At 55.2% G+C, this 57,671-nt stretch carries 45 protein-coding genes (1 of these 45 only partly in view); 15 read left to right on the top strand and 30 right to left on the bottom strand.

What is annotated here, in order from left to right; all coding sequences use genetic code 11:
- From Pan97_RS15785 to Pan97_RS15770, 4 genes are all read left to right on the top strand, one after another.
- Positions 1-326 carry the 3' end of a zinc ribbon domain-containing protein gene (locus Pan97_RS15785; RefSeq protein WP_144974154.1) on the top strand. It extends 382 nt beyond the left edge of the window, so the window shows 326 of its 708 coding nt (coding positions 383-708); the start codon falls outside the window, past its left edge; the stop codon is at positions 324-326.
- Positions 327-504: 178 nt separating this feature from the next.
- Positions 505-993, top strand: a complete 489-nt coding sequence (gene greA, locus Pan97_RS15780; RefSeq protein WP_105359094.1) for a transcription elongation factor GreA — start codon at positions 505-507, stop codon at positions 991-993.
- Positions 994-1,127: 134 nt separating this feature from the next.
- Positions 1,128-2,087 (top strand): DUF6807 domain-containing protein, encoded by a 960-nt coding sequence (locus tag Pan97_RS15775; protein WP_144974152.1) that lies wholly within the window; start codon positions 1,128-1,130, stop codon positions 2,085-2,087.
- A gap of 82 nt (positions 2,088-2,169) precedes the next feature.
- Positions 2,170-2,934 (top strand): hypothetical protein, encoded by a 765-nt coding sequence (locus Pan97_RS15770; protein WP_144974150.1) that lies wholly within the window; start codon positions 2,170-2,172, stop codon positions 2,932-2,934.
- Positions 2,935-2,946: 12 nt separating this feature from the next.
- On the opposite strand, the gene Pan97_RS15765 is transcribed toward Pan97_RS15770, so the two are convergent.
- The 5 genes from Pan97_RS15765 to Pan97_RS15745 form a co-directional block, all read right to left on the bottom strand.
- A complete protein-coding gene (locus Pan97_RS15765; protein WP_144974148.1) occupies positions 2,947-6,168 on the bottom strand; it encodes an efflux RND transporter permease subunit in 3,222 nt (1,073 codons plus the stop codon).
- Between the two features lie 18 nt (positions 6,169-6,186).
- Entirely contained in the window at positions 6,187-7,524 is a 1,338-nt protein-coding gene (locus Pan97_RS15760) for an efflux RND transporter periplasmic adaptor subunit (protein ID WP_144974146.1), read from the bottom strand.
- 151 nt (positions 7,525-7,675) lie between these two features.
- Positions 7,676-7,984, bottom strand: a complete 309-nt coding sequence (locus Pan97_RS15755; protein WP_196782117.1) for a DUF167 domain-containing protein — start codon at positions 7,982-7,984, stop codon at positions 7,676-7,678.
- Positions 7,974-8,669, bottom strand: coding sequence for a YggS family pyridoxal phosphate-dependent enzyme (locus tag Pan97_RS15750; RefSeq protein WP_196782116.1), 696 nt, complete (start codon positions 8,667-8,669; stop codon positions 7,974-7,976). The genes Pan97_RS15755 and Pan97_RS15750 overlap by 11 nt, the downstream gene beginning before the upstream one ends.
- Positions 8,670-8,694: 25 nt before the next feature.
- A complete protein-coding gene (locus tag Pan97_RS15745; protein ID WP_144974143.1) occupies positions 8,695-10,497 on the bottom strand; it encodes a hypothetical protein in 1,803 nt (600 codons plus the stop codon).
- A gap of 141 nt (positions 10,498-10,638) precedes the next feature.
- Between Pan97_RS15745 and Pan97_RS15740 the strand changes: the two genes are divergently transcribed.
- Positions 10,639-11,583: a YdjY domain-containing protein gene (locus Pan97_RS15740; protein ID WP_144974141.1), complete on the top strand. Its 945-nt coding sequence runs from the start codon at positions 10,639-10,641 to the stop codon at positions 11,581-11,583.
- On the opposite strand, the gene Pan97_RS15735 is transcribed toward Pan97_RS15740, so the two are convergent.
- The 9 genes from Pan97_RS15735 to Pan97_RS15695 all read right to left on the bottom strand — a co-directional run bounded on the left by Pan97_RS15735 (position 11,563) and on the right by Pan97_RS15695 (position 20,750).
- Positions 11,563-12,015 carry a hypothetical protein gene (locus Pan97_RS15735; protein WP_144974139.1) on the bottom strand — a complete coding sequence of 151 codons (453 nt, stop codon included), beginning with the start codon at positions 12,013-12,015 and terminating at the stop codon, positions 11,563-11,565. The genes Pan97_RS15740 and Pan97_RS15735 overlap by 21 nt on opposite strands.
- 16 nt (positions 12,016-12,031) lie before the next feature.
- Positions 12,032-12,886 (bottom strand): hydrogen peroxide-dependent heme synthase, encoded by an 855-nt coding sequence (hemQ, locus tag Pan97_RS15730; protein ID WP_144974137.1) that lies wholly within the window; start codon positions 12,884-12,886, stop codon positions 12,032-12,034.
- Positions 12,887-13,011: 125 nt separating this feature from the next.
- On the bottom strand, positions 13,012-13,479 hold the full coding sequence (locus Pan97_RS15725) for a hypothetical protein (protein ID WP_144974135.1): 468 nt from the start codon (positions 13,477-13,479) through the stop codon (positions 13,012-13,014).
- A 42-nt stretch (positions 13,480-13,521) separates the two neighbouring features.
- Positions 13,522-15,048 carry a SpoVR family protein gene (locus tag Pan97_RS15720; protein ID WP_144974133.1) on the bottom strand — a complete coding sequence of 509 codons (1,527 nt, stop codon included), beginning with the start codon at positions 15,046-15,048 and terminating at the stop codon, positions 13,522-13,524.
- 25 nt (positions 15,049-15,073) lie between these two features.
- Positions 15,074-15,274 (bottom strand): hypothetical protein, encoded by a 201-nt coding sequence (locus tag Pan97_RS15715; protein ID WP_144974131.1) that lies wholly within the window; start codon positions 15,272-15,274, stop codon positions 15,074-15,076.
- Between the two features lie 22 nt (positions 15,275-15,296).
- On the bottom strand, positions 15,297-16,400 hold the full coding sequence (locus Pan97_RS15710) for a DUF444 family protein (RefSeq protein ID WP_144974129.1): 1,104 nt from the start codon (positions 16,398-16,400) through the stop codon (positions 15,297-15,299).
- Positions 16,401-16,572: 172 nt separating this feature from the next.
- Complete coding sequence (locus tag Pan97_RS15705) at positions 16,573-18,627, bottom strand: PrkA family serine protein kinase (protein ID WP_144974128.1); 2,055 nt, start codon at positions 18,625-18,627, stop codon at positions 16,573-16,575.
- A 592-nt stretch (positions 18,628-19,219) separates the two neighbouring features.
- Complete coding sequence (locus Pan97_RS15700; RefSeq protein ID WP_144974127.1) at positions 19,220-19,471, bottom strand: hypothetical protein; 252 nt, start codon at positions 19,469-19,471, stop codon at positions 19,220-19,222.
- Between the two features lie 889 nt (positions 19,472-20,360).
- Complete coding sequence (locus Pan97_RS15695; RefSeq protein WP_144974125.1) at positions 20,361-20,750, bottom strand: response regulator transcription factor; 390 nt, start codon at positions 20,748-20,750, stop codon at positions 20,361-20,363.
- 279 nt (positions 20,751-21,029) lie between these two features.
- On the opposite strand from Pan97_RS15695, the gene Pan97_RS15690 reads away from it, so the two are divergent.
- Entirely contained in the window at positions 21,030-21,470 is a 441-nt protein-coding gene (locus Pan97_RS15690) for a hypothetical protein (protein ID WP_144974124.1), read from the top strand.
- Between the two features lie 2 nt (positions 21,471-21,472).
- Positions 21,473-22,438, top strand: a complete 966-nt coding sequence (locus Pan97_RS15685; RefSeq protein ID WP_144974121.1) for a DUF1559 domain-containing protein — start codon at positions 21,473-21,475, stop codon at positions 22,436-22,438.
- Positions 22,439-22,471: 33 nt separating this feature from the next.
- Here the strand turns inward: Pan97_RS15685 and Pan97_RS15680 are convergent, their stop codons facing one another.
- Entirely contained in the window at positions 22,472-23,233 is a 762-nt protein-coding gene (locus Pan97_RS15680) for a 3-keto-disaccharide hydrolase (RefSeq protein ID WP_144974119.1), read from the bottom strand.
- 163 nt (positions 23,234-23,396) lie between these two features.
- Here Pan97_RS15680 and Pan97_RS15675 point away from each other — a divergent pair, with 163 nt between their 5' ends.
- Positions 23,397-24,734 carry an alpha/beta hydrolase family protein gene (locus Pan97_RS15675; protein WP_165698790.1) on the top strand — a complete coding sequence of 446 codons (1,338 nt, stop codon included), beginning with the start codon at positions 23,397-23,399 and terminating at the stop codon, positions 24,732-24,734.
- A gap of 19 nt (positions 24,735-24,753) precedes the next feature.
- Here Pan97_RS15675 and Pan97_RS15670 read toward each other — a convergent pair whose 3' ends face one another.
- Together Pan97_RS15670 and Pan97_RS15665 are read right to left on the bottom strand one after the other, a co-directional pair.
- Complete coding sequence (locus tag Pan97_RS15670; RefSeq protein ID WP_165698789.1) at positions 24,754-25,434, bottom strand: DUF2461 domain-containing protein; 681 nt, start codon at positions 25,432-25,434, stop codon at positions 24,754-24,756.
- 211 nt (positions 25,435-25,645) lie between these two features.
- Positions 25,646-27,442 (bottom strand): hypothetical protein, encoded by a 1,797-nt coding sequence (locus Pan97_RS15665; protein ID WP_144974115.1) that lies wholly within the window; start codon positions 27,440-27,442, stop codon positions 25,646-25,648.
- A gap of 333 nt (positions 27,443-27,775) precedes the next feature.
- Between Pan97_RS15665 and Pan97_RS15660 the strand changes: the two genes are divergently transcribed.
- On the top strand, positions 27,776-28,525 hold the full coding sequence (locus Pan97_RS15660; protein ID WP_144974113.1) for a BON domain-containing protein: 750 nt from the start codon (positions 27,776-27,778) through the stop codon (positions 28,523-28,525).
- Positions 28,526-29,545: 1,020 nt separating this feature from the next.
- On the opposite strand, the gene Pan97_RS15655 is transcribed toward Pan97_RS15660, so the two are convergent.
- From Pan97_RS15655 to Pan97_RS15605, 11 genes are all read right to left on the bottom strand, one after another.
- Complete coding sequence (locus Pan97_RS15655; RefSeq protein WP_165698788.1) at positions 29,546-33,307, bottom strand: secretin N-terminal domain-containing protein; 3,762 nt, start codon at positions 33,305-33,307, stop codon at positions 29,546-29,548.
- Positions 33,308-33,575: 268 nt separating this feature from the next.
- Entirely contained in the window at positions 33,576-34,772 is a 1,197-nt protein-coding gene (locus Pan97_RS15650; protein ID WP_144974109.1) for a cadherin repeat domain-containing protein, read from the bottom strand.
- Positions 34,769-36,373 carry a hypothetical protein gene (locus Pan97_RS15645; protein ID WP_144974107.1) on the bottom strand — a complete coding sequence of 535 codons (1,605 nt, stop codon included), beginning with the start codon at positions 36,371-36,373 and terminating at the stop codon, positions 34,769-34,771. Before Pan97_RS15645 ends, Pan97_RS15650 begins: the two co-directional genes overlap by 4 nt.
- A gap of 63 nt (positions 36,374-36,436) precedes the next feature.
- Positions 36,437-38,035 carry a type II secretion system protein GspK gene (locus Pan97_RS15640; protein ID WP_144974105.1) on the bottom strand — a complete coding sequence of 533 codons (1,599 nt, stop codon included), beginning with the start codon at positions 38,033-38,035 and terminating at the stop codon, positions 36,437-36,439.
- Complete coding sequence (locus Pan97_RS15635; RefSeq protein WP_144974103.1) at positions 38,032-39,015, bottom strand: prepilin-type N-terminal cleavage/methylation domain-containing protein; 984 nt, start codon at positions 39,013-39,015, stop codon at positions 38,032-38,034. The genes Pan97_RS15640 and Pan97_RS15635 overlap by 4 nt, the downstream gene beginning before the upstream one ends.
- A complete protein-coding gene (locus Pan97_RS15630) occupies positions 39,015-39,497 on the bottom strand; it encodes a type IV pilus modification PilV family protein (protein WP_144974102.1) in 483 nt (160 codons plus the stop codon). The genes Pan97_RS15635 and Pan97_RS15630 overlap by 1 nt, the downstream gene beginning before the upstream one ends.
- Positions 39,498-40,157 carry a prepilin-type N-terminal cleavage/methylation domain-containing protein gene (locus Pan97_RS15625; RefSeq protein ID WP_165698787.1) on the bottom strand — a complete coding sequence of 220 codons (660 nt, stop codon included), beginning with the start codon at positions 40,155-40,157 and terminating at the stop codon, positions 39,498-39,500. It lies immediately after the preceding gene.
- Positions 40,158-40,281: 124 nt separating this feature from the next.
- Complete coding sequence (gspG, locus tag Pan97_RS15620) at positions 40,282-40,692, bottom strand: type II secretion system major pseudopilin GspG (RefSeq protein ID WP_144974099.1); 411 nt, start codon at positions 40,690-40,692, stop codon at positions 40,282-40,284.
- Between the two features lie 61 nt (positions 40,693-40,753).
- Positions 40,754-41,959 carry a type II secretion system F family protein gene (locus tag Pan97_RS15615; RefSeq protein ID WP_144974097.1) on the bottom strand — a complete coding sequence of 402 codons (1,206 nt, stop codon included), beginning with the start codon at positions 41,957-41,959 and terminating at the stop codon, positions 40,754-40,756.
- Between the two features lie 41 nt (positions 41,960-42,000).
- Complete coding sequence (locus tag Pan97_RS15610) at positions 42,001-43,725, bottom strand: GspE/PulE family protein (RefSeq protein WP_144974095.1); 1,725 nt, start codon at positions 43,723-43,725, stop codon at positions 42,001-42,003.
- Positions 43,726-44,005: 280 nt separating this feature from the next.
- Positions 44,006-44,713, bottom strand: a complete 708-nt coding sequence (locus tag Pan97_RS15605) for a hypothetical protein (protein ID WP_144974093.1) — start codon at positions 44,711-44,713, stop codon at positions 44,006-44,008.
- Between the two features lie 303 nt (positions 44,714-45,016).
- Between Pan97_RS15605 and Pan97_RS15600 the strand changes: the two genes are divergently transcribed.
- From Pan97_RS15600 to Pan97_RS15585, 4 genes are all read left to right on the top strand, one after another.
- The gene (locus Pan97_RS15600; RefSeq protein WP_144974092.1) at positions 45,017-46,273 is read left to right on the top strand and encodes a hypothetical protein; all 1,257 of its coding nucleotides are present in this window, start codon (positions 45,017-45,019) and stop codon (positions 46,271-46,273) included.
- A gap of 196 nt (positions 46,274-46,469) precedes the next feature.
- Positions 46,470-47,162 (top strand): pentapeptide repeat-containing protein, encoded by a 693-nt coding sequence (locus tag Pan97_RS15595; RefSeq protein ID WP_144974090.1) that lies wholly within the window; start codon positions 46,470-46,472, stop codon positions 47,160-47,162.
- A gap of 384 nt (positions 47,163-47,546) precedes the next feature.
- A complete protein-coding gene (locus Pan97_RS15590) occupies positions 47,547-48,458 on the top strand; it encodes an ATP-binding response regulator (RefSeq protein WP_144974088.1) in 912 nt (303 codons plus the stop codon).
- Entirely contained in the window at positions 48,448-51,027 is a 2,580-nt protein-coding gene (locus tag Pan97_RS15585) for a response regulator (RefSeq protein ID WP_165698786.1), read from the top strand. The genes Pan97_RS15590 and Pan97_RS15585 overlap by 11 nt, the downstream gene beginning before the upstream one ends.
- Positions 51,028-51,029: 2 nt before the next feature.
- Here Pan97_RS15585 and Pan97_RS15580 read toward each other — a convergent pair whose 3' ends face one another.
- Positions 51,030-54,458, bottom strand: coding sequence for a secretin N-terminal domain-containing protein (locus tag Pan97_RS15580; protein WP_144974085.1), 3,429 nt, complete (start codon positions 54,456-54,458; stop codon positions 51,030-51,032).
- A 312-nt stretch (positions 54,459-54,770) separates the two neighbouring features.
- Here Pan97_RS15580 and Pan97_RS15575 point away from each other — a divergent pair, with 312 nt between their 5' ends.
- Both Pan97_RS15575 and Pan97_RS15570 read left to right on the top strand, forming a co-directional pair.
- Positions 54,771-56,180: a DUF1570 domain-containing protein gene (locus Pan97_RS15575; RefSeq protein ID WP_144974083.1), complete on the top strand. Its 1,410-nt coding sequence runs from the start codon at positions 54,771-54,773 to the stop codon at positions 56,178-56,180.
- 122 nt (positions 56,181-56,302) lie between these two features.
- Entirely contained in the window at positions 56,303-56,974 is a 672-nt protein-coding gene (locus Pan97_RS15570; protein WP_144974081.1) for an FKBP-type peptidyl-prolyl cis-trans isomerase, read from the top strand.
- A 58-nt stretch (positions 56,975-57,032) separates the two neighbouring features.
- On the opposite strand, the gene Pan97_RS15565 is transcribed toward Pan97_RS15570, so the two are convergent.
- Positions 57,033-57,599 carry a hypothetical protein gene (locus Pan97_RS15565; RefSeq protein WP_144974079.1) on the bottom strand — a complete coding sequence of 189 codons (567 nt, stop codon included), beginning with the start codon at positions 57,597-57,599 and terminating at the stop codon, positions 57,033-57,035.
- Between the last annotated feature and the right edge of the window lie 72 nt (positions 57,600-57,671).

The raw sequence follows: 57,671 nt of genomic DNA, 5'->3' as shown, positions 1-57,671 counted from the left end.
CCGAAGCCATCAAAGGCGTCGAAGCGGCCGAAGCAGATCAGGCAAAAATCGAAGCGGAAGTGGAGAAAGAGCGAACCGGCCTGGAAACGGAAATTGCCCGCGTGTTGGAGCTTCTCGAAGGGGTTGAGAAAGACATCCCGCCAGACGTTCGGGCCGACTACAAACGCGTGGTCAAAGTCCGAGGAGAAGAGGCCTTGGCTGCGGTGGTCAACAATTACTGCGGCCAGTGCAATGTCCAGTTGCGAATTCAGACCGTCAGCGATCTCAAACTCGGTAAGCCTGTGTTTTGTTCGTCGTGCGGGGCTTTTCTCTATTTTCCTGAGTAGAGCCAACCTGTGGGTTTTTTCGCAGTTTTTGCGAAACAGCTAGCTCCCTAAAGAAGCTGGCTTTACAAACCCCTCATCTTTCAATAACAATAAAAGTAACAAACCAACTCAGAACGTCATGCGGCCTGACCCAGGTCGCGTTTTTTTTTCCATTGAGGGAGTTCCTGACATGTCGAGCATGGCCGATCGAATGCCCATGTCCCGGAAGGGTTACGAAAAGCTGCGAGCCGAATTGCACCATTTGGAAGAGGTAGAAATGCCTGCCATCACCGAAAAGGTTGCCAACGCTCGCGCTGAAGGGGACCTGAAGGAAAACGCCGAGTACCACGGCTCGCGCGAGACGCAGGGGATGATCCAAGCCAAGATCAACCTCTTGAAGTCGAAGCTGGGCAAGGCGTTCATCGTCGATCCTTCCTCGGTCGATACATCGAAGGTTGGCTTCTTTGCCACGGTCACCGTTCGCGACGTTGACATGGACGAAGAGGAAGTCTACTCGTTAGTCGGTGCCGGCGAAGAGGACTTCATGAATAACAAGATCCTCGTCGACAGCCCCATGGCGCAGCAGCTTATCGGCAAGAAGGTGGGCGACGTGGTCGAGATCGCGGCACCAAAAGGGACGTACGAACTGGAAGTGCTGAAGATTGAATACAACTTCGACGAAGAATAGTCGAAGTTCCAATGCAGAGACGATGCAAGCGGCCTCCCGGTTAGGGAGGCCGTTTTTATTTGAGCGACCTCGCAGGGGAAGATAGGCTGTAGGAACCTTACGCAAAATGTCCTACCCCCATCGGAGTGCTTAATATGGCTCGCTGCCTACCGATTCTTTTTCTGCTGCTGGCCGCAAGCGTTGCAGCAGCTGACGAAACACTTCCAGGCGCCAAACCAGTCCCACGCATGCAGGTCTTGCCGCTACCGCACGACCAGGTTTCGATCACCCGCGATGGCGTCGAGTTGACTCGCTACCACTTTGCACCTGACTTAGAGCGGCCATTTCTCTATCCCATCATGGGGCCTTCGGGGCGAAGCCTTACCCGGATGGGACATCCCCACGATCCCAACGGGCACAGTCATCACAATTCGGTCTGGGTGACGCACCATGATGTGAATGGAGTCGACTTCTGGGCCGATCGTTCGCCTGGGAAAATTCGCCATGTGCGCGTTGGCGAGTTCATCGACGGCGACGATCAGGCAGTTATTCGAATGCACAACGTCTGGGTCGACACCGGCAGCGAAAAGCAACTGCTCGACGAGACGCGAACAGTGACCGTAATCCCATGGGAAGACGATCAGTGGCTGCTGGCGATCGATCTGGTGCTGACCGCCAAGAATGGATCGGTCACCTTTGGTGATACGCCGTTTGGTCCGCTCGGAGTAAGAATGGCGAAAACGATCGGCGTGCATGATGGGGGCGGGACAATTCGCAACAGCGAGGCGCAAGTCGACGAAAAAGAAGTCTTCCGCCAGCCGGCACGCTGGGTTGATTACTCGGGACCGATTACCCGCGACGCCCATGAAGGGATCACGTTGATGAATCATCCCGACAATCCAATTTTTCCTAGTGCGTTTCACGTTCGCAATGATGGTTGGATGGGAGCGACTATGTCGTATCAGAAGCCAGTTGAACTGAAGCAGGGAGAGTCGATCACGCTACGATATGGCCTCTACGTCCACGCAGGTGTCCCCACTACCGAAAAAATTGAGCAAGCTTTTGCCGTGTTCCGCGAACTGCTGTTATTGCCCGCCCCAGAGAATCGGCGATAATCAACCGAAATCAGGGGATTATTCAGCGATTCGCACTAGCCGTCCGCGCCGTTGAAGCTATACACAAAAGGAGTTTGCACCGATGTCCAACGATCAATTTACCGTCGAAGAACCGAAAAAATCTGGCGGCGGTTGTACCACCGCGATCATTGGCTGCCTGGTGGTGTGCCTGGTTCTGGCGGGCGTTGCCTGCGGGGTCGGTTACTACGTCTACATTAACATCGGTGTGATGGCTGCCAATCTGGCCGAATCTCAACTGAACGCCGCCATCGATGAATTTGATCTTCCCGAAGATCAAAAGGCGGGAATGAAAGAACAGGTGTCCCGCGTTGCCCAGGGGTATCGTGACGGCGATATTTCGATGGAACAGCTTGGTAGCGTGGCTGAAAACATTTTGGAGTCTCCTGCGTTTACCGCCGTGCCGGTTGAGATTGCCCGCTCGAAATATATCGAGCCATCCGGATTGAGTGACGAAGAGAAAGCCGACGCCAAGAAGCAGCTTCAGCGGATTGCCCACGGCGCGTTTGAGAAGAAAATCAGCGAAGACGAACTGAAGGCTTTGCTCGATGGACGTATCGCCGACGAGCAGCCCGATGGTAACCTCCAGTTCCGCGACAACGTTCCTGATGAAGATCTGCGTGATCTTGTCGCATCGGCCAAGGATTTAGCCGATGAGAAGGGAGTGGCGGATCAGAACTTCGACATCGATCTGGCAGCCGAATTGAAGAAAGCCGTCGATAAGGCTTTGATGGGACCAACGGTTGACGAAGAGGAATTAGAGATCAATATTCCAGAAACTCCCGTGGAAATTCCCTCCGATCCGCAGCTTCAAGAAACAGGTAACTAAGCGGCTACATCATTACGCAGCTGAAGCGGCCTTCTTGTCGGCATTGAAATAGGCCAGGCTATACGCGACGGGAATGACCAACAAGGTCAGGATCGTCGCGAACGCCAGGCCGAAAATCACCGCACCTGTGAGCGGCTGCCAGAATTCGGCCCCGCCGCTGAGATTCAAAAACAGCGGCAGCAAACCGCCAACCGTGGTAGCGGTGGTCAGCATCACCGGGCGAAGTCGGTTGATGCCTGCTTCGATGATCGCATCGCGAACTTTCAGACCTCGTTTACGGCCTTGGTTGATGAAGTCGACCACCACGATCGCATCGTTCACCACGATGCCAGTCAAGCTGACAAGCCCAATAAACGTAGCCAGGCTGAAGGGGAAGTCGCTGATGAACATGCCAGCGACCACGCCCACGAAACTGAGCGGTACCGTCAGCATCACGATGCATGCCTGGCGGAAGCTGGCGAACTGATACACCAGGATCGCAAAGATAAGAATCACGGCAATGATCATCGATGCGCTCAAGTAGTTCATGTTCTTAGCGGTCTCTTCACTCTCGCCTGTGAATTCCGCTCGAAGGCCTTCCGACGGCGTGCCAACTGTTCCGATGAATGCCATGTCCATAAAGCTGACGGCCGTCTCATTCGCCGGACGGAAGCCGAGCGAAGGGAGAATTTCTTCTCGGAGTTGCGTAAAAATTTTGTCAGTATCGGGATTCTCAATCACGTCGCACTTGGCGGTAACGGCCCGCTTTCGGTCGTAGCGATTCACAGCGAACAGGCTTGTCGCGCGATCCAGTCTGGCTATCTGGCCGATCGTCGCCTTCTTGCCAGTAGGACTGGTGAGCATGATTCGCTCGAGTTGCTCTTTCGAGGCCCGATAGTCGCTCATTGCTTGCAAGCGAAGCGTGACGTCTTCGTCCCCTAAGTTGAGTTCGATCGTGGTGTCGCCGTTGATGGCGGTTTGAATGGCCTGGGCCACCTGCATTTCGGACATGCCGTACATGCCGACGACCTCGGGGAAGGGCTCGACGACGATTTCCGGATTCAAGTTGCGATAGTCGGTCTTTACGTCGACGGCACCTTCGATTTGCTGCATGCCGGCGGTGGTGGCTTCGGCGACGAAGCCCAGCTGTTCCAGGTCATCCCCGGTAAAACGCACGGCGACCTTGGCGCCGCCCGGCGGGCCTTCCTCCACTTCCTGGATGGTGTAGGTCATGCCGGGAAACTGCTTGACCGTTTGATCGAACTTTTCGCGAAGTTCGGCCAGGATCAAGCGTTCGTGCCGATCGCGATCCAACGGGGAAAGCAGTTCGACCATGACGGTGCCGAACTCAGGCCCGACGGCCGGGTCGTTCTCTAAACGACTGGCGAGCCCCTCGGACGATCCCAGGGCCGAAACGAAATTCACCAACTCGCTATTGGGACGGGCACCGAGTTCACGCAATGGTTGTTGGATAGCTTCCGCCGCGGCGATCGTCTGGTGGATGCTGCTCCCCAGCGGCAGTTCGTACTTCACCTCAAACTGGCCACGGTCACTGGGCGGGAAAAACTCCTTCTCCACGTGCACCATCATGAATCCGGCCCAGACTAAAACCAGAATCGTGCTGAGGCTCACCGCCCAGCGATTTTGCAGCGCCCAGCGGAGAATATAGATGTAAATCTTGGTGAACAGCCCCAAGTTCGGACGGATGCGAATCTCTGCTTCGTCTTCGTCTCGAGCGATCGCCTCGTGAACGGTCTTATCTGGCACCACTTCGCTGGCCTTGCGGCGCCCGTACCAGCGAGCCGCTACGACGGGAATGAAAAAATGGTCGACCAGCACGCTACCCAGTAGCGACACACTAACCACTTCCGGCATCACCCGCATGAAGTCCCCCATGATGCCAGGGACAAGCAGCATCGGCAAAAACGCCGCCACGGTAGTCAGGTCGGCCATGATCACCGGCGTGCCGACTTCCTCAATGCCAATCTTGGCCGCGTCGACCGGGTCTTCACCCCGCTCGATGTGACGGTGGATGTTCTCGGCAACGATAATCGCCCCGTCCACCACCATGCCCAGCACCAGGATGAACGCAAAGATCACCATGTTGGAAACCGGGATACCCAGCGCGTACAGGGCGATCAAGCCCACCGCCGAACTGAGCGGAATGGCGGTCAGTACCAGGAAGGAGATTCTCAGGCCCATCGTCCAAGCCAGGATCACCAGCACCAGCATGGCACCAAAGATAAAGCTGGAACCCAAAACGCGAAACATGATCGAGATTTCGGCCGACGTATCGCGTGTAATCCGGAACTTGATGTTGGGATATTGCGGGCGAAGTTCGTTGACCTTCTCCTTCACCGCAATCGCGGCCGCCAGAGTGTTAATGTCGGCTTCTTTGTTGACGATGATCGTCGCGCACGACTCACCGTTGAGCAGCGCCACGTTCTTAAGACGGCGGTAGGTGTCCTCGACGGTCGCGACGTCGCCAATCTTGATCACCTTGCCGTCCATCTGGCTGATGATCGCGTTGCGAATGTCGTCGACACCACGGAACTGCGTTTCGTTCCGGACGCGGAAATCGAAAGTGCCGGTGTCGAGTTCACCGGCGGGCATCTCAGCATGAAAGTCGGACAGGGCACGGCGGAAGTCACCCAGGGTCAAGCCATACTCCGCCGCAAGATCGACGTTCACGTTCACATGCAGCTCGCGTTCTCGACCGCCGAATAGCTGCGTGTTGGAGATGCCGGGAATGGTTTCGAGTTCTTCCTGAACCTCTTCAGCAAGCGTCTTGAGTGCGGCTTCGTCGAACCCTTTGGGGGCGGTCATGTTGACCAGCATCAAGGGAGTGTTTTCGAAGTCGATATCGGTAACCGAAGGTTGAACTTCGCGGGCGACTGGAAGTTCCCGCCGGATCTCATCGACGAGGTCCTTCACTTCGCCGCGTGCCTGATCGGGGTCGACTCCGTCGAGGAAGATGATTTGGGTAACGCTCGAGCCTCGCATGCTGGTCGAGGCGATGAAGTCGACGTTCTTCAGTTTTTGCAGGGCATCTTCGATCTTGCTAGTGATCTGCTCTTCGACTTCCACCGGCTGAGCGCCAGGGTAAGGAACGGCTACCAGGACAACGGCCTTGGAGATCGCAGGCGTGCGCTGCACGGGAATGTTGAGGGCGACCATCACAACGGCCACCATCAGAATCATCGTGCAGACAATCACGAATCGAGGCTGATCGATCGCGTTCGCGCTAATTTTCATCGTGTGCGTTCCCTCTGCCTACTTTCCCCCTGGCTGGCCACCAAGACGCGAGACCTCCGCCATCGGAGGAATCTCGGAAAGAGGTGAAACGCCTGAGTTGCCTGCGCTGGTTGTGCCGCTCATGATCTCAAGCGGGCGGCCTTCCACCAGGCGATGCTGACCTTGGACAATCAACAGGTCATGTTTGCTTGGTAGATCCGTCAGAATGAAATTCCTGCCTTGCTCGATATAGCTGGGGATCTCAATGCGATGCGCCACGAAGTTTGGGACCTCAGCGACATCCATTCCAACGAAATCAACCGTCGAAGTGGGATGTTCTGTGGCCGGCTGGGCGAAGAACAAGCTCGCGACGCGATCGTTGAAGACCACGCTTTCGACCGGTACTTGAAAACCATCGATTTCACGAATCACGAAATCGGCTTTGGCAACAATACCTGGCTTGAGCAAGCGGCTTGCGTTATCCAAGAGAACTTCCACTTCAAACAGGCCGTTGCGATTATTAACCGTCTCGGCAATTCGATAGACCGTTCCTTCAAGAACCGTGTCTTTCTCCAAATTGGACGAAGTGTCAAATCTGCGAACGTAGACCTTGAAGTTCGACGTCGGGTCTGGCGTGCCTGTTTGCATGTTGGCACTGGCGGCGCGTCGCGTTGCATTAAACTGTTTTTGCATCGCGACGATGCGAGACTCAGGGACGCCCACGGTCAGCAATACCTTGTCGACCTGAACCAGTTCGAACACCGTCTGTTGTGTGTTGATCGTCTCGCCAGGGTTGATCATGCGGGCCGAGATGACGCCGTCAGCCGGGGCAACCAGTTGAGCGTTTTCCAAGTTCTTCTCGGCGATGTCTTTCATCGCCTTGGCGACTGCCAGCACTTGAGTTGCTTGTTGGAAGGCGGTTTGCGTGACTGCACCTGGGCTTCTCTCCCGCAGACTCACCAGTCGCTGGAATTCGGTTTGCGCGTTTTCCAGATTGGCGTTCGCTTCTTCGCGGCGGGCAATCAAGATCCGTGTATCGAGCGTTGCGAGAATTTGACCTGTGTTGACACGATCGCCAATGTCTAGCGGACGTCCTTCCTGGTTTGTCCCAAGCGATTCAACCTGCCCAGCCAGTTGAAAAGCTAGCGAGAAGCTTTCCAGTGGCTGAATCGTGCCGGCATAGCTGTCAAGGATCTCGATGTGCTGCCGGTTCAGTGGCATCACCGTGACCGGCGCGAGCGTTTCCACAACCGCAGTGGGATCCGTTTCCTTTTGCTGGGCACCAAAATCATTCCGCCCGCCACTGACGTACATCACGGCGAGTGCAAAGAGAGTGACGACGAACAGTCCGACAAATTTTCCGACCCGCCGCTTCATGAGATTTCCGCGAAAAGACAAAGACTAGGATAGGGGATCAACTCGCAAGCTTACCGCCTACTTAAGCTCGGAGTTTCATGAAATTTAGCATGCTAAGCACATGCTATTTCAATGACATTCCGTCATCAAGGTGAAATGGACGGAATGTCCATTATTCGTCCTCTAAGCCGCAATCTTTCAAAAGTTGCAATACTTTTTGGGGAGAAAGATCACGAATCAACAGCCGTTTGTGCGAAGCCGTCTGGCCGGAAATGATCTCCAACTGCGAGCCTTTCAGTCTCCAAGTTTTTCGGAGGAACGACAGGATCGCCTTGTTGGCTTTTCCTTTTTCGGCCACTTCGGTCACACAGACCTTCAGGGCACCGTTTTGAATGCCCCGAAATTCGGTTTTTCGGGCACCTGGCTGAGCTTTCAAGTCGAGAAGGCAACCCTCGGGATGAGGCGTGACGTTAATGTCCACCGTCGATTCCCTCGAACAGGGTCGACCCCACACGAACCATCGTCGCTCCTTCCAGGATCGCTAGGTCGAAGTCGTGGCTCATGCCCATTGAGAGTTCATCGAGCGAAATCTCATCGGGGCATTCATTTCGCAGCGTATCGCGTAACTGACGCAAGGCGGCGAAGTCCCTTTGGGCCTGATCTCGACCTCCCTCCAGCGAAGCCATTCCCATCAAACCAACAATTTTCAAGTGACTCAACGCGGCAATTTGTCGCAGGGCCGGGGCGATTTCAGCGGGCGGAAAGCCGTGCTTGGCCTTATCGCCAGAAATATTCACTTCGATCAACGCCGGCAGTGGCTCTGCATGCGGCCAGTCTTCTTTGGCAGCTTCTAAAAGACGCAGACTGTCGCCTGAGTGCAGGAAGGAAAGAAGGGGAATGGTCCGTTTGGTCTTATTCCGCTGCAGATGCCCGATCATGTGCCAGCGGGGTGACAAGTCCGCCATGGCTTCCGACTTGCTCCACAATTGCTGCGGGCGGCTCTCGCCCAGGTCGTGGCAGCCTAGTTCGTATAGGGTCCTGGTGGTCTCGACATCGACATACTTGGTGACGCCGATCAAGCAGACATCATCGGCAACTCGGCCAGACGCCTTGGCCGCCTCAGCGATCTTTTCACGAACGCGGTCCAAATTTTCGCGAAGTTGCATGTGCATGAGGTTGCGGAGGAAAGAGTTAGGAAGCTTCCACTTCCAAGAGTTTCTCGATATCGCCATTTTCGTCAAACCGTGCGACGAGCGTTTCCGCAATCAAGTTGACGCCGAGGAACGTTCGGCTCGCTTTGTCGGTCAACGACCGGTAAAAAGCCCAATGACCCGTGCCGGTCTGAACTCGGTAAGCAACGGCTCGGTCTCGTGGCTGAATGACCAGCTTTTCCGCGACCGTCAACTGACGCCAGGTCAGAGGTTTGCCTTGTCCTTTTCTCGTCAAGTCAAAGAAGATGGGGACAACTAATCCACGGCCGCCGCTGGTTTGTTGCAAGGAAAGCTCGTCGTCGACCACGCCGATCTTGCCAAGGGTCGTATCGCTTTGCCATTCGTTGATGCCCACCGGCAGCAGCGTGACCTTCGAGCCGGGAAGTTCCACGAAGACCTCATTCGTTTCCGCGGAGGTACCAAGCTTGGCATGCGAGACGATCGGGGGCTGCGATTGGTATTGAATCTTGCCCACCGGACTATCGAGTAGAACGGTATCCATCACCCACAGGAACTTGTCTTCGCGAGCCAGGAAGATGAGCCGCTGCAGCTTCACGCCGTCGGTCCACTCTTGTTCCAGTTCCAGGTAATCGCCATCATCGTCCGACTGCCAGCCGACCTGTTCCCAGTTCCCCGCTGGCGAGATGGCAACGCTGTCGATCAGGATGGTGGTATCCCAAGTGCCGCTCATGACGATCTCTTCGCGAGATTCCAGTTCGACAATCAGCGGCTCCAAATCGTGACGGACAGCCAGCCGCGGGCTCGTGCGGCTCCAATCGCAGCGCAGGTAGGCAAACTGGCTCCAGGCTGATTCGTAGCTGGGCGTCGGCAAATGAAGCGCGTTTCCTTTGCCTTTCATCTTCGGCAGAGTGAGTTCGGCGATCTCGTTGTCGTCTTCATCTTCTCCCTGGGCAAGGGCTGATTGCAGCAAGTGTCGGCTGTAGGCACTGGAGATGCCCTGGGAAAGCGTTAGCGTGCCATCGCTGCGCGTCAGTCGTAATGCATGACGAACGAGCCATTGATACTGAGTAAATGCATCTTTCGAGAGACGCAGCCCGTCGGCGTTTTTGATCATGACGATCGACCGCGTCCAGCAGGCAAGAATCGCTCGGAGGTGCAGAAGCTGATCGACTTTGGGCAGTCCTTCACCGTCGGTCAGGGCTTGCATGCCTTCGTCGAGTACGCGAACTGCCGGCTTGCCCATTTGGCGACAGGCTTTCAATTCGGGGAAGACGAACGCGAGGGCCAACGGAAGCTCCCCTGCCAGTCCTTGCTCGAAGACTTTGTTTTCAAAACTGGTGGCCACCGCGTCGTTGGTATGACTGACGATCTTATCCAGCAGATGCCACCACAACTGGGCACTGGTGACCACGGCCAGGTTGGGCAGGGCATGGGTAACGGCCAACAGTTCTAACACTAGATTGCGTTCGGCAATGCGTCGTTCCAGGTCGTTCAACCAGCTTTCGAGCTGTTTGACGGTATCCGCATTGGGCCGCGTTCGGCCCGAGGCGATTTCGCCTAAGGTTTCCAAAAGGGGGAGCGTCCGCGAATCTAGGGTCTCGTCCGCGAACAGAGCCCATGCCAGCGGCGATGTTTTCTTGCCTGAGACCAGCGATTGGAGCGGAGAGACATTATCTCGCTTCTTCAGATAGGTTTTCCACGACTCCCAGTCCTTGAGATCGACCCCTGAGGCCGTACCCTTGGCGAGTTTGGCCCAGGCAGGAATAGCAGTTGGCGTCGTGGCTTGGTCGTCCTTGCTGCGGGGGCTAATGTCCGTGGCCATGGCTTCCATCAAGCGAGAGTTTGTTAGAATAAACTTTACCGGTCTGTTCACGCGGCTTTGACTTCCACGTGGGATAGACCATCTTAGCAATGTGGGCGAAGTTTGACGCCCCCCTGAACCCCTTTTCTACCGAGTTTTGCCATGGGTACGACATACCGCAATCAACGCAACGTAACCTGGGTCCTTCTGGCTTTGCTGATTTCAGGACTGCTGCCGTGCTCGATGTTATTGGCACAGGAAGATACCTCCGCGGATGAATCGCCTAAGCCTGCCGAGACAGAAACAGAAGGTGCGAAGTCGGACGACGAAAAGAAGCCAGAAAAGCCGGCGATCCGCAAGCTGATGCCCAACATGCCGGTGTGGATCGACACGAAGCGGAAGATGGTCATCATGGATGGTGAGATTTGCCTGCGGAAAGGCTCGCTTGAAATGTTCGCGTGTTTGCGACGAACTAAAGAACACGAGTCGGTCGTCGCTGTTGCTACGGATGCCTATGTCGTTCATGCAGGGCTATTAGCAATTGGGGCCGAACAGGGACGCCCCGTCCAATTCGATCCCGAGTATCAACCACCATCGGGGCAAAGGATCGACGTCCTGGTTCAATGGAAGGATACCGACGGCAAGCTGCAAACTCGTAAGGCCCAGGACTGGGTGCGTGACGCAAGGACCAAGAAGGTCATGACCTACGATTGGGTCTTTCCAGGCAGCTACTTCTGGAAAGACGTTTCGATCGAAGCCGTGATGAAGGCGAAAGAAGAAGGGGTCGATCCCGACACATTACCAGGCAAAATGGTATATGCGGCCGAAGGAGGGGAGTTGATCTGCGTTAGCAATTTCAAGTCATCGATGATGGATTTGCCTGTTCCCAGCACCGACGTTAATAACGATCTCTGGTTTGAAGCATTTACGGAGAATATCCCCGCGGAGGGAACCAAGGTGCGTCTCTTTCTGATTCCGCGAAAGGACAAGGATAAGAAAAAGACCGATGAGGCCACCAACGCTAGGGACGAGAAAGAGGGCAGCCCGGCCGAGTTAACCGATCCGATGTTGGAACTGCCTGACTTCTCACCCGGCGCCGAAAACTAATACGACAACAACCGTGGCGATCGAGTTTACGACGGTTAGTAGCGTCAACCAGAAAGCGAGCGTGACCATCCACTTGCCTTGGTCGGTGTATCGACCCAGACGAATGGCTTTCAGGTCATTTACGGCAAAAACGAGCGCCGGCAGCGCGATGATCCACGAGACGAGCCAGCCGAACAGGCCCAACTGCCAACCCATTTCCGGCCAGCCATACCGGGAAAGTGGCAACGCACTGGCTACGAACCCCGTGAGTGCCATGCTGAGAAGTAGCACCCCATTCGACTTGCCTGCGGTCTCGTAGGCTCCACGGTAGTCGACCGGCGCGTGGGCATCGGCCTGTTTGCCTTCGGGTTCTTCTTCGGCAAACGGATGCGCCCCCTCCGCTAATTCCGGCTTCTTGATGTCATCGATCTTGAGGGGGCGATTGGAACTCATGGGGCAAACCTTCTGCTTAGTAGACATTTCCAATTCGGCAATGCTTCAGCATCTCTTCGGCCTTGCTGATGTAACTGGTGTAGAAGGGGCCGAATTCAGCATATCGGGCACTCGCCTCGTCGAATCGCATCTTGTAGACGATGTCTTTCAGATATTCAGGATTGCGGGCCCAGAGGGTGACTCCCCATTCCCAGTCGTCCAGCCCTACGCTGACCGTGATCAGCTGCGAAACTTTGCCCGCGAACTGCATGCCGCTTTGAGCGTGCTCGGCCATCAAGGCATTTCGAGCCGAGAAGGGGAGCAAGAACCAGTTCTCACCCACCTTTCGCTTCTTGTTCATCGGATAGAAGCACGTAGCAGGGTAGGGGGGGAAGTCTGGCGTAAGCCGCTGATTATTCATCATCGGCAGACGCTTGGCGTAGGCGTTGACTTTAGCTTCGTACGATGGAGAGTCTTTCTCTTCTCCTTCGCGAATCAGACGCTCGGCATATTGTTCAATCGAAGGTACGTACTCGGAGATCTCGGTCACCGAAACAAACGAATAAGTCGGCTGCAGGGCAGCACCAAGCGAACTCGCCATCAAACGCTGGTGGACCGAGTCGATTACAAGCGGGTTGGGGTCCATCAGCATCAGGGCAAAGTCGGCCTTATGACCGTTGACGATCGATACTTGCAGACGCTTAGGGCTGGCCTCCGAGTCCGGGTCTAGGATGTCGATGATCTCTTTCGAGCCAGCCGCGAGTTCCTCGGGCGAGTACCCGGTCAGCAGGGCTCGGTCGAAGGTGTAATAAAAGTGGCTGCAATGCCAACCTTCGGTAGGAATGATCGAGGGCTCAGGAAGCGGGGCGGAACCGGGGCGGCCGTGGCTCATGAATCGGACTTCTCGCAAGGGACCAGTTGTGTCTCACCAAGCGATTAGTCTATCAAATCCCTTCGTCTCATCGAAGTGGTGCGAAAGGGCAGGGTATTGCCACAGGGCCTTGGGGAATTGACCACTTACTTCCGACTTTTCGGCACAGCGGCTTCATCCAGATCGCGGCACAATCGTTCAAATGATTCCCGCGTGAGGTTGATGTCGTCGTTTTCGCGAGCGTTGCCGGAGGCCTGATAGCGGTCGATCGAGACACCTTGGCCGTCGACGTTTACCTCATAATAGCGCCGCGTCGGCCCATCGGCGGATGGTTTCTGCGAGCGGATTTGAATTTTGCTCTCACTTGGATCGCGTTCAATGATCGCCAGAGGTTCCAGCAGGTAGTCGACACGGCGAACCAGGTTTTCCGCAACGTCACTTGCCGCTTCATGGCTCTTGGCCTCGTTGAATCGGTAATCGATGTGGCGTGTCGACACGCCCACTTTTTCGACCGTCAGGTCGGTAGCCGTAACCTTTCCCTGGTTTAGCGCCGTTTCGAACTTCCTGTTCGGCGCCGGGTGGTTATCCAGGCGTTGTCTTATGTCTTGGGTCATGATTGTGCCCTCCTTCCGATGAATTCCTTTCTTAACGAATTGCTACTTTGTTTCTAGTTTCACGCATTCATGATGCGTTCCGTCCCAACTGAGCAGTACTTCCTGCTCGTCCAGGGTCGATTGAATATGCACGGGGCGTTTCCAGAGCGTGTACAAGTTGGTCAACGTATCACGGGCATAGTCCATCTTCAGTTCGATTCCGTGATGCCGATGTGAAAGCAACAACTCGCCCCGGTTTTTGTAGTTGCCGTCGGTGACGAAAATCTCGGGCCGACCCATGTTGGTCAAACTGAACAGCAACTGCTGTTTGACCTTGGGGAATTCGCGGCTTTCGATTTCGTAGTATTCGGTTGACTCGTTGTAGCCAAACTGGAACATCTTGTACCGTCGGCAGAAATCGAGCGTCAAAAACTCGTCGATGAACGTCAGATCATTGTGGATGCGACGTACCTCGAAGATCTTACCACGTCCCAGGCCCACTTCCGTGTTCCAGTTTTGCCGCTCGATGAAATCATCGCAGTCGTCGTAGTCCTGGCCATAGCAGCCGCGATTCCAGCGGTCTTCGATGTCTCGGAGCAGTTCCAGGCCCAACTTGTAAGGATTCAATCGTGTCGGACTGCTGGCCAGGGTGCCGGAGGTATGATCGGCGTAGTTGATCACCTCCGAGGCATGCAGGCCGTGCCGCGTCATGATGGTCGAATGCCAGTAGGTGGCCCACCCTTCGTTCATGATTTTCGTCTGCCCCTGGGGAGCGAAGTAATAAGCTTCGTCCCGAATCATCGACAGCACGTCCAATTGCCAAGGACGCAGTGGGGCATACTTTAGCAGGAACAACATCACGTCCTTCGTGGGCTCGTCCGGGACTGGAATCGCCATGGCTGGTCGCGGTGCTTCTTCATCGTCCGATGGTTTCTTTCTCGGGTTGATGAAGTTGTCCATGTACCCTTTGGCTGGCAGTTTGTAGTCACGGGCAGGTTGGCCAGCATCGTCCCCGTCGGTGTTGTACTCGAACTTGTAGCGGTCCTCGCCGCGAGATCGCTGAATGAAGGGAGAATGGATGTCGATCAGGTCTTCAATGCTCAGGCAGGCATCAATGAAGTTTTCGACTTCACTAACGCCGAACCGATTCATGTAGCGGCGAATGCGATTGCCGTGATTGGCCATCTGATCGATCATCTTGCGATCGGTCTTGCTGAACCATTGATTGCACTTGAAGAAATCGCAGTGCCCGTACACGTGTGCCATGACCAGCTTATGGTCGGCGTAATGATTACTGGCAAGCAGGTAGGCGTAGCAGGGGTCGTTGTTGATGACCAGTTCGTAGATCTTCTGCAGCCCGTAGTGGTATCCTTTGGATAACCGCTCGAACTCCATGCCGAAACGCCAGTGCGGGTAACGCGTTGGAAACCCACCCATCGCGGCGATCGCATTGAGTTGCTCGACGTCGACCAACTCGAAGATCGTCGGGAAGAAGTCCAAGCCGTAATCGAGCGCATGTTGCTCGATTTCGACCTGCACTTCGGCCAGCTCTTCCGGCAGATTGGCGAAGCTGCGATGCGTAATGGGCATGGGATATCCTCCTTGGTCTCGACGTTCAATCGAGTTCCTGAACCTCGAACTTGCTTTCCGAAAGGGAACTGATCACGTCCCACATACGGGGAAAGTCGCGGCGAAGCTGCTTCTTGGCTCGCTCAATCGCCTCGGCTGCCGTTTGGCAAACGACGGTGATCTGGTTGTGCCCCACGCGTACGAGGTACGTATGGGGCGTTTCGGGATTCAAATCGGCTGTCGACATAAAAGCTACCTCAGGGAAAACTTCACTTACCTTTACCGAGAAATTGCTTGATGGAGTCGTAGATCGCATCTTTGTCTTCAATGTGAGACAAGATCAGGGTTTCATGGTTCTTGCCAAATTGATTGACGAGCGACTTCATATATTCGCCGCTGCCATAGGGGCTTTCGACTTGGCCATAGCAAAACAAGTTGCACGCCGGGATCAGCGTGTTCTCCAGCATCTTCATGCAGGTGCGGTTATCTTCGCCCCAGTTGTCGCCGTCGGAAAACTGGAAGCAGTAGATGTTCCATTCTGAAATGGGAAACTCTTTTTCCAGGATCTGCTGAGCGACTTTGTAAGCGGAGCTGATCCGCGTGCCGCCACTTTCTCGCGTGTGATAAAACGTGTTCTCGTCGACCTCTTTGGCGCCCGCGTCGTGGATGACGTAGCGGCGTTCGACCCCTTTGTATTGGCTGCGAAGCCACGTATCGATCCAGAACGCTTCGGTGCGGACGATTTCCTTCTGGTCGTCGGTCATCGAACCGGAGACGTCCATGATGTAAATGATCGCCGCGTTCGCTTCCGGCTGCGGAATGCTGGTCCAGCTACGGTAGCGGGTGTCTTCGCGTACCGGGACGATGATCGGGTTTTTCGGGTTATAAATGCCGGAGGCAATCTGTCGCCGCAAGGCTTTCACGTAAGTGCGGCGAAAGTGACGCAGCGATTCAGGACCGGTCGAGCGAATGCTGTCGTATCGATTCTTGTACTGGGAGATATTGGCATCTCCCTTCGGTTCGATCTTGGGAAGCTCGAGTTCGTCCCCCATCATCGCGGCGAGTTCTTCGAGCGGGACGTCGACTTCCAGGATATGACGGCCGGGTTCATTGCCAGCCTGGCCGGCACCGTCGCCATCATCCCCCTTGCCGATGGGATCGCCGACTTCTCCGTCCCCTTGGCCAACGCCCCCTTTGTTTTTGCCGTACTTGAAATGGGGCACATCCAGGCTGGGGACCGGGATGCTAACCAAGTCCTTCCCCTTCCGGCCGATCATCTCGCCGTGGGTAATGTACTTCCGAAGATTATCACGAATCCGGCCGCGGACGATTTCGCGGAAGCGGTGTACGTCGCGATCAATCTTCAGCCCCATGGTATTTCTCCTTGCGTATGCCGGCGGGTGAAGGTGTGTTCGTGGGTGCCGCCAGGGATCATTCCCGTGGCCGATAACGGGCGGGATCCCCAGTCTGCCCCCCTAGCTCCCGAGGGAAGGAGAGGACCAGACTGGGTAATCCACACCACGTTGTCTCGCTTGAAGTGTCTGCTTAGTCGGTCACATCCCCGCGAGCGAAGATGCTGGCGACGAAGCTAAGCACGTCCGTAGCGCTTTCGTCGTCGTAACCGTGATCGCGGATGAGTCTCTGCTTGACGACGTCAATCTTTTCCTGCGTTTCTTGATCGATGACGCTGGAAACAAGGCTCGTCAACTTGATCGAGTCCTTCTGGTCTTCAAACAACTTCAGTTGGAGTGCTTTGTAGAGACGTTCATTCGTCTTGTAGTCGAATTTCTTACCGTCGATCGACAAGGCACCGATGTAGTTCATGATCTCGCGGCGGAAATCGTCTTTACGACTGTCTGGGATATCGATCTTTTCTTCGATCGACCGCATCAAACGGTCGTCCGGCTCTTCATATTGGCCGGTGAACTTGTTCTTGACTCGCTCGCGCTGGGTGTAGGCCTTGACGTTGTCGATGTAGTTGGCACACAGGCGAGCCATCGCATCTTCGTCGGCGGCAATCGCTCGCTGAACTTCGTTCTTGACGATGTTCTCGTACTCTTCCTTGACCACTTCGAGAAGCTGGCGATAGTGATCTCGCTGCTCTTCGCTGGTGATCAAGGAATGGTTGCCGAGACCCGACTCGAGCTCGTTCAACACCATGAATGGGTTGATCGAAGTCGCGTCGGGGTGTGCGACTAATGCATTAGAAATCTTGTCTTGCACATAACGTGGCGAGATGCCCAGCATCCCTTCACGTTTAGCTTGTGACTTGAGCTCTTTGATGTTCTCTTCCGTAAAGCCAGGCAGCGACTTTCCGTCGTATAGCTTGAGTTTCTGCAAGAGCGTCAGGCTGGCGTTTTTCGGTTCTTCCAGCCGGGTCAATACCGCCCACATGGCCGCCATCTCGATGGTATGCGGGGCGATGTGCTTGCCTTTGATCTTGTCGTTGTTGTAATCCTTCTCGTAGATCTTCACTTCATTAGAAAGCCGCGTGACGTACGGGACGTCGATTTTGACCGTACGATCACGAAGGGCTTCCATGAACTCGTTGTTTTGCAGCCGGCGATATTCCGGCTCGTTCGTATGGCCGAGAATCACTTCGTCGATGTCGGTCTGGGCGAATTTCTTCGGCTTGACCTTATGTTCCTGGCTGGCACCCAGCAGGTCGTACAGGAACGCGACGTCGAGCTTCAGCACTTCGACAAACTCGATAATGCCGCGATTGGCGACGTTGAACTCGCCGTCAAAATTGAACGCACGCGGATCGCTGTCAGTCCCGTACTCGGCAATCTTGCGGTAGTTGATGTCGCCGGTCAGTTCGGTCGAGTCCTGGTTCTTTTCGTCCTTGGGCTGGAAGGTCCCGATCCCAATGCGATCCTTTTCGCTCAGGATCACCCGGCGAACATGAACGTCTTCGATGACTTTCGTCCAATCGCCCCCATGACGCGTGAGGCTGTCCATATAGTGGTAGCGGCAGAAGGGGCACAGTTCGCCACTGATGCTGAGTGGATAGTCAGCCAAGGCACTGGCCTCTTGAAACTGGGCCGCGACATCTCGGCGGAAATCTTCGGGAATGAGGTGCAGCGGCTCTTCATTCATCGGGCACCAGTGGATGGCCGACGTGTCGCCTGGATTTTCGGGATCGTTCCAGCCTAGCGAGTACAAGGCACCTTCGTCTTTGGCCGAATAACGTTCGATCCCCTTCTTGAGCAATCGGGCCATGGTGCTTTTGCTGCTACCGACCGGTCCATGCAGTAGCAGCACGCGTTTCTCGATGCCATAGCCGTGAGCGGCACTCTTGAGTGCGTTGACCAATTGAACCTGGGAGTCTTCCAGGCCGAAGATTGCGTCTTTGCCGTGGTCGAGTGGATCGTCGAAGAAGCGGTAGTGAACTTTCTTTTCGCGGGAGACTTCGTAGGTATCCACCCCATACGAAAGAATCATGTCGTAGCAACGCTGGAACGCGTTACGTGTGACAGAGGGATTCTGCGCGACCAGATCGAGGTACTGTTCGAAGGTTCCTTGCCAGTTCTTCTTTCGGAACTGTTCCAGGTTCTGGCGCTCTGCCAGAAAAGAAACGATTTGACGACCGCCGGCCATATGTTGATCCCTCCTGCGATTAGGAACCGAGTCCCACTCGGTGAACCTGTGGTTGGACACAGTCCGCAGCCCAGATCGTGAGCCAATCTACGGCTACGAAACGTTTGGGGATGGGGCGATGGGGTCTTGTATGACGAATTCTGTGATTCTTGCCAAGTCGTATCTTTCCTGCTTATTCTGTCAGACCGCGCAGGCGCACACAGCTTCTCGGAAAAAAGACTGCCAAACGCCGAGCGCGATTGAGAAAGAACGTCGCGAAGAAAGAACAAATGGGAAGAATGCGAGTCGGATCGGCTACAAGATCACTTTGCCTTCCCTTCATTGAAGTATCGACCGAACTCCGGATATAAGCAATAGAAAGATTACGGTGTTTTGGGGGACACTATCACTTGTGAAAAATAGTACGAATTGTAACGTCCCAAATTAATTGAAGTTCGGTACTGTCGATTACCAAGAAACGGTGACCCGTAATTTTTTTAAAATAGATAAGATCGACAGATCGTGATGCACCAAAAATGGTGCTGGTGAGCTCGGAATAGCCAGAAAACATGCGAACCACGCTCGAAATCACGATGCGGTTAAGCTCCTTAAGTTACCTTCCTCCAGGCTTGTCGTTCTTATCTTGAGGATCCGGAAATGGGATGATTTCAGATCGTGCCTCGTTACCATGTGGGTGCCGTGAGTTGCGTGAAATCTTGAATTTTGGACTCCGCATGTCTACTTCAACGTCTACAGGGTTAAACGTGACGAGCAAAATAGCAGCGGCAAACGTCGTCCCCACCACAATGGAAGTAAACAGCGTGCCTAAAATAATGAGGAAGGCAAGTACCATATAGTCCAACATTGACCGGGCTCCAGATTCTGTGTTCTTAAGTCGTCCGTTCTTAAAGGAGGGAGAAAGCATTGACCCAATGTTTGTTGCCTGAGGTGTTGGACCACGTAGTGCTCTGTTTGAGCTCATATGGCGCGTACCTCAAGCGCAGAAACAAGCCAATGTTTAAAACGCAATTTGCGAAAAAGCGTTTAAAAGTTTGTCGTTAGAATTTGGCCCAGGAAGACCTGGGTGCTGCTAAGAATCTTCACTTCGATGGCGGAGCATAAGCATTTCTCTCCTGCAATTAGGAACCGAGTCCCACTCGGTGAACCTGTGGTTGGACACAGTCCGCAGCCCAGATCGTGAGCCAATCTCGGGCTACGAAATCTTTGGGGATGGGGCGATGGTGACTTGTATGACGCATTCTGCGATTCTTGCCATGTCGTATCTTTCCTGCTTATTCTGTCGGACCGCGCAGGCGCATACAGCTTCTCGGAAAAAGGCTGCCAAACGCCGAGCGCGATTGAGAAAGAATGTCGCGAAGAAAGAACAAATGGGAAGAATGCGAGTCGGATCGGCTACAAGATCACTTTGCCTTCCCTTTATTGAAGTATCGACCGAACTCTGGATATAAGCAATAGAAAGATTACGGTGTTTTTGGTGAGGTTAGCACTTGTGAAAAATGGTACGAATTGCAACGTCCGAAATTATCTAAAGTTCCGCCCGATTGATGGCTGTCAAACGGTCACCCGTAATTTTTTTAAACAAATTAAAGTAGGTTAAGATAGATAAAACGATCGCCACGAACTGCATCGCGGTGAGCAAAAAAGACTCACCCAACCCGGGATAACGTGAGCAGTATTTCAGTGCCCGAAGTCACGACGAAAAGAGGCTGCGTGACACGCGCTGCTTGAGCAATCTACCCAATCAACTTCTCCACCGCCCCTAGCAGACGATCCATCGCGAATGGCTTGCGGATGTAGTCGTCAACGCCCAGCATTTCGGCGTAGGCCTTGTGACGGTTCCCTTCGTTGCCGGTGACCATGATGACCTTGGTTGGGACCTTGTGCGTCTGGCGCAATTTTTCCAGTACCAGAAAACCGCTCCGTTTGGGCATCATCATGTCCAGCACGATCAAATCGGGATCGTCCCGTTCGGCAAGGGCCAGACCTTGGTTGCCGTCTCGGGCGACCAACACGCGATACCCTTTCGATTCGAGGGCGAAACGCATCGTTTCCACGATTTCGGTATCGTCGTCCACCAGCAGGATGGTCTTATCCTCGGCCTTCTTGGCTTCCTGTTCGCTCATGCGGGCGGCTGCTTTGTGAATGGAGAGTTATCGAAGGGGGTAAATCGTTCATCGGTAATTTAATACAACTACTCGATTTAGCACCAAATCGCAACGGTAGGCAGGCGATTTAGGGGCTACCTTTTACCGCGACAAGGCTTTCCTAATGCGTACGGTCTACCTAGATAGAAGGGGAGAGTTGTCTGTGGTGACCCATTTTTCGGCTTTCCTGCCGTGATAAGAAACAGGACAATCGAGCTTTCAGGGGAATTTGAACACGTCGAGAAGACGAGTCTGTCGATGAATGCCTCTTGGGCCTTCTGTGGAATCATTGCCGTGTCGATGACAACCGGTCTGGGATGTGGTTTGGCCCCGGCGGAACCTGGGCTTCTACCGGTTCATGGAACCGTACGGATGGACGATCGCCCTGCGTCTGGCGGATCGGTCTGTTTTCATCCCGACGACCAGGCGAGCGGCGTCCTTCCCGTAGGAAGTATCGAGGCCGATGGAACGTATGAGGTTTACGTTCACGGAAAGCCTGGCGCACCGGAAGGAACCTATCGAGTTACCGTTTTCATGCATGAAAAGTCATCTGGGAAGGCTGGGCACGCAGGTCTCCCGAAAAGCATGATTGATCGCCGCTATAATGCACGTCAGACAACGCCGCTGTCGATTGATGTACGCCGTGATGCTGGGCCAGGGCATTACGATTTGAAAATCGTCACAAAATCAAGGAGTTGACGATGATCCCAGCACGCCGGGCCTTCACGCTAGTGGAGTTGTTAGTCGTGATCGCGATCATTGGAATCCTGATCGCGCTGCTGCTTCCGGCGGTTCAAGCTGCCAGAGAAGCGGCCCGGCGGATGCAGTGTTCTAACCATTTGAAACAGATCGTGCTGGCCACCCACAACTTTGAGTCGGCCCACCAGGAGATCGTTTTTAACCGCTATAGCGACCCAGGCTACAGTTGGTTCAACGGTTGGGATCAATGGGGAGACTATGGCGGGGCCGATTCCCGCGGCTGGAGTTGGCTAACGGCATTGCTGCCGTACCTTGAGCAATCGGCCGTTTACGATCAGGGCCAGATTCCCAATCAGACGTTTGGTAATAGCTCTGCCGTGGCTCAGTCGATTGCGGGATTTTTCTGTCCCAGCGACACGATGCAGTCGAACAGTCCTTACGTGCAAAAGACCATTTACATGAATGGAATCTCGGCAGGACTGACCAACTACAAAGGCGTTCTGGGGTCCAACTTCTGTTGGGGGCCGTATGCAAATACTGGTCCCACAGGTAACTGCGAGCCATGGGGATGGGGGGACGGAATCATGGTTCCCCTGGCCTGGCATCAAAAGAAAAAGGCAGGCAGCTTGGTCGACGGTACGAGCAACACCTTTCTGGTCGGCGAACAAGTGTGGAACGAAGAAGCCGCCAACTGTAGCACCTGTTATGGACTCGGCTTCGCATATGCTCACACGATCGAAGCGACCGCCGGGGCTGCTCTGCCGCCAAATGCCCGACAGCCGGATGGAACCGAGTTCGCGCTCGACGACTTCGAAGGCCAAAACGGCTTCCGCAGCCAACACCCGGGCGGCGTCATGATGGGCTACGCCGATGGTTCGGTTCACTTCGTTTCGGAAACCGTCGATTTAGCAACCTACCGCGCGATGGCCACGATCGCTGGCGGTGAGAGTCTGCAGATCGGCAATTGATGCAAATTGCGAGAACGTCGTTGGTCCTAGCCGCTAGTTTTCTGGCTGGTATTCACGTGCTTGGTCGTCCAGCGGTTTGACCCAGACATTGCGGAACTGCACGGCGTTATCGTGGTCTTGTAGAAACACGGGGCCGACACTGCTTTGCTTTTGCTTTTCCCAGATCGTCTTCAGGTAGTCAGTGGTGTTGTAGCGAAAGGGGTGGTACTTGGAACGGGGCTCTCCGAGCTTGGTTCCCTCTTGCACTTTTTGGCCATTAAGCCAAGCAGTAATCGTGCCTTCCTCGATGATCTTGCCGGAATCGTCGCGGCGTGGGGCCGTGTAGCGGATGTCGTATACTTGCCACTCGTCGGGGCCTTTGCCGGCGTTGACCAGCGCCGGGGCGAAGCCGTAAACCGCGCCGATGTCTCCCTGGTCAAGCTTCTTCTTGCCGGTCGAATTGATGATTTGCAGTTCGTAGTTGCCGTGAATGTAGACGCCGCTATTGCCGCTCCCTTTCTTGGGCAATTTGAACTCAACGTGGATGTCAGCATCACGGAAGTGCAGCTTCGATACGATGTGGTTCGACCGGCCTTCTCCGCGGGTTGAAGTAAGTACGCCATCTTCCAGCGGCCAGTTAATCTCTTGGCCGTTTTTGCTCAAAAACTCGTTCGTATCGCTGCCAAGTAGAACGATGGCGCCTTCTGGAGGCGGCAACTGCAGCTCGCTTTGATTGGGCTGGAAATCGTCGGCGAGAATTACGTTGGTGAGTGCCGCAAAGGCGAGAAGGGCAAGCAGGAGATTTCGTTTCGGCATGATCAGGCCTCAGTGAGAGGGGCAGGAAAGGAGGGCGCAAATTAAAGGTAATCAATTTCAGAACGATTGCAATTATGCGTCGCCGGTGGCTGGAAATCATGCGGCGGATGAGTCAAACTTATTCTTCCCACCGTAAGTTATCCTCTCGACTCAGGAATTCCTCATGCGTTCCCTTCTGCTGCTGTTCTTGTTTGCCTCGATCGCCATGGCCCAGGGAAACGAGAATCCCTACGACAATCCCGTTCCGGTCGCGCCCCCTTACTACCGCGTTCGGTACGAGGCTTCGACGAAAGAAGGAGAGCTTCAATTCCCGGTCACCTACACATTGTGGCTGCCTGAAGGGGTCAAGACGCTACGGGGCGTGGTGGTGCATCAGCATGGGTGTGGCGTCGGATCGTGCCGTTCGGGGCAGACCGGGGCATTCGACTTGCATTGGCAGGCGTTAGCCAAGAAGCACGACTGCGCGCTACTGTCGCCGGTTTATGAGCAGCCGGAGGCGGCCAACTGCCAGCTTTGGTGCGACCCTCGCAACGGTTCGTCCGATGCGTTTCAAAAGGGGCTGGCGGACTTCGCGAAGCAAACCGGGCATGCGGAACTAGCGACCGTTCCTTGGGCGATCTGGGGACATAGCGGTGGTGGTCATTGGTGCGGAGGCATGGTTCTCCTGCATCCCCAGCGCGTGGCCGCAGCCTGGCTGCGCAGTGGCGTGCCACTGTTTGAGAAAAAGGAAGGCCGTAACATCGTCCCTTACGAAACCGTTCCCACCGCGGCACTCGGTGTTCCTGTGATGTGCAATCTCGGTACGCAAGAAGGATACTCGGTGAAAGAGGGACGCTTCTCCGGCGTCTGGCCTGGCGTTCAGATGTTCTTCGGTAAGATGCGTCAGCAAGGGGGACTTGTGGCGGTTTCCGTCGATCCTCTCACCAGTCACCAATGTGGCAACCAGCGTTACCTGGCCATTCCCTGGCTGGATGCCTGCCTTACGCTTCGTTTGCCGAAAGAAAATGGCCAGCCGCTCAGTCCACTGGACGTATCGGAAGGGCTATTGGTTACTTTGCCAATGCCTGGCGCGGAAATCGACTCGCCGGTTCCCGCAAAACAGTTTGCCGGCGAAAAAGATGAAACCATTTGGTTTCCAACCCATGAGATTGCCCGGGACTGGGTGCAATACATGCAGGATACCAATGTCACCGACAAGACCCCGCCGCCAGCACCCACTAGTGTGAAAGTCGACGGCAACGTAATTACTTGGGATGCCGACGCCGACCTGGAAAGCGGGCTCGCCGGCTTCACCATCCTGCGCGACGGTAAACCAATTGCCACATTGCCAGAGAAGCCTCGTAATCCTTTTGGCCGCTCACTGTTCCAGGGACTGCAATACAGCGATACGCCGATTCAGCCACTGGTCGAAATGAAGTACGTCGATAAGTCCGCGGAAGCAGGCAAGTCGTACAAATACGAGGTGATTGCCGAGAATACGGTAGGGTTGAAATCGAAGTAGCCCGATCTGAGTGGCCAAGTCAAGACCGTTTGCCGAGCGCTTCCAGCCCGAACAGCATCAGATCGACGGTTGCCTTGTGGAGTTTCACAAGTTCCTTCACAACGGACCCGTCGATCCATGCCTTCTTCGACTGGTTCAGTGAGACAATCAAGGACTTCATCTTCAAGAAGCCGGCATGTTCGTGGTCGGCATACTGCGCGTAGCCACGCGGCATTGATTTCAGTGGTTCGATCTCCGAGAATTCGTAGCCGGCTTTGGTGATCTTGCGGGTGATCGTGCGGAAAGTCTTGGCGTCCTCGATCATCCGATCGCGGATCTTGTTGAGGTCTTTCGTTTCGAGACGGTAGAAGCCGGACGCGATGAAGCCTCCATCCGTTGCCAGGTGGGCATACATGAGCGCCGTATCTTCCTTCTTGTTGCCCGATGGCGTCAGAAGACCGCCAATGTGCTCTTTGTAGGGGCGTTTATCCTTAGAAAAGCGGGTGTCTCGGTACAAGCGAAACATCGTCTGCTTGCTGCCGGAGAAAGGGCGTTTCGCGTTTTTCAGCTTTGCGGATACGGCTTCCAGGATTCCGGCGAACGGATCGAGTAACTGCTCGCTGAGTTCCGCTTTGTGGGCGTGATACCACTCACGATTGTTGTTGGCTGATAGTTCATCGAGGAGCTTGAACGATTTCGGAGTGATGCCAAACGCGGTCATGAGAGAGGATCCAAAGAGGTGGTTCTCGGGTGAATGCATCTAGAATAACCGTGCATCGAGGTGTTACTCAACTACTGGCTGTATTCGGTAGATCAAGTCGTGATGGTTCCGTGAACTGTTTTACAATCAGGCCTCGTCAAGCATCGCGCAAAGAAAAACGCCCCTGAGATTACCAGGGGCGTGGAGATGATTCTTAGTGGAGTTGAGGTGACTATTCGGTATCGCGTTTCAGCGAGAATCCGATCCAGTGCAGCCCCGTTTCATCGTCGACCATGATCGCCCCACTGGGAGCCAGGTATTGGCTGATGACGTTGAAATCCGGCAGCGGATTGGCATCGAGGTTGCCCTGTAGGTTCTTGAAGAAGTCATTCTGCTCGGCACGCTGGCCGATGAAATCTTTGGTCGATTCGGCTTGGACCAATTCATAAACCATTCTTAGACTCTCTTCCGGTCGAGCAAAGCTGACCATCGCAACCTTACGTTCGCCAGCGTGTTCTTGAAGCTTATTCAAGACGAGCTTGAAACTCAGATCCTCGGCGAGTCGCGGCGAGTCACCACCGAAGGTCATTGTGACATGCTCGACGATGCCTGGGCGGTCGGCAAAGAAGAGGTAGTCGCCAATCAAACCAAAGCAAGGTTCCGGTCGAAGTGCCCTGCGAGTTTCCATCCGGCGACGTCGATCTTCAGGGACATCTTCCGGAATCGGGGCATCGGCGACATTCGCCTGGTAGAAGGTTGCGTCACCAAAGTTGCGTTTCTCGACAACGTCATTCAGCCGCGGCAACGATTCCACAATCCGGTCAAGCGTCTTCTGCATCATCGCTCGATCCTTGATCTTCGCGGCGACGAAAGTGGCTTGACTGTTGATACGTGCCGGGGGTTCGTACCACTGGACCAGGGTGAATTTGCCTTCCAGGTTATCGATGATCTCGGTTTTGAAATCGATGCCCGTTCGCTGGTTGATTCGGCGATCGATGTCTTCGGCTAGTTTGCCGTCACCAAAGATGCTGTCGTAGAGGTTTTCCAGGGCGCCGTAGCTCTTCTCGACGTCCCAGTTACTGGTCATGTAGTTGGTAACATCTTCAGGGACCCAGCCTTCTGGCTCGGTCGACGCATTCTTCAGGGCGATCATTTCGATCACGCCGGTTCGCGGGCGTTCCAGCATGACGTGCAGGTGACCGATCGTATCGAAGTCTTCCGTGGCGGCGATGTAGCTTCCGCCAATAGCTTTCACCCCATCCAAACCCAGCACCGGCAAGAAACCCATGACGTAGCTACCGCCCGGTTGGTTTTTGGTGATGGCGCGAAGTCCGTCGATTGGATTGACGTACCAGATCAGTTGGGCTGGCTCGTCCTTGGTTCCACGTGACGACGAGACGATCGTGCTGAAGCGATCGTCCGATGCAAGGCTGTCTTCCCGGTCGCCTGACCAATGTTCGAGGGTGTCCTCAAGGACTTCAATTCGGTTGGAAAGCAGTAGTACGTTTTCATGGATGGAGATGGCCAGTGGGCCGTTATTGCCGCGAATCAAGGTGATCTCGGCACCTTTGAATTCGCTTCGCTCGATCAGGGCACCATCGTTCCCCGCGACCGTTTCCAGCAAGCTGACGACGCGTTCGATGACGCGGGTATCTTCGCCGAGGTCACAGAAGATCACGACGCCTGGTTGTCCTTCCTGCATGGCTACCACTCCGGCAGCCAGTTCGCCTTGCGGGATGCTCAGCAGTTCCTCAAGGGTGATTCCACTGCGTTCTTCAGCATTGGCGGCCGACTGCTTAAGAGTCTGCCAGATCCCGCTGACGAACGGCTGCATCTGAGGGTCGTTGGCGGCCTTGCCAATGGCCGTTTGTTCCATTTTGGCGATAAAATCAGGCGTGTTGGCTACCCGGAGGAAAGCGAACGTCTGATCAGAAATGATTCGCGCCGCATTGGGGCGTTCAGCGCAAGCACTCGAAACAAGCAGCACTGATAGCAGAAGGCCAAGAAGTGGGGTGAGGCGAAATTTCATTGAGGCACCTTAAGTGGTGAAGGCTTAACCGTTTGTGTCCTGGGGAACTCATTTGGAATACCCGTACCGGTCAGGCAAAGTTTCAAGATTGTTCTGGAATCTTCTTCTGGGAAATCGGTTCCGCATGCCATGCCCTTGGCGACGGCACGCATTGTGCGGACAGATGCGGACTTTCAAGCTCTTGCGGGTGGGGGGCGACGATATTAGATGTAACCATCCCCGCGCGAAAAGGCGAAAATCACTTGGTGATAGCCGCTATTTTCGTGATAATGAGGATGCACTTTATCTGGCGCGGTTTAATTGACCAAATATTCGCCAAGGACGAGAGAGACCATGCGATTTAGCCGAATTATTACCGTTTGCCTGGCAATCTGCGGTGCGCTGACCTGCGGACTAACGTTCGTCCATGCGCAGGGGCAGTCCATCAATTCCGACACCCTGCAGCAACCCAATAGCAATTTCGGTTCTGGCTTTAACTCAAATACCGGCGGGTCAATCAGCAGTCCCGGGACGAACATGTTCTCGACGCCGCTGCCGGCTCCTTCGTTTGCCAATGGCTCCACTTCTGGATCCTCTGGATCTGGAGGAACGACGGGTACCAGCGGTTTGGGCGGCACCGGAGATGCCAGTGCGGCTTCCGCGTTGATGCAGCAGAATCAGCTCAATCCATTCGGCGGCGGTGCGACCGGAACGGGACAGCTTGGCTCAGGCGGGCTTAACTCAGGCCGAAACAGCAGCTTTGGCCGGTTCGGTGCTTTTGGAAACCTGTTCAACAACCAGGCATTCCAAAATGGCTTTGGACAAAACGACACACCGCGTTTGCCGACCAAGTTAACCGTGAAATTCGATCATCCTAAAATCCCAACCAATCTAGTGAGTGCCGATATTACACGACGCATTCGCAAGATCGGTCGCTTCCCGAACGTTACCGTGTCTGTGGAAGACCGGGTGGCCACAGTGTCGGGGATTGTGGAGTCTGAAGATGATTTGCGGTTGATCGACCGGTTTGTGTCACTGGAAGTTGGGGTGTCATCGGTGGTGAACCAGCTTGAATTGCAGGAGCCATCACCGGCTGACCAGTAGGCTGCTGGCCGCTTGCCAGGTAATTGCTGTAGGCCTTGGAGTCCGCAAAGTCTGGCCGGAATGTCTGTAGGTTGACGCCCGGCTTCAACTGCATCGATTGTGGGGCCCGGCTCTGATACGGTCCCCCCTGGTACTGGGCCGATGCCTGATTCATCAGCGGCTGGGCTGGCTGCTGCTGCGTAGCCGGATACTGTGGCATGGCTGGTTGGTGCGGGTAATGCGAAGGCATCATCTGCTGCGGAGTCGGCTGCTGCATGCTGGGCGCCACGTAACGTAACCGCTCTTTCATCGTTGACGGAAGCTCGATCGTCGTTGTGTTTAGCTTGGAACCTTGCTGCTGTGTCCCTTGAGGCTGTTGCATTGGAGGCATCGCCGGACCCATGTTGCGTTGGAAGTGGACTTGAGCGACTTCCGGCATGGTCTGATCGCTGGGGCTTGGCTGATACTGGGGCGAAGGGGATTGGTTTTCATCCTTCTTGGCAACGCCCATCAGCAAATGCTTGCTTTGCTCACTCATGATGAGTTGGCCAGTCGCCGTGTGGAAGAATGGGGCAAGCGTGATCTCCTTCTGTTCGCCACCAGCACGATCCCAGGGGATCCAGAAGCTGTACGAGTGCCCCAACTTCGACATGCTGTAATGGGACTGAAGCTTGTCTGCTTCGAACACGAACTTTCGGTTAGGACGTTCGGTGTCGATGTCGCCTTGACGTGCATCGTCGTAGCCGTAGATCGTCAAGCTACCTTCAACGCGAACCGGCTTCTGCGTTTCGTCATAAAAGTGAATACGACCGCCGAAGCCTCGTGTCGGAGGATCATTGGGGTTGTAACGGACGGCGTCTTTCCACGTGACGACCATTTTCAGTGGAACTTTGTACTCTGGTTCTTCATCTTCCCACGGCATGCTTGGCATCTTGCCCAGCGAAGAGCAACCGCTCGCCGCGAGAACTGTCAGGTAAATCAAACTCAGCGCGAATGCAGTACGTTGCATGGTTGACATTCCTTGTTGTTCTGTGCGTGCGATTAGCGAACCGGCTGCTGCGGCATCGACGGTTGCGAGTACTGCGAATACTGAGAGAACTGCCCCTGTTGCGGCTGCTGAGCCGGCGGTTGTTGGGGGTAGCTTTGCCCTGGCTGTACTTGCGGTGGCATCGCCTGGTAATTCTGTTGATAGTTCACCGGGCGAACCTCGACCGGCTGAAGCACCGATGGCCGCGGCGTACCGCCAGGCGGCTGCTTGAAGCCTGGCGATCCCATCCGCGGCAGCTGTTGGTTCGGGGGTGGCAGTGGACCTCGCGGTGGATCCAGGATCGGAGCGTTGTACCCCGGCGGAATCACTTCCGGTATGCCGGCCGGGTTTTCATCCGGGTGAATCGCAATGATGCCATCATCCATCGGCATCGAAGGATCGATACCGTAAAGTGCTTCTGGCCCGTACACCTTGGCGACGTCGGCCAGGCACCAGCTCATGCGGCACATTTCCTGTTCTTTCAGGTAAGCGGCATCCTCATCGGAACGCACTACGATGGGCGTAATAATGATCAGCAATTCACTACGCTGTGCGTTGTAGCTGTCGTAGCGGAAAAAGCGTCCGAGCAGCGGAACGTCACCCAGAAGTGGAACCTGGCGATTCACCACTTCACTCGAGTTCGAGATCAAACCACCGAAGACGATCGTTTGGCCTGAGCGGGCACTTACCACGGCCGTGGCGGTCTGTGTATCGATCCGCGGTGAACGAATGACGTCGCCGTTCTGGTTAATCGAAATTGGAATACCGTTGGCTTCCGAACCAACCGCCGAACGTTCGGCCTGCAGTGCCATCACGACGACCCCATCAGGGCTGATACGTGGGGTCACGCTAAGGATGATCCCGGTGTTGATCAGCTCCGTCGTATTGATCGTGCCGTTGACGGTCTGTTGCGTTGACGTGATGTACGGTACGCGTTCACCCACCTGGATAAAGCCAGGCTGGTTGTCCATCGTCATGATCTGGGGTCGAGCGAGCACTTCAAGCCGGCTCTCCCGTTCCAAAGCACGGACCAGAATGTTGACTGATTCGCTGGCGGCCGAGAAGACAAAGCCACCGTAGCCCAGGTCGTTGTTGACCCGGCCCAGGGCAAAGTTCGTCAGACCCTGACTACCAACGGCGCTGGCAGTCGCCAGACTAGCGGCACTCGAGCTATTGCCCAGCGTTTGGTTATTCCAGTTATAGCCTGGGTCGAGCGATCCCGAGGAAACGACGCTTCGGTCGAAGAGTACCGAGTCTTGCAGACCCAGCTCGAAACCAAGTTCTTCCAGGTCGTTCAGACGGACGTCCGCGATGAGAACCTGCAGCATGACCATCGGAGGGCGTTCGTCCAATTCGCGTACGATTTCCAGGACTTGATCGAAGTACCGTGGCGTGGCGCTGATGATCAAGCTATTGCTGAACAGTTCAGGCACCACGATCACTTCGCGGACCAGTTGTTGGAAAGGGCTGACGACCGATGGGTCGAGCGTTTGAAGCTGGCTTTCCTCGGAAAGCAGCGCGGTCAGCGATTCCGCAACCAGGTCGGCCCGGGCATTACGCAGGCGAACCACCGTACTCTTGCGTTCGGTGACTTCGTCTTGATCCAAGCGAAGCAGAATGGCTTCGACAACGGTCAGGTCGGTGGCGGAACCAGACGCGATAATGCTGTTGGTGCGGGTGTCGACTGTGAAGTTCAAAGGAATCAGGCTCGACTCGCCGGTGCTGGTAGCCTGCGGCGTGAAGAAGGCGTTCGTTTGACGGGCCTGGCTGTTGGCCGATTGAACCGTCTGGAACAGTTCGTTCAACATCGTCGAGAGCTGCGTTGCATCGCCGTTGACGATCGTGAACACTTTGATCTGCGATTCGGCCGAAGGCTGTGAATCGAGGTGCTTTACCAAGGCCAGGACCAGCTCCATGCTGTGTTCGGGTGCCTTGATGATGAGGGCATTGGAACGCGTGTCGGCGGTCACCGTGACTTCGTTCAAAATGCCGGACTTCAGGATCTGCTTTCCTTCCGTATCGAGCGTCATGAACGAGAGCATGGCAGCACGAACTTGAGCGGTCGATTGATTCTGTTGTTGGTTGCCTCCGGTGGCAGGCGTACCGGTGATTGCTTCCTGTAGGATTGGAGCGAGCTCTTCCGCCACCGAGTTTCGCAACTGAACGATCTCCAGCTTCAACGTCGATTCGCTGGTCGGAACGTCGATTTGCTTGAGCAGGTAATCGATTTCCACCATGTCACGCGGGCTGGCAGCGACGATGAGGGAATTGCTGCGGACGTCGGACGTAATACGAATTCGCGTACCCAGAGCCGTCGGCTCGGCATAAAACTCGCCCAGCTTGGTTTGTGCTTCGGCGGCAGCCAGATTCTGCAAAGGGAAGACCTTCAGGGTTTTGGCAGGGCCGACAGGCTGATCCAGTTTGTCGATCAGTTCCAGAATACCCTCCACGCTTTGTGCGCGGCCAATGACCAGGATGGCATTGGGCTTGTTGAGGGCCGTGATGCTGACTTGGCCATAGCGGGCGTTCAGAAGGTTTTCGTACAGTTCATTGACCATCGTTGCGACGGCTTCGCTATTGGCGTGCAGCAGTTCGCGTACTTCGATGACCGGTTGCGTCTCGACGCTGAGCCGTTCGATGTCGTTGATGATGTTGGTGATGCGTTCGACGTCGCGGCGATGACCACGAACGACGATCACGTCCAGACCTTCCAGGAATTCGATCTGAACGGGGCCAATCAGCCCGCCATCTTCTTCGGGACTGATGGTGAATTGCGGGTTGTTAGGGTTCGGCTGATCAGGAATTTCGATCGGCTGTCCACCCTGCGGCTGACCGATGATCTGGGCGGCATTGTCGTCGTCGTTTGCGTTGTCTGCGGCCGGCTGCTGTTCTGGCTCTGGCTGGAAGATCATGGCAGCCAAGTCGCCACTCCAGCGGAGCTTCTTCTTGCCTGCAACGTCTTTCAAGGCTTCGAAGACCTGCTTTTTGGCCAGGCTGTTCTCGGCATCACGTAGCGGGTCGAGCGCCTTTTCGACGTTGTCACGAGATGCGTTGCGCAGAGAAACGAGCGTCGTTCGGTAGGCGTCGCTGTGGGATGGGGTGTCCAAAGCGCGAATGACTTCGCCCCAGCTGCGAGCCGAATCCGATTCACCTCGGAGGATGGCAGTGCCTTCATTGCGATAAACCTGAAGGCTGACCTTCTTTTCCGAATTGGTAGGCAGCGTCATCATCGTCATGGCTCCTTCGGCCGAGATGCTGACGGGAATTCGCTTGCCGACAAGTTTTGCGATGCCTGATTCCAGGGTTTCCCCTCGGAGGTTGTTTAGCTTGATCTCTAGCTCGACCAGGCCATCGCCTAGGTCTTTGCTGCGCTGGAATAACGGCTTGGGTGGAGCGACATTCGTTTGGGCTTCGGCCGTTCGAACGCGTAGTTCCGAGGAGTTCAGTTCGACAGGCCTAGCTTGGGTCTGATAGCCGGATTGCTTCACGAACTCGGCAATTTGCGTCTGAACGGCTTTTGGCGCGTTGACGACGAGCTTGCCTGAGGATTTATCCCCATGGATAACCACGTCGGGGTTGCCATTGAAAAGCTGTTTCATAACGCTTGTCAGGCCGTCCAGCTTTTCTGGATTGATTGGATACGACTCGGTACTGCGAGCAGGTGTCTGTTCCTGTGCGTAGACAGGGCGAGCAGGCGTCTGTTCCTGTGCGTAGACAGGGTAAGACAGAACACCACTAACAGCGACGACGAGAGCGCCGACCAGTAAACGTGTCATTTTGAATCGATCGAAGGGGCTGACCATCCGTTGTCCTCACTTGCATTTGCGCAGCTATGTAGCTGGATTACCGCGCACCTCGCACTACATGGAATTTTCGGTAGTACACGAATTACCCCTACACCGATTTCAACCGTTACAAGCGATAAATATTCGCACCGTGTTAGACTTTGACGGCTGGCGAACCCTCGTTAAAAGAGACATGCCGCCAGCTAGCTGGCGGCATGTCCGGTTTTTGTCGTGTTTTTTTGATTCGAGAAGGAATCGCCTAAAGTTCTCCCGCCGGGCCCATCGGCGTGGCTTCTGCCAGCGGCTGGCCAATCGAGAGAACGCGCAGGTCCCCTTCGATCTCGATGATTACCTCCCGGTCTTTCACGTCGACGACTTTTCCCTTGAGGGTACCGACCGAGAACGTATCGCCAGGGCCTAATCGCAGCTGCTGATTCTTCGGGCGGTTGTTAAGCCAGGCTTTTGGCTGACCGCCGACGGCAACCGTGCCGGTGAGGAAAGTGAACTTCGCTTCATCAAATTCCGGCCGCCGCGGCGATGGGTCGGGCATCGGTTCCGGCTTAGGCTCAACGACCTTGACCAACAACTCTTGGGTGGTGCTCTTGGGTGGAAGGCGACTGTCGCGGGCTTCGACCGTGATTTTGTATTCCCCCAAGGCATCCGGAGTCCATTGAAGCGACCCGCTCTCGGAAAGCTCGACGCCTGGTGGTGGGTCTTTGCCAAGATAGAAGGTCACACGGTCCTTGCGGTCAGGGTCGCTGGCACTCAGGCGAAACCGGAGGGGCCGTTCTAGCTCCGCTTCGACTTCGGTCTTCGACGTAAACAGCGGCGGCTTGTTGGCAGGGGCAAACAGATTTCGCTGGAGAATGACGTCGACGTAATCCTTCAGGTTGCCGTGGGCTAGTTCAGGAAGACGCACGTCATCGGCTTGAGGAACTTCCTCGGTTCCGTCCAGGCTGAGTACGGAAACGTTCATCGAGATGTCGAGAAGCTCGGAATCCTTGACCGGAACCATCGTCAGCTTGCTGAACTTGTGCAGAATATTGAACGAGTAGAACTCGTAGCTGAACTGGACGAACTGTTCCATCGTGGCCTGGCCATTGATGGTGAACATATGCTGGTAGTGGTTTCCACCACGGCGTCCGTTGAGCGGCTTGATGACGATATCGTCGAAGCCTGTTGACTCAAGCGTTTCGCGAAGTCGTTCCTGATAGAAGGACTGGCTGGCACGGATGCTTTCCGGTAGCGCGTGCCGTCGGTACGTGACCATGCGGTCCATGGCCATTTCCGCTTTTGCCTCGACGAACTCTTCGTCTTTCAGGCGTTTCGAGAGGGTTTCAATCTGGCGATCGCGACTACTGAGCGCCGAGGAATACTGGTTCATGAAGTAATAGCCACCCACCGTCAGCAAGCAGACGCCTACCAGGATGGCCAAGACACGTTCGCGCTGGGTCATGACTGGTCTCCTGTGCTGCTAGCCGCGTCGGTAGTTGGTTCTGCCTGTTCGACCGCTTCTTCCGTGGCTTCCGTCGAAACTTCGGACGATTCACTCGTTTCCTCTTCTGCCGCCGATTCGGTCTTGCTTGTTTCTTCGCGAGGGGCAAAGCGATCGGTCCCGTCCGGGGTAATGGTTACGTACTCTTGGAAACTGATCGTATAGTTGTCGCCGTAGACGCGTTCTTGAGACCCTTTGCCGAGAACGGCGTGGTGTTCATCCATCAAGCTCGTTTCGATCTTGCGAATCACGGACTGATCGGCAACGTAACCTTCCAATGTCGTCGTGCCCCCTTCGTTGTTGCTGGGCTGCATATGGATACGCGTTGTGATCATTTCATCGGCGGAGGGGAGTTTCTTCGACATGCGGTAGATTTCGTCGAGCCACTGCGCGTCGGCAGCCACCCAGTTGTCGATCTCGATGACCTCTTCCTCCAATTCCACCAAAGGCTTGTTCGACTGTTGCAGCTTGGCGATGTCTTCCTTCAATTGGGCGATCTCAGCGTCGCGCGAGGAAATGCCACTGTACATCAGGTAGGTCACCAGCAACACGACGGAAGCCGCCGCGAGACCAGATAACGCGAAGATGCGTTTGCGATCCGGCGGATCTGGTTTTCGTCTGGGATTGAGGAAGTCGATCGTGGCGTGATGCGACGATCCATCGGCCAACAGAGTTCCGATGAGTGCGCCAAACTGACTGGCGATTTCCGGCGAAAGTTCGACGTTACTCGATACGTGTTCCGCAGTGAGTGGATCGAGAAACTCGACCGTCGCTTTGAGTTCATTGCCCAGCGTACGCCATGTTTCTGGCGAGGAGGGTTGTCCGAGAATCACAATTTGCGTGATTGACTCGGAGTTGCTCTTCGACTGGGCGGCAAGCATCGTACGGCGGATTTCACCTTGCAGAGCATGAACGTAATGCTCGGTATTGGGCTCGCCGGGTAGACGGGTCGAACGCGTCAGAATGACGTCACCCTGGCTGACCACGGTAAGTTCGACGCGATCTTCCAGGATCTCGACGATCAGGAATGTCTGCCCGGCCAGACGAGATTGGCTGGCCACCAGGTGAGCTGCCCCGAACGAACGAACGTAAAAACTTTGCGGCTGGATCTGCACCTGAACGCAGATCTTCTGGCAGCTTTTCAGATTCTTCGCGGAAATCGCGGCGGCGTGCACGCGTAACTTGCCGTCCTCGGCCGGCGGCATCTTGATAAAGTCAACGACGCCATCGTCACCCAGATTGGTACATTCGCGAATTGCCTGATAGCGAACGATGTCCGGGAGTTCGTCATCGGGGACCGGCGGAACGGCGACGACCTGGAGTTCGATCGACGACCGGTTTACTCCCACGATCGCCGGGAGTTTGCTCAGCCCATGCGCGGCGACTTGATCGGTAAGCAGCCGCCCAACCCGACTTTCGACCGAGGGCGGTTCGGTCCCTTCAGGAGGGAGGGGCAGGGGGAAGTGTAGGGCCTGATCGACGACGATACTCGATCCGCGCTGGCGGGCAACCACCATGCGGAGAGATCGCGAGTCCCATTCTATTGCGAGTTTCTTAGCCATAGTTCTATTGTATTTCGCAGGCTTATCGGTGCGTGCCGAAAAATGCTCGGCAGACCATGGAAATCAGTTGATTTGTCCGTCGTCGAGCCCCAGTTCTACTCCTAAAACTTCCAGGGGATGTCCTCGACCGAGTTCGGAAATATCACGCCACAACATGACCTTGGGCTGGGGCTGCGTGGCGTCGATCACGACTTCCTGGCGGCTAAACGCACTTCCATCCTCGAAGTAGCCGACCACTTGGGCTCGATAGACGTCACCACCGCCGCAGACAAACGGCGAGAGCGAAATCATCTGCTGGGTCGTAACGATGCCACGCAGTAGGATCCAGGTCTCGTGACGCGTTACGGGGTCCTCCGGGTCAGGAACCGGTAGACGTTGCTCGAGAATCTGTCCAGCAATCTCTTCATCCATCCCGGGGATTCCCAACAGGACCTCATAAGGGGCCTGGTTGATATTGATGCGCCCGGGAATGATCGGAGATGGGTTGATCGTCATTTTGTCCATCATACTCGGCAGGTAGACGTTCATGGCTATGATGCCGTCCTCGAACGGGGACTGCATGGTCACGGTGCGATTGCCTTGCTGCACTTGTACGGACGCACCGATCAGTTCCAGCACGTTGTTGATCTTCGTTTGACCCTGCTGCGAGAGATCGAGACTGACGGAACCGCCGCCGCCACTCGCTCCACTACTGCCGCCACTACTATTGCCGCCGCTGTTCTGACTTCCGCTGCCCCCATACAAGCGATAGGCACAAATGAAATCGGCGTACTCAACCGGAAAGATCGCTGTGATGTTATCGTGCAGGGTTTGCAGGTTTTCTTCGTTCAAGTAGATCTTCGGCTGACCGGAATCGGAATAGTTTTTCTCCATGCTCACCAGCGTGAGATACGATGACCACCCGAGGTCGGGAACCAGTTCAAGCATCTCCATGGCCTGCTGATCGCCATCGGCTGGGGGAGCCCACTCGTGGTCATCGACCAGACCGTTGCGGTTGGTATCGCGACCGAACAGAAGCTCTGGTGTAACGCCGCGTACCAGCAGAAGTTCTTCGACAGTTTCCAGCGGGCCGTTCTTGGGATTGTAGGGAGGATCGAGCGTGTTGTAGTAGTCGAACTCGGCCCCGAGATCACGTGGTTCGTCGTCCTCGTCGATGTAGTCGAGAATGCAATCAGCGATCTCCTCATTCATGCCGGGCAACGCCATTAATAGCGCACGCCCCGATCCTTCGGTTTGCCCTTCCAGCATCAGCAAGGCATTCAAATTGACGCGGCTTGATTCATCTTCCAGACCGAAGCGAATGCCTTCGATCGAGCCGTCTGCATTGAGGGCCGGAGCGAGGACCGAAAAACGGCCGCGGGATTCGGCCGATTCATCCGGATAGACGAGAATCCCGCGCATGATGTCAGGGTTGTCGTAGATGCCGCCTTGCTCGTCGATTAATTCCTGCTCTTGTTCCAGAAAGACGCTCAGCATGGCGATGCCACTCTCGGCAACGTTGCGGGCCTGAATCTGACGACCGGTCAGATGCGTGGCTTTATTCTCGATGAACATCAGTTCGGTATAGGCGTAAGCCGAGAGGGTGATCATCATCACGACCACCAGCACGACGAACAGTACTACGCCACGTTTCGATCGAAGGCGTTTTCGCGGAGTGCTCATAGGGCGGCATCCTCGCTCATCGTATCGGTCGAATCGAGTTCTTCTTCCGGCTCTTCATATGGCTTGGCGGTGGGGATACGTATGAGTCGCCGGAAAACCTGGCCGACGGGGTTCGCGGCATCCTCTACCGGTACCCCAATCGCGCCGTCAGCCAACAGTGCCTGGGTCATGTCGTGATCGCGAATCGCGATGATGACGTCGACCGCCATCGGCAATCCGCCCATCGCTTCGGAGTCCCATTCCTCGACCCACTCGAAGCCGTCGAAGTAACGAAACTGCAGAAGGGAAACCTCGGGAGCGAGAATCTCGGCGGAGGCATCCAAACCGGCCGAATCTCCGTTGTCCAGTGCGTACTGGGTCACCGCTCGGTCAAGTTCACGTCTTACCAGGCCAAACTGTGTTTCCGTGATGCCTGCGTCGCCAACCGTCCCGCGCCCCAGCGAGGAAACGCCTGGCTGCAATAGAAAATAAGTGACGGTCTTGATATCGCTGGGGATATCGCCGATCTCACGGGAGCGAAAACTGGTGTACTGCGGATCGTACTCGTCGATCCGCGGAATGCGGCTGATATCGACCTGCAGTTCGTAGGCATTGCCGTAAAGACCAATCGTCGTCGGCAGAACGCCTGACGTCGCGAGTTCCTGAGTATTCGAACCAGCCAAGGCATCTTCGGCCAGGGTCGGATCGAGGCCTGCACTTGCGGCCAGGTCGCCGGCGCCGCCGGCAAGTGAATCGGCCGCGAGGGCTTCGACGGATTCAAAGTCGATTTCATTCTTCCAGATGGCACTGCGCAGGTCCGTCTCCATTCGGCGCATGACCGCCCGGGCCAACTGGGCTTGCTCGATGCTCGTTTGGCTCTCGGTCACCTGAAACAGATAAAACCGAATAGCGCCCCCCAGTGCCAGCAGAACCAGCACGGAAAGGGACGAAGCGAGGAGCACTTCCAGCAGCGTGAAACCGTCTTGCATTCGGCGCTTCATTAGATGGCTCCCCCGACTTCGAGTGGAGCTCCATCACTGGATTCGGGGATCTCTTCCAGGGCTAATTCGGGGTCGCGCATCCAGCGAACGATTTGAAACGAATCGTTTTCGGCCGTCGACTGGGCCCCGGCGCGACGGACTTGTACGGCGACCATGATCAGGCCATCGACCGGAGCTGGCTCCCAATTGATGCTGTAGACCCACGGCGTATCCTGTTCGACCGTGAGCGTGGAAAGATCGCTCGTCATGGTGACGTTCATGTCAGTCACCGGATCTGGTGGAATCAGCCCGAGCGCAATCTCTTCCATGATCGTCTCGGCGATCATTTGCGCTTCGGTCAGTCCTTGCGCCTGCTGGGCATTCTGAAAACCGAGACCAACCAATTGCCCAAGAAGTGTGAGCGATACGGCCAGAATGGTCAGGGCCAAGATGACCTCAATGAGGGTGAAGCCTTGTTTGCGATTGGGGTTGGTTGCCAGCATTTAATCAACACCCCCATCATCGAGGTCAGGGTCTTGGATACGCGCGATCCCAGTCAGGCTTCGTAGCTTGATGGAGGTAATCGTCCCGCCATCGCCGCGAAGAAATACCGTGGCGTCCGAGGCGGTACCGTCCGGGTAGAACAAGATGGGACGAGACCATCCGCTGATGTCCATATCTCCTCCTTGTTCCTGCTCGAGCGTATAGCTGCGAATATCGGCTTCGATGTTGTCACCGGCAAAGACGACTCCTTCTTCCAGCATTCCATGGATCGTTTCGGCTTCGACCGAATCGAGAACGACGCTCGAAACGCCGATCCCTTGGCTTGTTCCGGCCAGGCTGTTTTCCAGTTCGTCGCTGCTACGCACGAAGGGGGCAACGGCGAAATTGCCGGTCTCTTGCTGAAAGCGAAACATGCGAATACGGCCTGATTCCATCGCTTCGACGCGGGCCCGCATAAACTCGGTCTGGATCTTTTCCGCCGAGACCGTCAAGCGATGGCCTTGCAGCGAGTTGTAAACCGCCGGCGTGCCCAGGCCCACAAGGACGACCAGGATGGCTAGTACTAATAGCAGTTCCAGCAAGGTAAACGCTCGGTGGCCACCGGCAGTGACGGACTGCGGTGTTCGCCTGGCGTTTCGAGTTGCTGGAAATCGGATCAAGGGGATTTGCCTGATTCTTTATACGGCAGATGCCATGTCCACATCGGCGCGGCACGATCAGCTGGATGCATGCTCACGCGGACGTGGGCATGGCACCCACCATGGCTCTCAACAAATTGGGACGTTAGCCGTTGATGTCGTCTTCGGTGCCGCTGGCCCCGTCAGGACCCATCGACCAGACCTTATAATCTGCGCCGTTGACTTCGTACTGGTATTCGTTTTCCCATGGGTCGAGCGGAATGGTGTCCTCTTCCCAGTAAGGACCTTTCCACTTGTTGCCTTTGTCGTCCGAAGGCTGGGTGATCAGGTTGTCGAGCGATTCGGGGGCCTTGTTCATGTTCAACTTGTAGAACTTGATGGCGCTCTCGATGCTTTCGACCTGGGTTTTGGCGGCCTTTTCCAGGGCTTGCTTTTGGACACCAAACACGGAAACACCCACGATCGAGCCGAGAATCACCAGGATCACGAGCACCAACAAAACTTCAATGAGCGTAAAACCGGCTGTCGCACGACGGCGACGTCGAGAAAGGGTCATGAATATTATCTCCTTACAAATTGGGTGTGTTTGCTAACGAAAGCGCAATTGATTGTTTGACTTACAACGCACTGCTCATCCGGAAGACAGGCAGCAGCAATGCGATCACGACGATCAAAACGATGAACGCCATGACCAGCAACATAATGGGCTCCAACAAGCGAACGGCCAAATCGAGCCGACGCGTAGTTCTTCGTTCCAGGCCGTCGGCTATTTCGACCAAAACGCGATCGAGCGAATTGGATTCTTCCGCGACGCTGATCATTTCCACGACCGTCTTGGGGAAATAGCCTGAACTGCTTAGTGGCGAGGCAAGCGATTCCCCGGACGAAATATTCTCGGATGCCTCTTCAATGGCCGAGGCCAGAATGCGATTACCGGCTGCTTCGCGGCTTATCTCCAATGCCCGAAGAATGGGAACCCCGTTCTTCAGCATGGTACCCAGCACGCGGCAGAACCTGGCGACGGACAAATCGAGCATGATCGAGCCAAGTAGTGGTACTTTAATCTTGAAATAGTCGAGTCGGCGTTTGCCGATTTCAGATTTCAAGGCCGTCCGAAAGTAAACGAACAAGCCAATGATCCCTATTAAGATAAACAGTCCGTAGCTGTTCAAGGTTCCGCTGAACCACAGCAGCCAGTCGGTGATTGCCGGCAGTTGGCCGCGTTCTCGTAAGCGAGCGAACATCTCTTCAAAGCTGGGCACGAAGAATACGATCAGGAACGTCAAAATGACCGAGCCCACAACGGCCAGAAAGATCGGATAAGCCAACGCACTCAGCGTGCGACCTTTGAGGTCTTCCTGCTCTTCGGTGAACGCGGCGACACGTTCCAGGGCGTCTTCCAGGAAGCCACCCTCCGCGCCGGCACGAACCATGTTGATGGCCATGTCGCTGAAAGCACGGGGGTGCCTCGCCATCGCCGCGTCGAGCGGTTCCCCTTCCTCGACCCGGCCGCGTACGTCTTCCAGCACGGCTTTGAGGGCCGGATTCGAGGCCTGTTCGTTCAGCACGTTGAGCGATCGCATCAGCGGAACGCCACTGCGAACCAGCGAAGCCAACTGGGCGTAAAAGGTCGCCGCTTGCTGCGGGCTGACTCGCTTGCCACCGATGCGGAAACGGGTACCTTGCTTCTCCAGTTTGACTTCAATCGGGAAGAGGCTTTTCGCATTGAGCGAATTGATGACCTCGCCTTCCGACTGCGCAGTCAACTTGCCAGAGACCTTTTGGCCCTGCATGTTACGTGCGACATAAGCGAAGTCTGGCATGATCTTGGGTAGGCTCGGGGTAAGGAAGGACCTGTATTGTACTAGTTTCCGCGAAGATTATCACTCTTGGTGACGCGAAGAATTTCCTCGACGGACGTTTGTCCGCTCAGGGCTTTACGCCAGCCATATTGCCGCAATGTCGACATCCCTTGTTTGATGGCGGCTTGCTTGATTTCCCAGGTGCTCACGTTGTCGTGAACCATCTGACGGAGATCTTCCGTCGAAGTCAGAAGCTCGTAAATGCCCATACGTCCGGTGTAACCGACACCACGGCACTTGCGGCAACCGACCGGGTGAAAGAGTCGCTTCTCGTCTTGCTCTTGCAAGTCATCCCACGGAAAGTCATCTGGCAGGTCGACTCGGTGAACTTCATGCGGCTCTTTGCACTCGGGGCACAAACGACGCACCAGACGCTGGGCCATGACACCTTCGACCGTCGATGCGATCAGGAACGGTTCGACCCCCATGTCCACCATACGGGCAAACGCCCCGGCGGCATCGTTGGTGTGCAGCGTGCTGAACACCAAGTGACCTGTAAGGGAAGCTTGAATGGCGTTTTCGGCTGTTTCCAAGTCACGAATTTCACCCACCAGGACCACGTCGGGGTCATGACGCAGGATGCTTCGCAGCGAAGCACTGAACGTCAGGCCGATTTTCGCGTGGACTTGAATCTGGTTGATCCCGTCGAGTTGGTATTCCACTGGGTCTTCGGTCGTGATGATCTTGGTTGCTTCGTCCCGAATTTCCAGCAGAGAACTGTACAGGGTGGTGGTCTTACCAGAACCGGTCGGCCCGGTGACCAGGATGATGCCGTGCGGCTGGCGAATGATCTTTTGGAATTGGGAATAAACGTCTCGGTCCATCCCCAGCTTTTGCAGATCGAGGGTGAGAGAGCCTTTATCCAAAATACGCATGACGATGCTCTCGCCATGGATCATGGGGATCACCGACACACGCACGTCGATTTCGCGACCGCGGACTTTCAACTTCATGCGGCCGTCTTGCGGCAATCGCTTTTCGGCGATGTTCAGCCGCGACATGATCTTCAAACGGCTGATGATGGCGGCCTGAAAGTAGTTGATTTCCGGCGGGACTGGCTGCGAGTGGAGCATGCCGTCGATACGGTAACGGATGACCACGGTATTGTTCGATTGTGACTCGATATGAACGTCACTGGCCCGCGACTCGATCGCTTCCAGCAGGATTTCATTCACCAGGCGGATGACCGAAGCCTCTTGTTCGATCTCGGCCAGTTCGCCCCCTTCGTCGTCGAGATCTTGTAAAAGCTCAACGCCACCCGCTTCCTCTTCTTCCTTTCTAGCCAACATCCCTTCGACCGTCTCGCCGCCGACGCCCAAATTGGCTTTGATCAGCTTGGCGATCTCGGTGCGGCCAGCAAGGACCGGGACGACACTCAATCCGGTTGCGGAAGCAACTTCGTCCAAGGGGTACAGGTCGAAAGGATCGCTCGTCGCAACGACAATGCTGCCATTCTCACGCCGAACCGGGAGGAGGGATTGCCGATAGATCAGCCGCTGGGGAATGGTCTTGATAAGGGTCGTGTCGATCTCGGTGTGATTCAGGTCGATATAATCCAGGCCCACTGCGGTGGCCAACGCTTTGAGAGCTTCGTCTTCTTCCACAAAGGAAAGTTGCACGGCCTTCGGGATGAAGTCCGCGCTTGATTCTTGTTCGTTACGAACGATCTCGGCCTGTTCCGGCGTCAACAGTCCGCAACTCAACAGAATTTCACCAGCATCGACCATGAAGTCTTATCGCACAGATAGGAGGGAGAGGATGGAAATCAGGTTACCGCGCCTGACCGATTGCCAGCCACCAGTTTAGGGGCGGACCATTCGAGGAGAACGGGGGATTAGGCTTTAGCTTGCTAAGTATTAAACGTTTTACAACCACTATTTGTTTCGCGAATTCCCGAATCCGTGCTCCAGGATTCCGATCTTAACGGTTAACCCCTCGCCAGTAGTTCTGGCGAGGGGTCTGTTTTGAATGGGCAAGCTCTATTGTAAGAGGCTGTGCAGCAACGAGTTAGATCTCGCCGTCGTCATTTCCGCCGCGACCGCCAGGACCCCGTTGACCACCGCGGCCGCCCCCTTGGAAGCCACCGCGATCTTGTTGCAGATCAAACGGTTCGCCGACCAACTCTTTCCACTTCTTTTGCTGCTCTGGGGTTAGCATCTGCAGCAGTTCGGCATCGGCCTGCTTGCGAAGTTCTTCGATCTTTTCTCGCATTTCGTTCTGCAACTCTTCGGCCTTGTCGCGAAGGTCAGCCAACTGGGTTTCGGAAAGCCCCAAAGCTTCCGAGATGTTTGGATTCGCGAACGAAACACCACCACGGCCGCGTGACTGCTGTTGAACCTGGATCTGCTTCAAACGCTGCAATTGGGCAGGCATCAGGACCTTTTCGAGGTCTTTTTCCATGTCTTCACGAGCGGTACGCAGCTTGTCGAACATCTCACGGCGTTCGTCTTCGCTGGCGTTACGCATGCCTTGGAACATGTCTCGCATGCTCTCACGCATTTCCTGGCCTAGTTCGCGAATGTCTTCCAACTGGGAAGGAACGATCTCGAGTTCCTTTTGAACCGATTCGTTGTTCAATAGGCCGAACAGGTCGCCACCACCACCTGGGCCACCGAAACCACCTCCAGGACCGCGTCCACCAGGACCTTGAGCCATGGCCGAATTGGCAGCGAGAACAACAGCCGCAGTGCAAACCAAAGCCACTAAGAATTTCATCGAAGCACCTTTCAGAATAGGAATGAGTCTCTCCCCCGGAGTGGGGTGGTTGTATGGAGTCTGTCGTGTCTCGCGAAAGCGTACTGCCGACAGGGGGAATCTACATAAGAAAGGTCAACCATCACGATCATTCAAGGTTCCGGTCTATTTCGAAATTACGGCTCAAATTCTTGATTTTTGATCAGATTCACTACCTATGGCACAACTCTTCCACGGCCAGTGGGGTTTAACGCTATGGCCTCACAGTAAGTACACTGATAGGTCAGCCTCATTTCGATTTCACTCTGGTGCGGAAACTGGATCATGCCCATGATCGCTAGGTCTTCATTTCGCCTTGGCTTGTTGGTTGCTTCCCTGGCATTGGCCATTTTGGCTGTCGATGCTCTCTTTGCGCAAGGCCCACCACGTGGTGGCTTTAGTGGCCGACCAGGCGGCGGCTTCGGTGGTCCAGGCGGTCCTGGTGGTGACTTTCGACGTGATCGTGGTGGAGACGACAGCGACCGAGACCGTGGACGGGAGGAAAGTGACCGAGACCGAGACCGTGGCAGTGACCGTGGCGATCGCAGTCGGGGAGGATTCGACCCAGCCGAGATGCTGCGCCGCATGGATCAAGATCGCAATGGCAAGATCGAAGGGAGCGAGCTTGAAGGACGCGGTGGCGAGTTCGTCCGACGGATGCTCAACGGAACAGGAATGGAGAACAGCAACAGCATCAATATCGAGGATGCCTCGAAGGCAATTCAAAAGGCCCGCGAACAACGCGAAGCCGGCGTGGAATCGGCAAGCATGAGTTTTGGTGCCTCTTCCGACGCGAAGCCTGCTGCGGGTTTTGACGCACCACCGCCGGTGAATGGCAAATCACTCGAAGAGCGTTTCGGCAAGACCGTCGTTGATCAGGTGATGGGCATCATGTCGCGTTACGACAAGAACAAGAACCACTATCTGGATGGTCCCGAGTGGTCGGAAGTTCGCTGGAGAGATGATCCGACTCAAGATGATACGAACAAGGATGGACGTCTTTCGATCGAGGAACTTTGCCAGCGGGTAGTTCGCAGTAACGGGGGCCGAAGCAGCGACCGGGATGATAGCCGTGCGGAGAACCGAGAGAGCGGAGATCGTGGAGGAGACGACCGTTTCCGGCAATACGCAGAGAGCTTGCTTCGCCAGAATGATCGCAATAAGAACGGCGTTTTGGAAAAGGACGAATGGTCTCGGCTTCGCGGCAATCCGGCCGACTATGACAAGAACAATGACGGCAAAATCACCGTGGAAGAGTTAACGCAGAGGTCGGAAAGCTACGGGCGTGGGCGTTCCTCACGCAGTGCATCGAGCGAACAGTCAAAGCAGGAAACTTACCGGTTTCTCACCGCGACCGAACGCCTTCCCAAGGGGCTGCCAGACTGGTTTCTGCGTAACGATCAGGATGCGGACGGCCAGATCATGATGCATGAATTTTCAACCTCTTGGAGTTCCTCTAAAGTAAGCGAATTCAACCAATACGACCTCAACGGCGATGGGGTGATTACCCCCAAGGAAGCTCTTGATTCGGGGAAAGGCTAGTAAAATCCCCGGATATCGTGCGTTTGTTAAGGTTCGTCAATTATTCTGGACAAGGTAAATAATTTGATTTACAGCTTTTCGCACGACCGCTACGTTCAGATTCGATGAAAGCAAACCCCATTTCTATCGTCCAAGCACCTGACGCATGAGGTTGGTGTTTTTTCGGCGATAGATACTTTCACTAATCGTCGTGGGTATGATCGAAATACGCCATAAGTCATCCGGAGAGGTGCTTCGCCAAATCAAACTCAAAACCTTGGCAGGAGCGAAGCTTTCGAGCCTTCCATTGTGCGGGGCGTGGCTGGTTGAGCAAAACTTGACCGAAGCGATTCTGGACATCGCGGATCTGCGCGAAGCCGACTTGAGCCGTTCGATTCTGGAGAAAGCGAGTTTTCAGGATGCGTGTCTGGCGGGTGCGAACTTGGCTCACGCGGCTGCCCATGGGGCTGACTTTTCCAACTCGAAGCTTCGCGCGGCCGCACTGACCGAGGGTGATTTCAATGGGTGTAGTTTTCGCTACGCCGATATGAACGGTGCCAGCTGCGAAGGGGCCAAGCTTTCGGATTGCGACCTGAGCATGGCGAAACTCCGTGCCAACTTCTCGCGGGCGAACTTGAATCGCTCTGACTTGCGGGCCTCGGATCTGAAGGGGGCCAACCTGCGCCGGGCAACTCTGAAAAACGCCTGTCTGGAAGGAGCGATCTTTATTGGGGCTGATCTCACCGACGCGAACCTGGAAGGGGCCAAGTTGACGGGGGCCAAGTTTTTCAATGCCATCCTGCGAGGGACCATCCTGGAAGATTCCGAGATGGATGTCCGCGTGGGAAGTGGTGCCATGGCGAAAAAGAGCAAACCGACTTCCAAGTCATGGTGGAATGTTTGGAGCTAACGCCAGAACCGAATCCATTTACCCAATTGCCAACTTCGCAAGTTGCTTGATGGGACACCCCGCTGGGCTGTCGTGCATCGTGAAAATTTCGTGAATTTGAAACGATGTCATGCTGAGAGGTTCTCAGACGCGGGTATACCTGTAATTCGAATGTTCAGTAAACGCTATGCTAACAATTCGATGGTATCGTGATCCGATGAGCCAGGTGGTCGACTTCCCAATCGGAATTCTCCACGCTGGAGATCATTGAACGTAATGCGATACCCGATGCCATAGTTGTTCGAAGTGTGTCCTCGCTTGTCCCGATTTTTCTTCGGGCAACGCGAAGGTGGTACACGACGATTGTTCCCTTTCTCATTTTTCGGGATCGTAGGAGAGTTCTGCATGCCCACCATCCTGATCGTCGATGATACGCCGGTCGATTTGCATTTGATTGAGGCCATTCTGAAGAAGGACCCTGCGAACGACTCGATCGTCAAAGCGGGGCATGGCATGGAAGCTTTGGAAAAGCTGCATGCGATCAGCGAAGAGGTCGATCTGGTCGTCACTGACCTGAATATGCCAGAAATGAATGGTCTGGAGTTGGTGATGCGCATGCAGACCATCTATCCAGAAATCCCGGTGATTCTGACAACCGCTCACGGAAGCGAGCAACTTGCCGTCCAGGCCCTGGAACAGGGAGCCGCGTGCTACGTTCCCAAGGCGCTAATTGCCGAACGATTGGTGCCGACCGTCCAGCAGGTTCGTGCTCTGGGTATCGCCGAAAAGAATTACGAGCGTCTGACCGACTGCATGCGGACCGCCGAGTTCACTTTCGAACTGCATAACGAGCCCGCGTTATTTGAACGTCTTGTTGAAATGCTTCAGCAAATCTGCGGAAGCCTGGGAGTCTGCGAGGACAGCGGCCAGGTCCGGCTGGGCATGGCGCTGGAAGGTGCGTTGTTCAGTGCCTGCTATCGCGGAAACCTTGAATTGACACTCGACGAAATTGATCAACTTCAGCTAGGAAAGCCCGAGGCCTTGGCTTTGGTCGAGTCTCGCCGGATGGCCGAGCCGTACAAAGAGCGTACGGTTCGCGTTGCGGCCAAGATGTCGTCGACCCGAGCACAATTTGAAGTCGCCTTTGATGGACCTGGCATCGATCCGGCTACGATCCCTGATCCCAATGCGGCCAACGCCTTGGATCGCATCGGTAATCGTGGTTTGGTTTTGATGCAGGCATTCATGGACGAATTCGAATTTGATGAGGCGTCGAAGACCATCAAATTCGCCAAAGTTCGAACGGATGCCTCCTAAGACCTGGGATAAAAAATTCGTTTCCCGAACCGAGAACCGTCGCTGCGACGACCTGATGATATATTCTGATCTGTCTAAACTGTTAAGCAATTCGACTGTCGCCGAACTTCCGGCATACGACATCGCAGTCGACGCTTCTACCCATACTAAGGAAGTTGAAGAGATCTTCAACGCCAATCATGATCTTCCCGGAATTCTGATTCTGGTCGAAGATCAACTGCTGGGGGTGGTCTCGCGTGAGAAGTTCCTTGAGTACATGAGTCGTCTCTTCTCACGCGATCTGTATTCGCAGCGTCCCGTGCGACTTTTGTACGAAGCGATCAATATCAAACCATTGGAGTTGACCAACGAAATTGGCATTCACGAGGCGGCACGGGCCGCATTGAGTCGCCCCCGTGACATTGCCTACGAACCGATAGCGATTCGCTGCGCCGAAAAAGCCTACCGCTTGATGTCGGTCCATATGCTGATTCAAGCCCAGTCGCATTTGCTGGCTTTGGCGAACGACATGATTCAGCAGCAAAAGGAGGTCGCCGATGCTGCGAACCAGGCCAAGGGACAGTTCCTGGCGAACATGAGCCACGAGATTCGCACTCCAATGAACGGCATCATTGGTATGGCGGATATTCTGCTGGAAACGCAGTTGACCGATTCGCAGCGGGAATATCTTCAGATGATCAAGACCTCAGCCGACGCACTGGTCGGGGTGATCAACGATATTCTCGATTTCTCGAAGATCGAAGCCGGCAAACTCATGTTGGAAGAGATCCCATTCCAACTGCGCGAGGCGTTGGGCGACTTGATGAAAACGATGGCCTTCCGCGCCCACGGTAAGGGCTTGGAACTGGTCTGCCACATTCGGCCTGATGTGCCCGCGGAAGTGCTGGGCGATCCTGTGCGTTTACGGCAGATCATCGTGAACCTGGTCGGCAACGCGATCAAGTTCACCGAGTCGGGCGAGGTGGTTCTGCGCGTCGAGAGTCACGACACCGATGACGAAGGGTTTGTCAAACTTCAATTCAGCGTCATCGATACCGGGGTGGGAATTCCGGAGTCGGCGCTTCAGAAGATATTCGCCGCGTTCGAACAAGCCGATGGTTCGACCACGCGTAAGTTTGGTGGTACTGGCCTGGGACTTTCCATCTGTTCGCGCCTGGTCGATCTCATGGGAGGTCAGATCTGGGTGGAAAGCGAAGTCGATAAGGGGACGGCATTTCACTTTACGACGGTGATGAAAAAAGGGTATGCGACCGACGCACGACTCGCGCAGTTCCCTCGAGAGGCCCTCAAGAATCATGTGACGCTAATTGATGACAACGATTCGGCCTTGGGTGTGATTGCCGAAATGCTGGGGAACTGGGGCCTGTCTCTCAATCCGTTCCACGACGGAGGGGTAGCCTTGGCGCAGTGGAGTTCAGCGGCAGATCGCAGGACTTCGCAGCGGGTGGTGATCGTTGATGATGATATGCCGAACATCGAAGGAATTGAATTCCTGCGACGGCTGCAGTCGGACATGGGCGGACAAGATGCCAAGGCAATTCTGCTGACGCACGGCGTCATGAGCGAAAAGACCATCCAGGAGCTTCCGTGCCGGATTGACGCCGTGGTGACCAAGCCCGTTAAACAATCCGATTTGTTTGATGCCTTGGTTACGGTGTTAGGTTACGAGGAACTTGCTCGCCGTCAGGAACGTCATTCAACTACCGACGGATTGTCCGTCACGATTCGCGCGAAGATCCTTCTGGCCGAAGATAACTTGGTGAATCAAAAGCTGGCAGCACTCCTTTTGGAGAAGTGTGGTCACGAGGTACACGTCGTCGGGGATGGCAAGTTGGCCGTCGAAGCCTGGTCGTCTGGCGAGTTCGATTTGATTTTGATGGACGTCCAGATGCCCATCATGGACGGTTTTGAAGCCACGGCGGAAATACGCAGAATCCAAGCGGAGACCGGGAGAAAAATTCCAATCGTTGCCATGACGGCTCATGCGATGAAGGGGGACAGAGAACGCTGCTTGGAAGCCGGCATGGACGATTACGTCACCAAGCCGATCAACGCGAACGTCCTCTACGAGGTGATCGAGCGTGTACTCACGCAGAAAGATTCCCCAAGCCAGCCTCAGTTCAATCCGATTTCCGAAGAACCTATCGAGATGGAAGAAGTCGCTGAAGTCGAGACCTTGCCTGAACCGGTCGAGGCCGAAGAAGAGGCGACTGTTGAACTAAAGCTGGTAAATTATGCCGGCGCTCTGGCAAACGTTGGTGGCGACCACGATTTGCTGGTCACGCTGATTGGTGTCTTCAAGCAAGATAGCCAGCGTCTCTTGCAAGACATGCGAGACGCGCTTGAAAGTTTAGACGGACCGAAGCTACAGCGGAGTGCCCACAGCATGAAAGGCTCGTTTGGCTACTTCGCAGCCGAGAAAGGTATCGAAGCTGCGAAACGCATGGAAGATCACGGCCGTGATGAGAACTTCGAAGCGGCCAAGTCGGATCTGAAGATCCTCCTCGAACAATTCGAGGCGATCAGCCCCGAACTTGATTTGATCACTCGGGGCATGGTTGCGACTTAGGTTTAGCGGCCACCGCGGCCACCTCCTCCGCCAAAGCCGCCGCGCCCGCTGCCACCAGTCGGGGCACCGCCGCGACCACCCCGATCGGAGTCACCGCGTTGGCCTCCGTCCCCCCCAGAACGCTGCATCTGTTCGCGAATTCGCTGGAACATTTCCATTCGCTGACGCATTTCATCCGGATTAGGTGCTGGTGCGGCGTTATTGTTGTTGCTGGAACCATTCGTGTTGCCACTGCTCGCAGCGGTCGAATTCACGGTGATTGCCTGTCCGGTTAGCGATGAAAGAGCTTTTTGAATCGTCTCCGGATTCGAGCTGCGAACCTTGACGACTTGCATCGTTTGGTTGGTGTCATCCCCGGCCTGATCCAGCTCTTCAACCAATGCTTTCACTTCTTCAAAAAGCGGGTCAGGAGCAGACACAACCAACGAGTTGCTGCGAGTATCGACACCGATGGTCATCTTTTCCGGTTCGCTTTGGGCGCCGCCACCGCCCCCTTCGCGGCCTCCACGACCACCACGCAAGGCTCGGATGAAATCTTCCGGCGACGGCTGTCGCTGCTGCTGGCCGGAGGCGGTGCTGGCGATTCGGTCGGCATAAACCGTTTGAACGATGCTGGCAATATCTTGGGCATTGGTAAACAGAACGGGGATCATCCGCGGGGTACGCTTGGTTTCGACCTGCTCAGGACTGTGCGGCTGGTCCATGATTTTGAGTAGCTGATCGATCTTGTCCAGATCTTGCACGCTTGCCTGAATCACCAGGGCATTGAGCCGCATGTCAGGAATGATGCTCAATGAACTGCCAGAGAGGGAAGTGCTGGAACTGCTGGACCCCAAACCCATGAGCGAACCCATCAAGCCACCGCCACCACCGAGCATTTCCGAGGCGATGTCACCCATGAGCGAGCCGCTCCCATCGTCGCTGGGAGTTACGCCCGTCAAAATGCTTTGCAGCATCTGGGCCGCGACGTCCGCTTTCACGTAACGGAGATAATAGACCGAGTACTCTGCCGACGAGGAGTAGCGTGAACTCAGGGTTTCGATCAGTGCCTCAAGCTTGTCGAGTGCTTCCTGGTCTTCCGAGGCGATCACCAGGCCATTGGGCCCCATCATGACGACAATCTCGCCTGGCCGATTGGCTCCACTGGCCTCAGGGGCTGGTTTGAAATTGGAAGGGCTGGGCCCATTCGATGGAATGGGTGCCTGGGCGGTCGTGATGACCGGAGCCTGCTTGGATTGAAGTCCTGGGGTTTCGTCATCCTCGAAGGCGACGAATTGAAACGTGCTGTGTTGCCTGTGGCTCGCTTCGGAATCGAGCATTGGCTTAACGTTACGGGCCTCGTCACCAGATGAATTCCCGGTCGTTGCCGGAGATTCTGCCGGAGGCGTGCCGGGATTGTAACCTCGAACGGCCGGAGTTGACGAAGGACGCACGACGCGGATCCGGCTGGTGCTTACCGTTGGCCACAGCATTTCGAGTTCATTCAGGACGCGCTCGGCTGCCGTTCCCGAAAGGGGAATCGAACGGATGTTTCCACGTTCTGCTTTCATCGCGAGGGCAGCTTCCGGATCTTCGCCCATCTTCATGAGTAAGTCTTTGATCTGATGAACTTGCTCGCTGGTACCACGCACCAAAAGCTGCGACGTCAGTGGGTCGGCATCAATCACGGGGGCATTTGGGTTCGGCTTTTCTCCAGCACCACCGAAGAGCTTGTTGATCGACAAGACCGCCATTTGTGGGTCGACGACCATCAGCTGAATCACTTCAACTTGCTTCGAGTCGCGCTGCATCTGAGAAAGCGTTGCCTTGACGGTGGAGTGTTCGCTGCCACGAGCCAAAGCAATCAGGTTGCCGGTATTCTCATCGATCGCCAGACGAACGTCTGGGTTACCGGCCAGAAGCGTCTGCATGACCTGCAAGGTCGTTGTTGGATCGAGCGTGCCAAGGGGATAGACTTCCAACTGCAACTGATCGGCGGGAGAACTTCCCAGGCCGCCGCCAGGTACATCGACCTGCGTGATCAGCTTTTGAACTTTCTCGACCGCATCCTTCTTTCCGGTAAGGAAGATCTTGGTTCCGAGCGTATCGGTTGCCAGGCGAATCGAACCGTCCGAGGCGGTGTTGGATCCTGCTTCCATTCCCATCAGTTGGCGAACGACGGCCAAGATCTCTTCGGCCATCAGGTTCTTGGTCTCGACAACGGTGACGTCGCTGCCGAACGGGTTTTCGACCGCTTGAATCATGTCACGAATGGTACGCAGGCGACCAGCCGTCTCTGTAACGAACACTTGCTGCGAATGCGTCAAAGCCACCACGGCACCTTGAGGGCCAATCAGCTTGGTGATTTCGGCTTCCGCTTCCTCTGCGGTCATCTTCTTCAGGTCGAACAGGCAACTGACTAGTTCGTATTCGCCGCGATTATCAAGCTCGTCCATCGAGACCGTCGTCACGAGATTCGGTGGAATGCCGTCTTCCAGATTCACAACGATCAGCATCTTTTCGCGGCGTACCAGCGTGTAGCCCTTGGTCAGCAAGATGCTATTGAGCAGGTCGATGGCTTCAGACGGCGTATAGGGTTTCCCGTCGGTGTAATTGAATGTGCCTGGGGGAGGGGAGTCCATGACCAGCGACAGGTCCGATTGCTCGGCAAACCAGTCGAGCACATCTCCCCACGGCTGATAGCGAAAGCTGAACTTCATCGTGTTGTCGCGCGGAGTGCCGTCGGCATCCGACGGAGACGTCGCCGATGGCTGGGAACCCGCTGGACCACCAGCGGCAACCGGTGATGCTGCCATCTCTTCGCGGTTCGGAGGCACGACCTGGTCAGCTGGAATGGTTTCCGGGTTGTTCGAGATGCCGGCCAGTTCTTCCCATTTTGCTCGTTGCGAAGGACTCAAAAGACGGTTGGCGAATCGTTCAAATTCGCCCAGTTCACGCGGACCTGCATCCGGCTTCAAAGTGGCCTCTAGCCGCCGCGATAATTCCTCGGCTTGCCAATCGGCCAGATTCAACTGACCAGCGATCGCTGGTTCCAGGATCGAAGTAAGTCCGGCTTGCTTGACCTTCAACTTCTTAAGCTTCTCTTGCTGCTCTGGAGTGAGCAGGGCCATTGCCTGCTTTTCGGATTCGGCGACATACGCATCCAGCTTGGCTTGCTTCTCTTCGGGGGTGGCCCCTTTGAGTTCCAAAGCCAGATCGAGCGCTTGTTTTTCGCGTTCGTAGGCCAGCGTTTTCAGCTTCATGCGAACTTCATCACTTAGCTGAAGTTCGCTCGCTGCCTCGTCTTCCAAGGCAATCGCAAGGGATCCCACAAACGTGGGGTCTGCGGCGTTTAGATTGGCAAAATGAAAACTGGCCGTCAGAACAGCTAACGAAAAGGCAAAAGCCAATGCCCGGTATGGATGATTCAACCAGCAAAGCATCGTACGCATAAAATATTGCAGTTTAAGGGGTTAGCGAATGGTTTGCCTAGTTTTTGCCTGCCAAGTGCTTGGGCATAGGCAGTGATATAAGGAATGCTCTCAATCTAATCTAAACCCCACTAACCGCCCTAAGTGTCAGAATTCGGGAAACTTTTTGATATTCCAGCTGTGCCAGCGACTATTCGCCATGAAATTTGCTTGCTGGATTAGATTTGGTCGCGACAATAAATTTGCAGGGAGGCATTTCCACATACTTGGTCACGCCATTTCTCCCGCCACCAACTCATCCAGAATTCTGTTTCGCCGTAGGAAGTAGCACGAATGCCGTATCGTCGCTCTTGTATTTGCTTAGGTCTTGTGATTGTCGCTTGGGCATTGGCAAGTTCGAGTGCAACCGCTCAGAAGCGAGTGACGGTACCTGATCCGCGGGCCTTCGGACTGGATATCAAGCCAGGACTGGTTCTTTACAACGTTACCGGGAACGTCGAGTTCCGCACCGAAGATGGCGAGCAAGCGATCGGAAAGATTCAAATCGCCATCGGATCAAGCCTGGTCATCCTGCAGCCTGATGGTCGCCTGGTGACTCGCCCGATTAGCGAGGTCAAGAAGACGGATCAGCCATTCGAGGGAATGGATCGAAAGGAACTCGAAAAGCGTCTTCAGGACGAACACCCTGGTTTTCGCACGTTTACCTCTCGCCACTTCATTTTCGTTTACAACACGTCCAACGAGTTCGCCCAAGGCACGATGCGAATCATGGAATCGATGCTGCCAGGCGTGATGGCTCATGCCAAGCGGCAGAAGATCGACGTTCACGATCCGGAGGTTCCCCTGGTCGTGATCATGTTTGCCACCGAGCGGGAATACAAAGACTTTGCCCAACTTCCTGACGGTGTGGTTGCCTACTACGACACGATCGAAAATCACGTGGTGATGTACGAAAAGCCGACGCAAACGCCCTTTAAGTGGGATCTCTACATCCGTCAGGCCATCTCCACGATTTCGCACGAGGGGGCTCATCAAATCCTGCACAATATCGGAGTTCAGCAGCGTTTGTCGCGCTGGCCGATGTGGATATCCGAGGGAATAGCCGAGTACTACGCACCGACCGAATTCGGGAAACGCATGCGTTGGAAAGGGGCAGGGGATATCAACGATATGCGCATGTTTGAACTCGAGTCGTATCTTAAAGCCCGCGACGCGACCCAGGCCGACGGGACGATGGTTGACGATACGGTCGGGGCCGGCAGTTTGACCTCGACCGGTTATGCCTCGGCATGGGCTCTGACGCATTACCTGGCGTCCCGAAAGAAGATCGAATTCGACAAGTTCATGAAGAAGGTCAGCGAACTTCGTCCCTTGGAAGGTGCGATTGACCGCGGCAACGATGGCAAGGTTTCCAGCAACCAGGAAGTGTTCAAGGAGTATTTCGGAGACGACTTTGCCGGAATCGAACGTGAAGTCGTTGACCATCTAAAAAATCAGCCCTACGACCACCCGCTGAAAGAGTTCCCCCATGTGGTGGCGTCGGTTCAAGTCACGATCAACAATCGGTCCTACGGCCGGGCCAATGTCTTCCATAGCCAACAGTTGGCAGCCAAGTGGCAGCAAGAACAGGTCCGCAAGCTGGATGCCACCCAGCAGCAAAGTGCCCAGGTTGGCATGCAGATTTTCCCCAATCGCTCGGCTGCTGAACGCTTTGCAACGCAGTGGCTGCGTGCCAACAACTGACGATTTTGGCCCCCCTCTCTTTTCCCAACCACCAAAAACCCCGATAATTGGCGGAAGTACCTGGAATCGGTCTTGGTACTGACCCATCCCGGGACCCCACCTAAATGCCCGAAAGGAAATTCATGATCCGTTCACTTTGCGCCATCGCGATGGTGCTGGTCGCTCACGCGGCTTTCGCCCAGGAGATCAAATTGGAGTCGACCGAACAAAAAGCTTCCTACGCCATTGGCCGCAATATAGCGAACGAAGTTGCTAACCCCGATGTTCCCTTCGACGTTGAAGCCCTGGTTGCCGGCTTCCGCGACGGCCTGACCGGTGCCGAGTCGAAGCTCTCTGAAGAACAGGTTAGCGCCGCTCTCCAGGCATTCCAGACTCTGGTTCAGAACCATATGCAGAAGAAGGCCGAAATGGCCGCCAAAGCTGGGACGGAATATCTGGCTGATAACGCCAAGAAGGAAGGTGTCAAAACCACCAAGAGCGGTCTGCAATACGAAGTGGTCAAGCCAGGTACCGGAGCAACGCCAAAGCTGACCGACACGGTGGTCTGCCACTACAAGGGCACCCTGATCGACGGCACCGAGTTCGATAGCTCGTACAAGCGTGGCGAACCAGCTCAGTTTCCCGTTAATGGCGTTATCGAAGGCTGGACGGAAGCCCTGCAGATGATGAAGGTCGGCGGCAAGTGGAAGTTGTACATTCCTGCCAACCTGGCTTACGGTCCTCAAGGCCGCCCAGGCATTCCGCCAAATGCCGTTCTGCTGTTCGATATCGAACTGCTCGACATCGCCAAGTAGTCATCGCGATTGTCGACGCGTCGTAAATATAAGCCTGCCGCTATTGTGGCAGGCTTTTTTATGGTCGTATGCCGAGAATGCCTCCCAGCTTTGCGTGCACATCTTGCGTTTGTCGCACGACCAGAACGCGAAGATTGCTGAAGTAGAAGATACTTCCCTTGCCGCCATGAACTTCCCATGTCTCGGGATCGATCGTCGTGGTGATCAATTCAATAAGCTCGTCGGCTCCTCGCTCGTCGATCGCTCCGCCACCATTGGCTGACTTCACTTCCGACAGACTCGGTGCAGGCTCGGTGGAGCGAAGCTTCTCTAGATCATCACGAACGCTCCGAAGGCGAGAGCCTAGCTTGGCCTGCCATTTTTCCTTCTCGAATTCCGCGAACTCCTCGTTGAGCATCATCTCGGCGTAGAGGGCATAAATGCGAACGATCGCATTGCGGCGATCCTTGAACGAATCGCTCGTGGCTTCATCTCGTAGGGCAATCCTTATGGCTTTTCGGATTTCATGCGGCTCGAGCGGTTCCTGGTGTTCGATCTTAGCTGGATTGAACTCGCTTGCCGAAGAGTTTGACTCGAGAGAAGGGGGCGCGGAGATAACGGCTAACAGGAAGAGCAGGGAGGTCATGAGAAACTCCTTCGAAATGGGAACAACACACTGTGTCGAGTTTGACAAATTCCCGCAGCTTTGGCGAATCGC

The sequence above is a fragment of the Bremerella volcania genome (assembly GCF_007748115.1).
Taxonomy (GTDB): Bacteria; Planctomycetota; Planctomycetia; order Pirellulales; family Pirellulaceae; genus Bremerella; species Bremerella volcania.
Note: the sequence above shows the minus strand (reverse complement) of the source record. Positions and strands in the feature narration are given on the sequence as shown.

What these genes read in the sequence shown, in the direction of transcription:
- hemQ (WP_144974137.1), bottom strand. Translation starts at nt 12,886, where the DNA reads ATGAGCCACGGCCGCCCCGGTTCCGCCCCGCTTCCTGAGCCCTCGATC.
- Pan97_RS15710 (WP_144974129.1), bottom strand. Translation starts at nt 16,400, where the DNA reads ATGGGGCTGAAGATTGATCGCGACGTACACCGCTTCCGCGAAATCGTC.
- Pan97_RS15585 (WP_165698786.1), top strand. Translation starts at nt 48,448, where the DNA reads ATGCCTCCTAAGACCTGGGATAAAAAATTCGTTTCCCGAACCGAGAAC.
- Pan97_RS15655 (WP_165698788.1), bottom strand. Translation starts at nt 33,307, where the DNA reads ATGACACGTTTACTGGTCGGCGCTCTCGTCGTCGCTGTTAGTGGTGTT.
- Pan97_RS15570 (WP_144974081.1), top strand. Translation starts at nt 56,303, where the DNA reads ATGATCCGTTCACTTTGCGCCATCGCGATGGTGCTGGTCGCTCACGCG.
- Pan97_RS15715 (WP_144974131.1), bottom strand. Translation starts at nt 15,274, where the DNA reads ATGTCGACAGCCGATTTGAATCCCGAAACGCCCCATACGTACCTCGTA.
- Pan97_RS15605 (WP_144974093.1), bottom strand. Translation starts at nt 44,713, where the DNA reads ATGAAATTCTTAGTGGCTTTGGTTTGCACTGCGGCTGTTGTTCTCGCT.
- Pan97_RS15750 (WP_196782116.1), bottom strand. Translation starts at nt 8,669, where the DNA reads ATGCAACTTCGCGAAAATTTGGACCGCGTTCGTGAAAAGATCGCTGAG.
- Pan97_RS15680 (WP_144974119.1), bottom strand. Translation starts at nt 23,233, where the DNA reads ATGCCGAAACGAAATCTCCTGCTTGCCCTTCTCGCCTTTGCGGCACTC.
- Pan97_RS15675 (WP_165698790.1), top strand. Translation starts at nt 23,397, where the DNA reads ATGCGTTCCCTTCTGCTGCTGTTCTTGTTTGCCTCGATCGCCATGGCC.
- Pan97_RS15580 (WP_144974085.1), bottom strand. Translation starts at nt 54,458, where the DNA reads ATGCGTACGATGCTTTGCTGGTTGAATCATCCATACCGGGCATTGGCT.
- Pan97_RS15565 (WP_144974079.1), bottom strand. Translation starts at nt 57,599, where the DNA reads ATGACCTCCCTGCTCTTCCTGTTAGCCGTTATCTCCGCGCCCCCTTCT.
- Pan97_RS15740 (WP_144974141.1), top strand. Translation starts at nt 10,639, where the DNA reads ATGGGTACGACATACCGCAATCAACGCAACGTAACCTGGGTCCTTCTG.
- Pan97_RS15610 (WP_144974095.1), bottom strand. Translation starts at nt 43,725, where the DNA reads ATGGTCGATGCTGGTGAAATTCTGTTGAGTTGCGGACTGTTGACGCCG.
- Pan97_RS15765 (WP_144974148.1), bottom strand. Translation starts at nt 6,168, where the DNA reads ATGAAAATTAGCGCGAACGCGATCGATCAGCCTCGATTCGTGATTGTC.
- Pan97_RS15745 (WP_144974143.1), bottom strand. Translation starts at nt 10,497, where the DNA reads ATGGCCACGGACATTAGCCCCCGCAGCAAGGACGACCAAGCCACGACG.
- Pan97_RS15600 (WP_144974092.1), top strand. Translation starts at nt 45,017, where the DNA reads ATGCCCATGATCGCTAGGTCTTCATTTCGCCTTGGCTTGTTGGTTGCT.
- Pan97_RS15770 (WP_144974150.1), top strand. Translation starts at nt 2,170, where the DNA reads ATGTCCAACGATCAATTTACCGTCGAAGAACCGAAAAAATCTGGCGGC.
- Pan97_RS15670 (WP_165698789.1), bottom strand. Translation starts at nt 25,434, where the DNA reads ATGACCGCGTTTGGCATCACTCCGAAATCGTTCAAGCTCCTCGATGAA.
- Pan97_RS15635 (WP_144974103.1), bottom strand. Translation starts at nt 39,015, where the DNA reads ATGAAGCGCCGAATGCAAGACGGTTTCACGCTGCTGGAAGTGCTCCTC.
- greA (WP_105359094.1), top strand. Translation starts at nt 505, where the DNA reads ATGGCCGATCGAATGCCCATGTCCCGGAAGGGTTACGAAAAGCTGCGA.
- Pan97_RS15700 (WP_144974127.1), bottom strand. Translation starts at nt 19,471, where the DNA reads ATGTTGGACTATATGGTACTTGCCTTCCTCATTATTTTAGGCACGCTG.
- Pan97_RS15685 (WP_144974121.1), top strand. Translation starts at nt 21,473, where the DNA reads ATGATCCCAGCACGCCGGGCCTTCACGCTAGTGGAGTTGTTAGTCGTG.
- Pan97_RS15720 (WP_144974133.1), bottom strand. Translation starts at nt 15,048, where the DNA reads ATGCCCATTACGCATCGCAGCTTCGCCAATCTGCCGGAAGAGCTGGCC.
- Pan97_RS15650 (WP_144974109.1), bottom strand. Translation starts at nt 34,772, where the DNA reads ATGACCCAGCGCGAACGTGTCTTGGCCATCCTGGTAGGCGTCTGCTTG.
- Pan97_RS15590 (WP_144974088.1), top strand. Translation starts at nt 47,547, where the DNA reads ATGCCCACCATCCTGATCGTCGATGATACGCCGGTCGATTTGCATTTG.
- Pan97_RS15595 (WP_144974090.1), top strand. Translation starts at nt 46,470, where the DNA reads ATGATCGAAATACGCCATAAGTCATCCGGAGAGGTGCTTCGCCAAATC.
- Pan97_RS15630 (WP_144974102.1), bottom strand. Translation starts at nt 39,497, where the DNA reads ATGCTGGCAACCAACCCCAATCGCAAACAAGGCTTCACCCTCATTGAG.
- Pan97_RS15775 (WP_144974152.1), top strand. Translation starts at nt 1,128, where the DNA reads ATGGCTCGCTGCCTACCGATTCTTTTTCTGCTGCTGGCCGCAAGCGTT.
- gspG (WP_144974099.1), bottom strand. Translation starts at nt 40,692, where the DNA reads ATGACCCTTTCTCGACGTCGCCGTCGTGCGACAGCCGGTTTTACGCTC.
- Pan97_RS15660 (WP_144974113.1), top strand. Translation starts at nt 27,776, where the DNA reads ATGCGATTTAGCCGAATTATTACCGTTTGCCTGGCAATCTGCGGTGCG.
- Pan97_RS15665 (WP_144974115.1), bottom strand. Translation starts at nt 27,442, where the DNA reads ATGAAATTTCGCCTCACCCCACTTCTTGGCCTTCTGCTATCAGTGCTG.
- Pan97_RS15725 (WP_144974135.1), bottom strand. Translation starts at nt 13,479, where the DNA reads ATGACCCAAGACATAAGACAACGCCTGGATAACCACCCGGCGCCGAAC.
- Pan97_RS15760 (WP_144974146.1), bottom strand. Translation starts at nt 7,524, where the DNA reads ATGAAGCGGCGGGTCGGAAAATTTGTCGGACTGTTCGTCGTCACTCTC.
- Pan97_RS15735 (WP_144974139.1), bottom strand. Translation starts at nt 12,015, where the DNA reads ATGAGTTCCAATCGCCCCCTCAAGATCGATGACATCAAGAAGCCGGAA.
- Pan97_RS15640 (WP_144974105.1), bottom strand. Translation starts at nt 38,035, where the DNA reads ATGAGCACTCCGCGAAAACGCCTTCGATCGAAACGTGGCGTAGTACTG.
- Pan97_RS15645 (WP_144974107.1), bottom strand. Translation starts at nt 36,373, where the DNA reads ATGGCTAAGAAACTCGCAATAGAATGGGACTCGCGATCTCTCCGCATG.
- Pan97_RS15690 (WP_144974124.1), top strand. Translation starts at nt 21,030, where the DNA reads ATGAATGCCTCTTGGGCCTTCTGTGGAATCATTGCCGTGTCGATGACA.
- Pan97_RS15705 (WP_144974128.1), bottom strand. Translation starts at nt 18,627, where the DNA reads ATGGCCGGCGGTCGTCAAATCGTTTCTTTTCTGGCAGAGCGCCAGAAC.
- Pan97_RS15615 (WP_144974097.1), bottom strand. Translation starts at nt 41,959, where the DNA reads ATGCCAGACTTCGCTTATGTCGCACGTAACATGCAGGGCCAAAAGGTC.
- Pan97_RS15575 (WP_144974083.1), top strand. Translation starts at nt 54,771, where the DNA reads ATGCCGTATCGTCGCTCTTGTATTTGCTTAGGTCTTGTGATTGTCGCT.
- Pan97_RS15695 (WP_144974125.1), bottom strand. Translation starts at nt 20,750, where the DNA reads ATGAGCGAACAGGAAGCCAAGAAGGCCGAGGATAAGACCATCCTGCTG.